The sequence below is a fragment of the Weissella thailandensis genome (assembly GCF_005405465.1).
GTDB lineage: Bacteria > Bacillota > Bacilli > Lactobacillales > Lactobacillaceae > Weissella > Weissella thailandensis.
The window spans coordinates 1-57,671 of record NZ_BJEC01000009.1 but is presented as its reverse complement, the minus strand read 5'-3'; the positions used below and the strand labels follow the sequence as shown (position 1 = coordinate 57,671).

Annotated in this window: 55 protein-coding genes and 1 riboswitch; of the genes, 53 read left to right on the top strand and 2 right to left on the bottom strand. The window is 38.8% G+C overall.

Going from position 1 to position 57,671, the window contains the following annotated elements:
• Positions 1–46 precede the first annotated feature (46 nt).
• From mreD to FFM62_RS05360, 5 genes are all read left to right on the top strand, one after another.
• The gene (gene mreD / locus FFM62_RS05380; RefSeq protein WP_115471194.1) at positions 47–667 is read left to right on the top strand and encodes a rod shape-determining protein MreD; all 621 of its coding nucleotides are present in this window, start codon (positions 47–49) and stop codon (positions 665–667) included.
• 327 nt (positions 668–994) lie between these two features.
• Positions 995–1,639, top strand: coding sequence for an amino acid ABC transporter permease (locus FFM62_RS05375; RefSeq protein ID WP_115471193.1), 645 nt, complete (start codon positions 995–997; stop codon positions 1,637–1,639).
• A gap of 13 nt (positions 1,640–1,652) precedes the next feature.
• Entirely contained in the window at positions 1,653–2,303 is a 651-nt protein-coding gene (locus FFM62_RS05370; protein ID WP_115471192.1) for an amino acid ABC transporter ATP-binding protein, read from the top strand.
• Positions 2,300–3,133 (top strand): amino acid ABC transporter substrate-binding protein, encoded by an 834-nt coding sequence (locus FFM62_RS05365; protein ID WP_115471191.1) that lies wholly within the window; start codon positions 2,300–2,302, stop codon positions 3,131–3,133. The genes FFM62_RS05370 and FFM62_RS05365 overlap by 4 nt, the downstream gene beginning before the upstream one ends.
• A gap of 284 nt (positions 3,134–3,417) precedes the next feature.
• On the top strand, positions 3,418–5,085 hold the full coding sequence (locus FFM62_RS05360) for a formate--tetrahydrofolate ligase (RefSeq protein WP_115471190.1): 1,668 nt from the start codon (positions 3,418–3,420) through the stop codon (positions 5,083–5,085).
• Between the two features lie 149 nt (positions 5,086–5,234).
• On the opposite strand, the gene FFM62_RS05355 is transcribed toward FFM62_RS05360, so the two are convergent.
• Positions 5,235–5,882 (bottom strand): hypothetical protein, encoded by a 648-nt coding sequence (locus tag FFM62_RS05355; protein ID WP_115471189.1) that lies wholly within the window; start codon positions 5,880–5,882, stop codon positions 5,235–5,237.
• A 173-nt stretch (positions 5,883–6,055) separates the two neighbouring features.
• Positions 6,056–6,233: riboswitch (Lysine riboswitch) on the top strand.
• A 95-nt stretch (positions 6,234–6,328) separates the two neighbouring features.
• Here FFM62_RS05355 and FFM62_RS05350 point away from each other — a divergent pair.
• From FFM62_RS05350 to acpP, 48 genes are all read left to right on the top strand, one after another.
• Positions 6,329–7,804, top strand: coding sequence for an amino acid permease (locus FFM62_RS05350; protein WP_115471188.1), 1,476 nt, complete (start codon positions 6,329–6,331; stop codon positions 7,802–7,804).
• A gap of 247 nt (positions 7,805–8,051) precedes the next feature.
• Complete coding sequence (gene pyk, locus FFM62_RS05345; RefSeq protein ID WP_115471187.1) at positions 8,052–9,476, top strand: pyruvate kinase; 1,425 nt, start codon at positions 8,052–8,054, stop codon at positions 9,474–9,476.
• Between the two features lie 149 nt (positions 9,477–9,625).
• Entirely contained in the window at positions 9,626–10,579 is a 954-nt protein-coding gene (gene prmA, locus FFM62_RS05340; protein ID WP_115471186.1) for a 50S ribosomal protein L11 methyltransferase, read from the top strand.
• Positions 10,579–11,319 carry an RsmE family RNA methyltransferase gene (locus FFM62_RS05335; RefSeq protein ID WP_115471185.1) on the top strand — a complete coding sequence of 247 codons (741 nt, stop codon included), beginning with the start codon at positions 10,579–10,581 and terminating at the stop codon, positions 11,317–11,319. The genes prmA and FFM62_RS05335 overlap by 1 nt, the downstream gene beginning before the upstream one ends.
• Positions 11,320–11,340: 21 nt before the next feature.
• Positions 11,341–11,721 (top strand): hypothetical protein, encoded by a 381-nt coding sequence (locus tag FFM62_RS05330; RefSeq protein ID WP_115471184.1) that lies wholly within the window; start codon positions 11,341–11,343, stop codon positions 11,719–11,721.
• 447 nt (positions 11,722–12,168) lie between these two features.
• Positions 12,169–12,603, top strand: coding sequence for a division/cell wall cluster transcriptional repressor MraZ (gene mraZ, locus FFM62_RS05325; RefSeq protein WP_115471183.1), 435 nt, complete (start codon positions 12,169–12,171; stop codon positions 12,601–12,603).
• A gap of 35 nt (positions 12,604–12,638) precedes the next feature.
• The gene (rsmH, locus tag FFM62_RS05320; RefSeq protein WP_115471182.1) at positions 12,639–13,583 is read left to right on the top strand and encodes a 16S rRNA (cytosine(1402)-N(4))-methyltransferase RsmH; all 945 of its coding nucleotides are present in this window, start codon (positions 12,639–12,641) and stop codon (positions 13,581–13,583) included.
• Between the two features lie 21 nt (positions 13,584–13,604).
• Entirely contained in the window at positions 13,605–13,982 is a 378-nt protein-coding gene (ftsL, locus tag FFM62_RS05315; RefSeq protein WP_115471181.1) for a cell division protein FtsL, read from the top strand.
• 1 nt (position 13,983) lies between these two features.
• The gene (locus tag FFM62_RS05310) at positions 13,984–16,176 is read left to right on the top strand and encodes a penicillin-binding transpeptidase domain-containing protein (protein WP_115471180.1); all 2,193 of its coding nucleotides are present in this window, start codon (positions 13,984–13,986) and stop codon (positions 16,174–16,176) included.
• Positions 16,177–16,205: 29 nt separating this feature from the next.
• On the top strand, positions 16,206–17,201 hold the full coding sequence (gene mraY / locus FFM62_RS05305) for a phospho-N-acetylmuramoyl-pentapeptide-transferase (RefSeq protein ID WP_115471179.1): 996 nt from the start codon (positions 16,206–16,208) through the stop codon (positions 17,199–17,201).
• 61 nt (positions 17,202–17,262) lie between these two features.
• Entirely contained in the window at positions 17,263–18,597 is a 1,335-nt protein-coding gene (gene murD / locus FFM62_RS05300; protein ID WP_115471178.1) for a UDP-N-acetylmuramoyl-L-alanine--D-glutamate ligase, read from the top strand.
• A gap of 26 nt (positions 18,598–18,623) precedes the next feature.
• Positions 18,624–19,721, top strand: coding sequence for an undecaprenyldiphospho-muramoylpentapeptide beta-N-acetylglucosaminyltransferase (gene murG / locus FFM62_RS05295; protein ID WP_115471177.1), 1,098 nt, complete (start codon positions 18,624–18,626; stop codon positions 19,719–19,721).
• A gap of 33 nt (positions 19,722–19,754) precedes the next feature.
• A complete protein-coding gene (locus FFM62_RS05290) occupies positions 19,755–20,726 on the top strand; it encodes a cell division protein FtsQ/DivIB (protein ID WP_115471176.1) in 972 nt (323 codons plus the stop codon).
• A 107-nt stretch (positions 20,727–20,833) separates the two neighbouring features.
• The gene (gene ftsA / locus FFM62_RS05285; protein WP_115471175.1) at positions 20,834–22,195 is read left to right on the top strand and encodes a cell division protein FtsA; all 1,362 of its coding nucleotides are present in this window, start codon (positions 20,834–20,836) and stop codon (positions 22,193–22,195) included.
• A gap of 29 nt (positions 22,196–22,224) precedes the next feature.
• A complete protein-coding gene (gene ftsZ / locus FFM62_RS05280) occupies positions 22,225–23,469 on the top strand; it encodes a cell division protein FtsZ (protein ID WP_075270019.1) in 1,245 nt (414 codons plus the stop codon).
• An 11-nt stretch (positions 23,470–23,480) separates the two neighbouring features.
• Positions 23,481–23,933 (top strand): cell division protein SepF, encoded by a 453-nt coding sequence (locus FFM62_RS05275; protein WP_115471174.1) that lies wholly within the window; start codon positions 23,481–23,483, stop codon positions 23,931–23,933.
• An 11-nt stretch (positions 23,934–23,944) separates the two neighbouring features.
• Positions 23,945–24,208 carry a YggT family protein gene (locus FFM62_RS05270; protein ID WP_115471173.1) on the top strand — a complete coding sequence of 88 codons (264 nt, stop codon included), beginning with the start codon at positions 23,945–23,947 and terminating at the stop codon, positions 24,206–24,208.
• Between the two features lie 8 nt (positions 24,209–24,216).
• Complete coding sequence (locus tag FFM62_RS05265) at positions 24,217–25,002, top strand: YlmH family RNA-binding protein (protein WP_115471172.1); 786 nt, start codon at positions 24,217–24,219, stop codon at positions 25,000–25,002.
• Between the two features lie 14 nt (positions 25,003–25,016).
• Positions 25,017–25,658 (top strand): DivIVA domain-containing protein, encoded by a 642-nt coding sequence (locus FFM62_RS05260; protein ID WP_115471171.1) that lies wholly within the window; start codon positions 25,017–25,019, stop codon positions 25,656–25,658.
• 281 nt (positions 25,659–25,939) lie between these two features.
• On the top strand, positions 25,940–28,732 hold the full coding sequence (ileS, locus tag FFM62_RS05255) for an isoleucine--tRNA ligase (protein ID WP_115471170.1): 2,793 nt from the start codon (positions 25,940–25,942) through the stop codon (positions 28,730–28,732).
• Positions 28,733–28,844: 112 nt separating this feature from the next.
• Positions 28,845–29,507, top strand: a complete 663-nt coding sequence (locus FFM62_RS05250; RefSeq protein WP_075270013.1) for a histidine phosphatase family protein — start codon at positions 28,845–28,847, stop codon at positions 29,505–29,507.
• Positions 29,508–29,522: 15 nt separating this feature from the next.
• Positions 29,523–30,191 carry a tetratricopeptide repeat protein gene (locus FFM62_RS05245; RefSeq protein ID WP_115471169.1) on the top strand — a complete coding sequence of 223 codons (669 nt, stop codon included), beginning with the start codon at positions 29,523–29,525 and terminating at the stop codon, positions 30,189–30,191.
• Positions 30,172–32,682: an SF1B family DNA helicase RecD2 gene (recD2, locus tag FFM62_RS05240; protein ID WP_115471168.1), complete on the top strand. Its 2,511-nt coding sequence runs from the start codon at positions 30,172–30,174 to the stop codon at positions 32,680–32,682. The genes FFM62_RS05245 and recD2 overlap by 20 nt, the downstream gene beginning before the upstream one ends.
• Positions 32,683–32,759: 77 nt before the next feature.
• Complete coding sequence (locus tag FFM62_RS05235; protein ID WP_115471167.1) at positions 32,760–33,482, top strand: YebC/PmpR family DNA-binding transcriptional regulator; 723 nt, start codon at positions 32,760–32,762, stop codon at positions 33,480–33,482.
• Between the two features lie 270 nt (positions 33,483–33,752).
• Positions 33,753–35,204 carry an NCS2 family permease gene (locus FFM62_RS05230; protein ID WP_115471166.1) on the top strand — a complete coding sequence of 484 codons (1,452 nt, stop codon included), beginning with the start codon at positions 33,753–33,755 and terminating at the stop codon, positions 35,202–35,204.
• Between the two features lie 125 nt (positions 35,205–35,329).
• A complete protein-coding gene (gene comGA, locus FFM62_RS05225; RefSeq protein ID WP_115471165.1) occupies positions 35,330–36,253 on the top strand; it encodes a competence type IV pilus ATPase ComGA in 924 nt (307 codons plus the stop codon).
• Positions 36,213–37,217, top strand: a complete 1,005-nt coding sequence (locus FFM62_RS05220) for a type II secretion system F family protein (protein ID WP_115471164.1) — start codon at positions 36,213–36,215, stop codon at positions 37,215–37,217. The genes comGA and FFM62_RS05220 overlap by 41 nt, the downstream gene beginning before the upstream one ends.
• Positions 37,214–37,540: a competence type IV pilus major pilin ComGC gene (locus FFM62_RS05215; protein ID WP_115471163.1), complete on the top strand. Its 327-nt coding sequence runs from the start codon at positions 37,214–37,216 to the stop codon at positions 37,538–37,540. The genes FFM62_RS05220 and FFM62_RS05215 overlap by 4 nt, the downstream gene beginning before the upstream one ends.
• Before the next feature lies 1 nt (position 37,541).
• Positions 37,542–37,934, top strand: coding sequence for a hypothetical protein (locus FFM62_RS05210; protein WP_115471162.1), 393 nt, complete (start codon positions 37,542–37,544; stop codon positions 37,932–37,934).
• Positions 37,935–37,947: 13 nt separating this feature from the next.
• Positions 37,948–38,118 (top strand): hypothetical protein, encoded by a 171-nt coding sequence (locus FFM62_RS10115; protein ID WP_165845904.1) that lies wholly within the window; start codon positions 37,948–37,950, stop codon positions 38,116–38,118.
• 20 nt (positions 38,119–38,138) lie between these two features.
• Positions 38,139–38,528 carry a hypothetical protein gene (locus tag FFM62_RS05205; RefSeq protein WP_240005918.1) on the top strand — a complete coding sequence of 130 codons (390 nt, stop codon included), beginning with the start codon at positions 38,139–38,141 and terminating at the stop codon, positions 38,526–38,528.
• Complete coding sequence (locus FFM62_RS05200) at positions 38,512–38,808, top strand: hypothetical protein (protein ID WP_075270004.1); 297 nt, start codon at positions 38,512–38,514, stop codon at positions 38,806–38,808. Before FFM62_RS05205 ends, FFM62_RS05200 begins: the two co-directional genes overlap by 17 nt.
• 67 nt (positions 38,809–38,875) lie before the next feature.
• Positions 38,876–39,883, top strand: a complete 1,008-nt coding sequence (locus tag FFM62_RS05195; RefSeq protein ID WP_115471160.1) for a class I SAM-dependent methyltransferase — start codon at positions 38,876–38,878, stop codon at positions 39,881–39,883.
• Between the two features lie 105 nt (positions 39,884–39,988).
• Complete coding sequence (locus FFM62_RS05190; protein WP_115471159.1) at positions 39,989–41,176, top strand: acetate/propionate family kinase; 1,188 nt, start codon at positions 39,989–39,991, stop codon at positions 41,174–41,176.
• 162 nt (positions 41,177–41,338) lie between these two features.
• Positions 41,339–43,759, top strand: coding sequence for a primosomal protein N' (gene priA, locus FFM62_RS05185; RefSeq protein WP_115471158.1), 2,421 nt, complete (start codon positions 41,339–41,341; stop codon positions 43,757–43,759).
• 68 nt (positions 43,760–43,827) lie between these two features.
• A complete protein-coding gene (gene fmt, locus FFM62_RS05180) occupies positions 43,828–44,778 on the top strand; it encodes a methionyl-tRNA formyltransferase (protein ID WP_115471157.1) in 951 nt (316 codons plus the stop codon).
• Positions 44,771–46,141 (top strand): 16S rRNA (cytosine(967)-C(5))-methyltransferase RsmB, encoded by a 1,371-nt coding sequence (rsmB, locus tag FFM62_RS05175; RefSeq protein ID WP_115471156.1) that lies wholly within the window; start codon positions 44,771–44,773, stop codon positions 46,139–46,141. The genes fmt and rsmB overlap by 8 nt, the downstream gene beginning before the upstream one ends.
• Positions 46,142–46,171: 30 nt before the next feature.
• Complete coding sequence (locus FFM62_RS05170) at positions 46,172–46,912, top strand: Stp1/IreP family PP2C-type Ser/Thr phosphatase (protein ID WP_115471155.1); 741 nt, start codon at positions 46,172–46,174, stop codon at positions 46,910–46,912.
• Entirely contained in the window at positions 46,913–48,850 is a 1,938-nt protein-coding gene (pknB, locus tag FFM62_RS05165) for a Stk1 family PASTA domain-containing Ser/Thr kinase (protein WP_115471154.1), read from the top strand.
• A 21-nt stretch (positions 48,851–48,871) separates the two neighbouring features.
• Positions 48,872–49,786 (top strand): ribosome small subunit-dependent GTPase A, encoded by a 915-nt coding sequence (rsgA, locus tag FFM62_RS05160; protein ID WP_115471153.1) that lies wholly within the window; start codon positions 48,872–48,874, stop codon positions 49,784–49,786.
• 26 nt (positions 49,787–49,812) lie between these two features.
• The gene (gene rpe / locus FFM62_RS05155) at positions 49,813–50,472 is read left to right on the top strand and encodes a ribulose-phosphate 3-epimerase (protein WP_115471152.1); all 660 of its coding nucleotides are present in this window, start codon (positions 49,813–49,815) and stop codon (positions 50,470–50,472) included.
• Complete coding sequence (locus FFM62_RS05150; RefSeq protein ID WP_115471151.1) at positions 50,472–51,140, top strand: thiamine diphosphokinase; 669 nt, start codon at positions 50,472–50,474, stop codon at positions 51,138–51,140. The genes rpe and FFM62_RS05150 overlap by 1 nt, the downstream gene beginning before the upstream one ends.
• 122 nt (positions 51,141–51,262) lie before the next feature.
• Entirely contained in the window at positions 51,263–51,463 is a 201-nt protein-coding gene (locus FFM62_RS05145; RefSeq protein WP_115471150.1) for a large ribosomal subunit protein bL28, read from the top strand.
• Positions 51,464–51,590: 127 nt separating this feature from the next.
• Positions 51,591–51,953 (top strand): Asp23/Gls24 family envelope stress response protein, encoded by a 363-nt coding sequence (locus tag FFM62_RS05140; RefSeq protein ID WP_115471149.1) that lies wholly within the window; start codon positions 51,591–51,593, stop codon positions 51,951–51,953.
• Positions 51,954–51,977: 24 nt separating this feature from the next.
• Entirely contained in the window at positions 51,978–53,663 is a 1,686-nt protein-coding gene (locus FFM62_RS05135) for a DAK2 domain-containing protein (protein WP_115471148.1), read from the top strand.
• Positions 53,664–53,785: 122 nt separating this feature from the next.
• Entirely contained in the window at positions 53,786–55,822 is a 2,037-nt protein-coding gene (gene recG, locus FFM62_RS05130) for an ATP-dependent DNA helicase RecG (protein WP_115471147.1), read from the top strand.
• A 93-nt stretch (positions 55,823–55,915) separates the two neighbouring features.
• Complete coding sequence (gene plsX / locus FFM62_RS05125) at positions 55,916–56,950, top strand: phosphate acyltransferase PlsX (protein WP_115471146.1); 1,035 nt, start codon at positions 55,916–55,918, stop codon at positions 56,948–56,950.
• A 66-nt stretch (positions 56,951–57,016) separates the two neighbouring features.
• On the top strand, positions 57,017–57,259 hold the full coding sequence (gene acpP / locus FFM62_RS05120) for an acyl carrier protein (protein ID WP_075269988.1): 243 nt from the start codon (positions 57,017–57,019) through the stop codon (positions 57,257–57,259).
• A gap of 78 nt (positions 57,260–57,337) precedes the next feature.
• Here acpP and FFM62_RS05115 read toward each other — a convergent pair.
• The coding region (locus tag FFM62_RS05115) for an IS3 family transposase (protein WP_218022159.1) at positions 57,338–57,671 on the bottom strand (334 nt) is incomplete at its 5' end.

Below are 57,671 nucleotides of genomic sequence, written 5' to 3'. Positions count from 1 at the left end.
TACTATAATGTAGTTACCAATTTTGTAACAATTATGGAGAATAATTATGCTGAAATATATAAGTACCACATGGGTTCATTTTATTTTAGTTATCATCGCCGTGATGCTTGACGGTGGGATATCATTATATTTGGCACCATTACTATTTAAACAACCAATGTCGGCAAGTCCTATGTTATCGCTTATTCTTGTGATAATGCCCGTTATGACTGGACATGCACAACAAATTAAACGCAAGTGGTTATACACGATTGCTTTCTTTGCAGGTATGCTTGTTGATATTTTTTATACGGGGATAGTTGGTCCAGCTATTATCGGCTTTTTGCTGATGCTTAAATTAGCAGAGTTCATTCAGAGATATCTATCTTATAGTTTTTCGTCATCGTTAGCTGTTTGGTTTGTGACATTGACGGCCTACATGGCATATGATTATGCGGCATTTGGTATTATCAGTTTGGTGAACTTAAACATTCCTAACTTTATTATGTTTCATTTGTTCCCAACTATCATTATTAATTTGGTTTTACTTATCGTTGTGTATGAATTAGTTATTTATTTATATAATGCTACGAAAAAACCAGACATCTCATCTTACGATGTCACACCCCGTGATTTGAATGGCCGTTTAGTCTTAGATTCGCGATCACAAAGAAATATGTCAAAATAAGATTGACTTATGGTTGGTTTTAAACTATATTATTGTAAACAGTTATTTATAGAAAGATTTGATTGGACGAGTAGTCTTGTTATCTTGTTAAAGAGAGTTACGCTGAAGCTGAAAAGTAACCAAGGTACTAGATGAACCACACCCAAGATTATCGGAGCCTAATCGTTCCCGTGTCATGATGTTATCCATGAATACCATTTGATATCAATGGTATTAGAGTATTGGCCAGTAATGGTTAATTAAACTGAGGTGGAACCACGAGTAATCGTCCTCAAGCAATCCGTATGATTGCTTGAGGGCTTTTTTTATTTATTAAGGAGATTGCGTATGGACTATATTGTACAGATTTTACCAAGTATACTAGGTGGTCTAAAAATGACTTTGGGTGTGTTTGTCCTAACCTTAGTTGGTTCGGTACCCTTAGGAATTTTAGTATCGTTAGCATTGCGTTCAGATATTTATTTGTTGAAATGGGTTATGAACGCGTATGTATGGATAATGCGTGGTACCCCTTTGTTACTACAAATTGTCTTCGTTTACTATGGCTTAAGTCTAGCGAATATTATGACTTTGCCACGTTTTGAAGCGGCAGTGGTAACTTTTATTCTAAATTATACGGCTTATTTTGCTGAAATATTCCGTGGTGGTATTCAGAGTATCCCTGATGGGCAATATGATGGTGCGAAAGTATTGGGCTTAAGTAAGTTGCAAACGATGCGTAAAATCGTTTTGCCACAAGTATTAAAAATTGTGATGCCATCAGTTGGGAACGAAGTGGTTAATTTGGTTAAGGATTCATCATTAGTTTATGTTATTGGACTAGGTGATCTGATGCGTGCGGGAAACATTGCGGCTTCTCGAGATGTGACACTAGTTCCATATTTGCTGGTAGGGTTGGTTTACTTAGTGTTAATTGCTATTGCAACAATTGTTCAGCGCCGGATGGAAAGCAAAATGAACTATTATCGTTAAGGGGGGAAGTATTATGTTAGAAATTAAAAATTTAGCCAAAGCTTTTGATGAACGTGTAATTTTTAAAGATATGGATTTAACGATAAATGATGGGGAAGTATTAAGTATTGTGGGACCATCTGGTATTGGTAAGACAACCTTTTTACGTATTTTGGCTGGCCTATTACCGGCTGATCGTGGTGAATTGATTTTAAATAATGAACCATTAAATATTTCTGGTGATCGTCAAGGTGCAGAAGTTGGTGTTATTTTCCAAGATTTTAACCTATTCCCACAATACACTGTTAAAGAAAATATTATATTGGCACCGCAACTTGTTAAGAAGATGACCAAAAACGAGGCAAATGCTAATGCAGAAGAATTATTAAATAATTTAGGTTTAACAGAACAAACCAATCAATATCCATTTCAATTATCAGGTGGTCAAAAACAACGTGTGGCGATCGCCCGTGCGTTAGCAATGAAACCAGGAATCTTGGCTTATGATGAACCAACATCAGGATTAGATGCGGGTTCAACTGACCGAGTAATTAAGGTGATTCAGCATTTGAAAGAACAAGGGGTGACGCAATTAATTGTTACCCACGATTTGCCATTTGCACAAGCAGTTGCAGATCAGACGTTTGATTTCGGTACTGATGTTTCACGAGGAGGTAGCCTATGATTAAATCTAAAATTAATTGGCGGCGACAAATTATCGGTAACGGTATTGTTATTATTGTTTTAGCTTTAATTGGTGGTTTCTTTTGGTACCGTACCGTTCATAGCCAAGATACTTGGCGACAAGTAACGGCTGATAAAACCGTTGTTGTGGGTGTTGATGATACATTTGTTCCCATGGGGTTCCGTAATGCCCAGGGTGATCTCGTTGGTTACGATGTTGAATTAGCCCGAGCAACTTTGAAGAAAATGGGACTAAAGGCTGATTTTCAGACAATTGATTGGTCAATGAAAGAAACCGAATTAAAAACTGGTCATATTGATATGATTTGGAATGGCTATACTAAAAATGCTGATCGTAAGAAGAAGGTTGCTTTCTCAGATTCATATCACCATGATCAACAGGTTATTGTTACGATGAAGAACCAACAAATTAATAAGTTAAATGACCTAAAAGGTAAGCGTTTGGGTGCGCAAACCGGATCATCTGGATTATTGACTTATAACGAGCAAGGGAATAGCTTACGAAAGACAGTTGGTTCTGATGCACAGCAATATGATACTTTTGATAAGGCTCTGAATGATTTGCAAGTAGGTCGTTTGAATGCGGTGTTAATTGATGCTGATTATGCCGGATATTATATCGCGCATGAGAAGGACCCAGAGGCATTTAAGACGATTCAGACTAATTTTGGTACTGATGCCTACGGTGTTGGTATGCGTAAGGGTGATGTGACACTACGTAACAAAGTTAATGATGCCCTTGCTGAAGCCAAAAAGGATGGTACAATCGATAAAATATCACAAAAGTATTTTGGTACTGATAACAAGTAAAAGTTAGTTGCTAGTGAGTTAAGCTAGTTGTAATCTCTTATAAATATTCATCGGAGTCACTAATCTAATCAAGTTACATTGGTAGATTAGTGGCTTTTTAGTTTGTCTGACAAGTTTCTAATTAATTTCTGTTCCACGATATAATCGGCACTGATGTTTTTAAACTATAATCAGCAGGTGATGCTTATCAAAATAGGTATTGAGATTATATGAAATAGCAAGTAGACTAAGTGGTATAAATTATAGATACATGATATTGAGTATATAAAGAGGTAATAGTGGGGATGAAAACAGATATTGAGATTGCACAGTCTGCAGATATTTGGCCAATTGAAAAAATAGTTGATCAAGTTGGTTTAAGTGCCGATGAGTGGGAGCCATATGGTCGTGATAAGGCAAAAGTTCAGCTGAGCGAATCAACACAGCAGAATAAGCTAGGAAAGTTAATTTTAGTGACGTCAATCAATCCGACACCAGCAGGGGAAGGTAAGTCAACGGTTACAGTCGGCTTAGCTGATGCGTTGATGCAGCAAAAGCGTAAAACGATGGTGGCGCTGCGTGAACCTTCTTTGGGACCAGTGATGGGCCTAAAAGGTGGTGCAACTGGTGGTGGTTATTCACAGGTTATCCCAATGGCGGATATAAACATGCATTTTACTGGTGATTTTCATGCATTGACTAGTGCCCATAATACCTTGGCTGCTTTGATCGATAATAGTCTATATCAAGGAAATCCGCTGCACCTTGATTCACGTCGTATTTTGTGGAAACGAGCTTTAGACGTTAACGATCGCGCATTACGGCACGTCACGATCGGCCTTGGTGGTCCGACATCGGGAATCCCCCGTGAAGATGGGTTTGATATTACAGTAGCTTCTGAGCTAATGGCCATTTTAACATTGTCACATGATTTGGACGGTATGAAGCAACGTATTTCAAGGATTGTGATTGGTTATACTTATGATAAAGAACCAGTAACGGTAGCCGATTTAGGTGTAGAGGGTGCAATTACGACGTTATTGAAGGATGCTATTAAACCTAATCTGGTGCAAACATTGGCACATACGCCAGCACTTATTCATGGTGGTCCATTTGCCAATATTGCACAAGGAACTAATTCAATTTTAGCCACTAAAACGGCCTTACAATTATCTGATTATACCGTCACGGAAGCTGGTTTTGGAGCCGATTTAGGTGGTGAAAAGTTTCTTGACTTTAAAACACCTTTGTTAGGAAAGGTACCAGATACAATTGTGGTTGTTGCAACTGTGCGTGCATTAAAAATGCATGGTGGGGAGAACAAACAACATTTAACAAAACCTAATTTGACGGCTTTAAAGCAAGGCCTTGGCAATTTAGGCCAGCATTTAAAAAGTATGAAACGCTATGGTGTGCCTGTGGTTGTTGCGATTAACAAATTTACACATGATACAGCCGAGGAACTTGCTCTAGTCAGTGACTATGCGAAAAGCTTTGGTGTTGATGCTTATGTTGCAAATGTGTGGGGACAGGGTGGTTCAGGCGCTCAAGAACTAGCTACTGGTGTTGTCCAGGCGACCGAGCGAGCTAATTATCAGGATTTTAAACCACTTTATCAACCAGAAGATGATGCATTGGTAAAAATTAATCATATTGTCCAAGAAATATATGGTGGTCATAAAGCGGTATTATCTGCTAAGGCTGAAAAACAGCTAGCTACTTTTAAGAAATACGGATGGGATAAATTGCCCATCATTATGGCTAAAACTCAAAATTCATTGACAGATGATGCCAAACGATTTGGGGCACCGACAGACTTTGATATTCATATTCGTGAATTTATGCCTAAATTAGGCGCTGGTTTCTTAGTTGCGTTGACTGGGTCAATATTAACGATGCCGGGATTACCTAAGCATCCAGCAGCTCTTGATATAGATATTGATAGTGATGGTCATATTACTGGATTAAATTAATAAAATAAAAGAGGTTGGGACAAAAGAAATGTCCCAACCTCTATTTGTTAAAAATAAATTAATTATAAGCTTATAAATTTAACAGCTTAAACGCGCTCCAAAAGTCTGAAGCCTCAATGTAACGCAATTTTTGTCTCGCTCTCATTTTATTAGTACCATGAATTGCTAAATCCTTTGCGTCGATATAATTCACCGGCATAAACGCGGTAAAAATTTTCGGAAAACTTTAGCCAAGCAATAGCTAAAATCCAACCGGCAAGTGCGGAAACCAGATTGTAGTTAGGAGACAATAAAGTCATCATAAATGTTCCGACCCAACTTAATAACAAAATGGTTTGACAGATAAATTGGCCGAAATCGTGTTTAATTTCAGGGATAATAATGAGTAATATGTAAGAGATTAATAAGGTCATAAAAAATGTTGTATGTGCAGGATAAACTATTTTTGTACCATTGACTTCTAAGTTAAAAAATAGTGAAAGAATGTTGATTAATAACCAACCACTTAAGCTGGTTAATAAAATCCAGGTTGCTGGAATTTTAAACTTAAATCCCCACAAAAAGAAAGCAATGACAAAGATCAGTAAACCAGACAGGATGCCATGACTAAAAATATAAGCTGGTTTAATAAGATTTTCTAGCCAATTAGGTACCACGGCCCTAGCAATTGAATAGTCTATTTGTGTGAGTGTGTGCAAGAATCCCTGATGTCTATAGGTTAATATTGAAATTACAATAAATAATAGCAAACTAATCAGAAACGTCAGAAAACGTGTGTGTGATCTAGCTATAATCATAAGCCCATACTCCTTTGCTAATCTAGTCTGTCAAATGTTTAACTATATTGATTTTATCATGTTTGTTACAAATAACCCATGTATGCCTAAAATGCTTAATGACTCTTGTACTTTACTTAAAATATAACTTGACAAAGTAAAATGGGTTCATGTATATTAAGGTTACAAATTAAATAGGATATAGAGGTTGCAGTCAACATAATTAGTCTAAAGGAGCCGACGGGCGTGGATATTAGATGAAAGGGGCGATTGCCGAAATGGTGGATATGGTGATATTCATCGTTGGTGTGTATATTAATAGTGTGCAGACTGTCGCGGCAAAATAGTCGGCTGCGGAGAGCTATCGACAATACTAAAAACTAATGAGTTCCTAGTTTATACGATAGATGTGTAAACTAGGATTTTTTTGTTTTTAAATGCGTTAGGCCTTTGTTTTAGGAGGAATTATGGCGGATAATCAACAACAGACGGGACATTTAAAGAGAACAATGAAAACCCGTCATCTTTCAATGATTGCATTGGGAGGGACGATTGGAACAGGACTGTTTGTTGCATCGGGAGCAACGATTTCTCAGGCAGGACCATTTGGAGCGTTGACTGCTTATGCTGTTATTGGTGTAATGGTTTACTTTCTAATGACCAGCTTGGGAGAAATGGCAACTTATATGCCTATTTCAGGTTCATTTTCAGTTTATGCTGACCGTTTCGTTGATCCAGCATTTGGCTTTGCGATGGGGTGGAACTACTGGTTTAATTGGGCCATTACAGTAGCTGTAGAAGCTGCAACCGTTGGGGTTGTCATGGGATTTTGGTTACCAAATGTCCCCAGTTGGATTTGGTCGACGATTGTTTTGGTGTTAATTACAGTGATTAATTTGTTCTCAGCTAAGGCTTATGCTGAGACGGAGTTTTGGATGGCCATGATTAAAGTCACTGCAGTTGTTGCCTTTTTAATTGTTGGATTACTAACTATTTTAGGTATTATGTTTAAGCAACCTGATGTGTCGCATAACCTGTCAGCCGGTGGCAATCATGGGTTTGTTGGTGGCTTTGGCGGTATTTTGTCAGTGTTTATGGTTGCTGGTTTCTCATTCCAAGGGACTGAGATGGTCGGAATTACAGCTGGTGAATCAGAAACACCTGAAAAATCAGTACCTGCTGCTGTAAAGCAAATTTTCTGGCGTATTTTACTATTTTACATTTTATCTATTTTCATTATTGGTGCAATTATCTATTACAAGGATCCAAGCTTGTTGCACTCAAGTGAAACAAATATTGCTGTCTCACCATTTACTTTGGTATTTAAGTCTGCTGGACTAGCCGCGGCAGCTTCTATCATGAATGCAGTTATTCTAACAGCAGTTGTATCATCAGCTAATTCGGGGCTTTATGCATCTTCTCGTATGCTTTACTCAATGGCAATAGACGGGTTGGCACCTAAGATTTTCAAGCGGGTTAATATCCGGACTGGAATTCCAGTTCCTGCCTTATTAGCTACGGTTGCTGTAGGATTATTTACCTATGTTACATCGATATTTGGTCAAGGATTGTACTATTACTTAGTTGCTGCTTCTGGTTTGACTGGTTTTATTGCTTGGATTGGTGTTGCCATTTCGCATTACCGTTTCCGTCGAGCATTTATTGCGCAAGGTAGAGACGTTAATAGGTTACGTTATAAAGCAAAGTGGTTCCCATTTGGACCAATCGTTGCATTGGTCTTATCGATTATCGTTGTTGTTGGACAAGATACAGCATCATTTAAAGGCTCGATTGCTGACTGGAATTGGCCTGGTATTATCACGACATACTTAGCTATCCCACTATTCTTAGTTTTGTACTTTGGTTATAAGATCAAGCATCATACTAAGCTACGCAAGCTAACGGACGTTGATTTGGATACTAATGCGCGATCATTAGATTAAATAAATTACTAAGATTAGGACAATTTGTCCTAATCTTTTTTTATATATAAAGAATAAAAAAAGATTTAAAATTATGATAGCGCTTTATTGCTTAATATAAAAAGGTTCCTAATTTTAGGGGATAAAAACTGTTCTACTGATGAAACAAACGCCGAATTGAATTTGTATACAAAGAAAGTGATAAATAGTACAATGATTGCAGATAGATAGAAGTAGCAATATCTTTTACTAAGGAGAAGTTTTAATCATGAAGAAGACCAAGATTGTTTCAACGCTTGGACCAGCCAGCTCTGATGTAGAGACGATTACAAAGATAATCGAATCTGGTACAAATGTTGTCCGTTTCAATTTTTCACATGGTGATCATGAGGAACATTTGGGACGAATGAATGCAGTTCGTGAGGCCGAGAAGGCAGCTGGTAAGAAAGTTGGTTTCTTGCTAGATACCAAGGGTGCTGAGATTCGTACCACTGTACAAGAGCCTGGTAAGATTGAATTTAACATTGGTGATGTTGTTCGTATTTCAATGGATTCTTCTATTGAAGGTACGAAGGAGAAGATTGCTGTAACTTATCCTGGTTTGTTTGATGATGTTCATGTTGGTGGTCATGTCTTGTTTGATGATGGTAAGCTTGACATGGTAATCACTGAAAAAGATGATGCAAACAAGGAATTGGTAACTGAAGTACAAAACCACGGTATCTTGGGATCACGTAAGGGTGTTAACGCCCCAGGTGTTGCAATTAACCTACCTGGTATTACTGAAAAGGATGCTGATGATATCCGTTTCGGTTTGAAGAATGGTATTCAATATATTGCTGCATCATTTGTTCGTAAGGCTGCTGATGTACTTGAAATTCGTGAATTGTTAACTGAATCACATCACGAAGAAGTTATGATTTTCCCAAAGATCGAATCACAAGAGGGAATTGATAACTTTGATGAGATTTTGGAAGTTTCTGACGGATTAATGATTGCTCGTGGAGACATGGGTGTTGAAATTCCAGCAGAAAATGTTCCTTTGGTACAAAAGAACTTGATTCGTCGCTTAAATGCAGCTGCTAAGCCAGTTATTACAGCTACGGACATGCTTGATTCAATGCAAGAGAACCCTCGTCCAACACGTGCAGAGGCATCTGACGTTGCTAATGCTGTGTTTGATGGTACTGATGCAACGATGCTATCAGGTGAATCTGCCAACGGTGCTTACCCAGTTGAGGCTGTAGCAACGATGGCTCGTATTGATGAGAAGGCAGAAACATCATTGGCAATGAATGGTCACCATGATGTTGATCACTTTGATACAACTGACGTCACTGAGTCAGTCGCATCAGCTGTGGCCAATGCTGCTGGTAACTTGGATATTAAGGCAATTGTTGCTGCAACTAATTCAGGTTACACAGCAAAGATGATTTCAAAGTATCGTCCAAATGCTGATATTTTGGCAATTACCTTTACAGAAGGTGTACAACGTATGTTGAACATTTACTGGGGTGTACAACCAACGATTGCTGAACCAGTGGGTGACACTGATGCAATGATTGAGTTGGCAAAGCGCGAAGCTGTTAAAAACGGTGTTGCAAGTAAGGGTGATACAATCATCGTTACGGCAGGTATCCCTGTAACAACTTCAGGTACGACTAATTTGATGACAATTGTTACAATTGACTAAAATTATATAAATAAAACTAATACACTTAATAATTGGTATAGCTGATTGTTAGGTGTATTTTTTGTTTGTTTGTATAAGATGGGCGTTTGCGTTATTTTGTGGTATTCTAAACGTAATTAGAACAAAGTAATAGTAAATGAGGGATATTCATGAGTTGGCAAAAAATTGTTGTAGAGACACAGACTGAGGCGATTGAAGCAATCAGTAACATATTAATGACACATGGTGCAGAAGGTGTTGAAATTGATGACTCTGCAGAATTGGCACATTATCAACCAGCTGATGCTACCGTGATGGTAAAAGAAGACGATATCGTTCATCGTTTGAGTGGCGCAGCTGTGACTGGCTATTTTGCAAATGAAATTGATTTACAACCGATGACAGAGACTATTCAAGCTGAAGTTGACCAGTTGGCCGAATTTGGACTGGATGCACATCCAGGTACAGTTAGTGTACAGTCAGTAGCTGATGCTGATTGGGCAACTGAATGGCAAAAGTATTATCATCCAGTTCGTGTAACACGTCATATAACGGTTGTACCTAAGTGGGAAGAGTATCAGTCAGTGCAATCCGATGAGGAAGTGATTGTTTTAGATCCAGGGATGGCTTTTGGTACAGGAACGCATCCGACAACAAAGTTAATGATGCAAGCATTGGAAGTTGTTGTACGTGGTGGAGAATCTGTCATTGACCTCGGAACTGGTTCAGGCGTGTTAGGAATTGCAGCCCGCTTATTAGGCGCTGACGATATTCTAGGAACAGACATTGATGAAGTTGCGGTAAAATCAGCACAAGGTAATGTTGATTTAAATCCAAAGGCTGCTGACATGCAGTTGATGGTTAGTGATTTGTTAAAAGATGTTCCTGATAAAAAATATGATATAGTAATTGCTAATATGCTAGCAGAAGTGTTAGATATGTTGATTCCAGATGTTACTAATATTTTGCAACCAGATGGTTATCTGTTATTATCTGGTATTTATTATGATAAACGTGATCAGATGATCAGTGCATTAACAGCGCAAGGCTTAGTTGTTGAACAATCAATGAAGTTAGGCGACTGGTACGGTATTATTGCAAAGTTTAAGAATGAGGATGATTAATGCAGAGATATTTTTTGGATGAGGTGCCTACTGGTGAAGAATTTCAATTACCAGAAAAAGTCGCACATCATTTTATAACTGTTTTGCGAAGTCGCGAAGGTTCTCAGGCGGAATTTGTATTACCAAATCGGCAGGAAATTATTATTGCTAAAGTCGTAAGGTTCGAACTAGAGCGTCCAATTATGGCGATTGTTTCACGACAAGAGGCCCACGTTGAATTACCAGTTGATACAACAATTATTATTGGATTATCTAAAGGTGACAAGCCTGAATGGGTTGTACAAAAGGCAACGGAGTTAGGCGTTCATCACATTATCGTTGTTGAAACGGCGTGGTCGGTTGTTCATTGGGGTCAGAAAGCGGCTAAGAAAATTACCCGTTTGAATAAAATAGCTACTTCAGCAGCAGAACAAGCTCATCGACTACGGATACCTGATGTCAGTTATGTTGCATCACTAGCAGATTTAGTGGTTGATAGTACAGTGAAATTAGTGGCTTGGGAAGAAAGTGCTAAGCAAGGGGAAACTAGTCAATTGGTTCAACAATTAAATGGCTTACGACCTGATGATTCCGTCAGTTTCTTATTTGGCCCAGAAGGTGGTTTATCTTCACAAGAAGTTGATGCATTAGTGAAACAAGGCTTTGTGCCAGTAGGGTTAGGCCCCCGTATTTTGAGAGCTGAGACAGCACCATTATATGCTTTGAGTACTTTAAGTTATGTTATAGAATTAAATATATAGTAATGAAATAGGAGTTTTTATATGAAAAGGTTTAATAAAACTTTTGATTGGCGTTTTTGGATTTTAATGCCAATTTTTGGCATTCTTTTTCCATATGTCATTAACTTGACGAAACTAACCGCTAATTTCAAAATTATCGTATTACTTTTTATTGTTAATATGGTATTTAGCGTTATTGCTGGTCGTTTTCTACGTCATACAGGTGGACTTTGGGTGTTGTTACTGGTTTGGCCAATCGTATTCTTAATTTCGGTTTGGCTACACATAAATTCGATGTTCTATGGTTATTACCTTGCTTTGTTGTATTTGATTTTAGAAGTTTTTGCATTTACTAGTGGCCAAGAAGAAGAATTTGATATTGATAAGCAAATTCCAGTTGATGGTGGCTTTAGCGAAGTTTAAGGGCGTTATTTATATTAAGTAGTTGTCGGTGTTATGGCATATAAATGGCCGGAAACTATAAATCTATAATTAATCTGCTTTAAGTAAAAGGAGTTTGGGACAGTATCCCAAACTCCTTTTTTATTGCTACTTTGCCATGAAAAAATGCCTTTTACAGCATCACATAGGTTTTTAATGCCCACTTTTTCCCACCGTTTCTGGATGCATCATTTGGTGTTTAATTTGTTGTTAAAATTACGCATAATTGTAAACTTTATGTTAAAAAAGTCACTATGTACCGATACATCGGTATTCTTAACAATAAATGTTTTAAAAAACAAGGTGGTAATAGGTGGGGAAAGGTGGTTGAAAGTGGGATATTGTGGTAAATTAAATGTATTGAATTGTCGAATAGATTGGTGAATTGTTATTGTGACATGTCGAAATTTAGAGAGGAGGAATTAGCTGATGTTCATGGGAACGTATCAACATGCATTAGATACAAAGAATCGGCTGATTATCCCGGCTAAATTTCGAAACCAGTTAGGTGAGTCTTTTGTAATCACCCGATGGATGGATCATTCATTGCGTGCCTATACCCTTGAGGGATGGCAAGACTTTTCAAAAAAGATAAATGCATTGCCAGAAACTAACTCAAAAGCACGTCAATTTAAGCGTTTTGTTTTTGGTGGTGCGATTGAAGTTGAATTTGATAAACAAGGGCGTATTAACCTGTCACAAACATTACGTGATTATGCAAAAATCGAAAAAAATGTAACTGTTTTCGGTCTTGGGGACACAACCTTCGAATTATGGAGCACTGAGAAGTGGCAGGCTTATGAAGATGAAACTGCAGAAAACTTCGACGATATTGCGGATGGTTTGGAAGAACTAGGATTTTAATAGCTTCATATGAATTGAAAGGAACTTAAATACCGATGACGGAGTTTAAACACGTAACAGTATTATTAGAAGAAGCAATTGATGGCTTAAATGTCCAGCCAGATGGTGTCTATGTTGATGCAACGCTAGGTGGTGGTGGCCACTCTAAATTATTAGCTAGTCGGTTGGATCATGGTAAATTATGGTCATTTGATCAAGATGTCACGGCCATTAAATATAACGAAAACCATCTAGCGGATGAATTAGCTGCTAACAAAGTGGCATTCATCCAGACTAATTTTCGTCATTTACATGATGCGCTAGTTGAGCAGGATGTCTCTGGGATTGATGGTATCGTTTATGATTTGGGTGTCTCTTCACCACAGTTTGATGACGGTCAACGTGGTTTTTCATATAAGTATGATGCACCGTTAGATATGCGTATGGATCAGTCACAAGCATTAAATGCAAGAACCGTTGTTAATGAATGGTCATTTCATGAGTTGTTGCGTATCTTTTCACGTTATGGTGAGGAGAAATTTGCAAAACAGATTGCAAGAAGAATTGAACGTGAACGAGAAATAAAACCGATTGAAACAACATTTGATTTAGTTAATATCATTAAGGAAGCTATTCCAGCAGCAGCGAGAAGAAAAGGTGGACATCCAGCCAAGCGTACTTTTCAAGCCATTAGAATTGCTGTGAATGATGAATTAGGAGCGGTAGAAGAGTCTTTGGCACAGGCATTGGAGATGTTGAATGTCCATGGTCGGATTGCGGTAATTACATTCCACTCACTTGAAGATCGACTTGTTAAGACGATGTTTAAAGAAAAAGTAACAATACCTGATTTACCATCAGGCTTACCAGTTATTCCAGAAGAAATGCAACCAGATTTTAAATTGGTTGTTCGAAAACCAATTTTGCCATCAGACGAAGAACTAGCCACTAATAGACGTGCACATTCTGCCAAATTACGAATTATAGAACGTATCAAGTAAAAATGATGGAGGAAGCCCACTATGGATGGATTGCCCAAATACAACGATAGTAATGTTGTAACAAAACAAATTAGTCGTCCAAAGACAAATGCGAGACATAAAGCAGTCAAAAATGTGAAAATGGTTAAACCTAAGTGGGATACAGTAGATTTCATGATGGTTGGCGCAGCGGTTCTAACGGTTATCGTTATGGCCTTTTTAGTCATTTTTATGGCCAATAAGAGTGCAACAGCAAATACGCAGTTGTCGACGACATCCGCACAGTTGGAACAGGTTCGCGATAAGAATAATGACCTGAAACAGGAAGTTAGTGATTTATCTAATCCGGATCGGTTGAATAAGATTGCTGAAAAGAATGGACTAACACTTAATAATCAAAATATAAGGAACGTAAAGTAGCATGGTAAAAAAACGACGGATGCCAAAACGTGATCAACCGGATAAAAACAGTCGTAATACAGGCAAGATTCTGCTTATATTAATGATGCTGGTGCTGGTTGTGTTGGGGGTCCGTTTTTCTTATGTCGCTATCACAAAAGATGTACGGGGGCATAAGTTAGACAAGGCAGCCCAGCTAATCTACCGTAGTCAAAATGAAATTCAAGCTAAACGAGGCGAAATTTTTGATGCAGTAGGTAACCCACTAGCAGAATCTTCAACAACTTATACATTGGCGGCTGTACTAGATAGCAGTCAAAAGTCTTCTAAAGGTAAGCCAATGTATGTTAAGAAGGGCCAGGATAAGGCTGTTAGTGAGAAAATTGCAAATGTCATTGGTGGTAAAGCCAAGACGTACGAAAAGTTAATTAAAAGTGGTCGTAAGAATAACTTAAAGCAAGTCCAGTTTGGACAAGATGGTTCAAATTTGAATGTTAAAAAGTATAAGCAACTTAAAGCACTTAATGTGCCAGGATTAACTTTCACACCAAGCGAATCACGTTTATATCCTAATGGGACCTTTGCATCTGATCTAATTGGCTTAACAAAAAATGACAATAGTAGTGATGGTAAAGTCATTTCAGGAATAACTGGTATCGAAAAATCTTGGAATAAACAATTGACTGGTCACAATGGTGTCAAAACAACCTCAACAGATACCAATGATCGTGCAGTTTCAAAGAAAAATCTAGCTGTTAAAAATGGTTATGATATATACACGACAATCAATACAAAATTACAAACAACTCTAGAAAAGAGTATGCAAACGCTCGCCGATGATATGCAACCTAAAGCGGCACTTGCAGTGGTCATGGATACGAAAACTGGTAAAATTGTTGCAACGACCCAACGACCATCTTATAATGCCACAACAGGTGAAGGTATTGGAGATCTTTGGACGAACCAGTTATATGGGACCGCGTTCGAACCAGGTTCGGTTTTGAAAGGAATCACACTGGCAGCGGCTATCGATTCTGATAATTGGGATGAAGACGATACTTATGAATCAGGTACGTTAAAGATCGGTGACAAAAAGGTTACTGATTGGAATGATGGTGAAGGATGGGGACGTATCACGTATGGAAGAGGAATTGCAGCCTCTTCTAACGTGGCGATGGCCCTAACTGAGCAAGAAATGGGTGCACAAACTTGGCGTAAATACCTGAATAAATTTAAGTTTTTAAAATCAACGAACTCAGGCTTTAGCGATGAAGCAAAAGGTGGCATGCAATTTAAGTATCCAATTGAGCAAGCAAACACTGCTTTTGGACAAGCCATATCTGTGACACCGTTACAGATGATGCAAGGCTATTCAGCGATTGCTAACAATGGTAAGGAATTACAGCCACAAATTATTGAGAAGGTAGTGGATCCAAATACTAATCGAGTCGTCTCACAACCTAAAGCGAAAACTGTTTCCAAACCAATTAGTAAGTCTAGCGCGAAAGCGACGCGTAAACAATTGGAAGATGTTATCTATTCTAAGCATGGATTAGGAAAAGATTATGCCATTCCGGATGTTCGGACAACTGGTAAGTCTGGAACAGCTCAGGTGGCTACTTCTTCTGGATATTCATCACCAGGAGATAACACTAATGAAATTCACTCATGGATGGGGATGGCACCCTCAAACAATCCACGTTATATGATGTATATTGTGACAAAGCAGCCACAAAAAAATACAGATAATATTGCAAAAGATATGTCAGATGTCTTCAAAAAGGTGATGGCACAAGCTTTGGATATGTCTGAAAGTGACAATAAGGTGGTTGTTAGTTCTAATAATCAAGAGGTGGGTGTACCAACGGTTGTCGGTGGTGTAACGAAAGAATCTACAAAAGAGATAAAGTCCAATCGTCTGACACCGGTTGTCATGGGTGACGGTAAAACAATTAAAAGTCAATCAATAACTGGCGGTGAAAAATCAATTGTTGGTCAACGTATTTTCTTGAATACAGGTAAGAATATTGCTGTGCCTAATATGGCCGGTTGGGCAAAAAGTGATGTATTAGCTTGGGCAGAGTTGGCAGATATCAAGGTTAACATCAAGGGTAATGGATTTGTGACGACCCAATCAGTCAAGGCAGATTCAAAATTATCTGATGGTTATCATGAAATTACGGTAGAATTTAAAGAGCCTAAGACGTCAAACTAGGAATATAGGTGAGTGAGAGGAGTAGTCGAATGTCGACTTTTTTAGTGGGACTATTATTTAGTCTAATTGTTACGGTACTGGTAGTGCCGCGTCTACGAGATTGGTTTAAAAAAATTAAAGTAGCCCAAATGGTTATGCGTACTGGGGAACATGAGCCGGATCATGCTGCCAAAGCAGGAACACCAACTATGGGTGGCGCTGGGTTTATTCCAGTTGTTGTTATCGGTTTTATTATTTTAGCGTTAGTCACTAAAAATGCTGCTTCAACGGGTTGGGCAACTTTGATTGCGATTGTAGTATTCGCAATTGTAGGCGCTTTTGATGATAGTATTAAAGTCTTCAACCATCGTGATGAAGGCTTACGATTTTTACCCAAGCTATTTGCTGAAATTGCAGCTGCTATTTTGGGTGTGATCGTACTAGCCTTAGGTAAGTTTGATTTCTTCTTAAACTTACCATTCGGGTTAGGCGAATGGTATAGTGTGATTGCTTACACTTTGTTTACGATTTTCTGGCTAGTTGGTTGGTCAAATGCAACTAATTTAACTGATGGGTTAGATGGTTTGGCATCAGGAACAGCTATTATTGCGTATGTTGCATATCTAGTGATTGCTATCGTGCAAGGCGATATGACGATGGTCTTGTTGGACGCATTAATAATTGGCGCTTTACTTGGCTTCCTGTTCTTCAATCATTATCCAGCAACTATCTTTATGGGTGATACCGGATCCCTTGCCCTGGGAGCTGGATTAGCAATGAATTCATTGGTATTACACCATGAATGGTCATTATTGATTATTGGTTTTGTCTTTATGATTGAAACGCTAAGTGTCATTATTCAGGTCACTAGTTTTCATTTCTTCAAGAAACGTATTTTCTTAATGACTCCTATTCATCATAGTTTTGAAAAAGGTGGTCTAACTGGTAATACGGAGAAACCATGGAATGAATGGCAAGTAAATCTATTCTTTTGGGGAACTGGACTAGTTATGGCAGTACTTTATCTTGTATTCTGGTTCTCATAAATAAAAATAATCATGGGGTGCGATTCCCCGTATACATATCTTAAAAAAGGGGCTCTTAATAATGAATAAACACGTATTAATAATTGGATTTGCACGTTCAGGTGCAGCCGCGGCCAATTTATTGCAAAGTGAAGGCGCCCACGTGACTGTTTCGGATCCTAAGCTAGACACTATGGATGAGAAAGTAAAGGCATTGAAGGCAAATGATGTGCAATTTACCACTGATCAATCAGTTGAACTATTAAAGAATGTTGATATAATCGTCAAAAATCCAGGTATTCCGTACACAATTCCGATATTGGTAGCTGCCCAAGAACAACAAATTCCAATTGTTGTTGAAGTGGCTCTTGCCCAACAGTATATTCAAAAAAACTGGGTTGCTGTAACGGGATCTAATGGGAAGACAACGACAACAGAGATGATTTCATCTGTGTTGAGGGCACAGTCGGGAAAAGGTCACGTGCTAGTTGCGGGTAATATTGGTACCCCAGTTAGTGAAGTTGCTCCTCAAATGACAGCGGATGATGTGTTAGTCACTGAGTTATCATCTTTCCAGTTAACGGGTATGCCAGCTCCCAAGCCACATATTGCGGTGTTAACTAATATTTTTGGTTCACATTTGGATTTTCATGGGACACGGGCAAACTATGTTGCTGCTAAAATGAACATTACAAAACATCAAACGGCAAATGATTTTTTTGTTATTAATTATGATAAAGAAGAATGGCGTCATTTAGCGGAACAAACAAAAGCAACCATTATACCTTTCTCACGGGAAGGTTTCAGCGAAGCAGGTGCTTATTTGAAAGCAGGCAACTTATATTATCAAGAAGAAGTTATTATGGCTGCTGACGAATTAGGAGTTCCTGGTACACATAATATAGAAAATGCACTAGCTGCGATTGCTGTTGGTAAACTAATGGGAATTGACACAGAGAGCATTGCGAAAGCATTAAAGAGCTTTTCGGGAGTAGAGCATCGATTACAATTTGTTGGTAAGTTCTACGATCGTCAAGTGTATAATGATTCTAAAGCAACTGATATTGAAGCAACGGAAATGGCTTTATCTGGATTTAATGTGCCAGTAGTATTATTAGCTGGTGGATTAGATCGAGGAGATGATCAAATGCGACTTCTAACTGCGATGAAGCAGCATGTTAAGGGCTTGATTGTATTCGGAGAAACGGCTGATAAATTGGCTGAAGTTGGTAAAACGATTGGGATACCAGTTGTTCACGCCAAGGATGCACCTAGTGCGGTAAAACCAGCCTTTGAGTTAAGTGAAGCAGGTGAGGTCATTCTATTATCTCCCGCTGCTGCATCTTGGGATCAATTTCCAGATTTTGAAACAAGAGGAAACTTGTTTGTCGATGCCATAAAAAATTTTAAAAATTAGACAATAAAGATTAGAGGGGATTAGATATGCGTATTATTGTATCTGGTGGTGGCACAGGTGGTCACATTTATCCAGCATTAGCAACAGTTCAGCGCTTGAAAGCATTGGAACCTGATACAGAGGTTTTATATATTGGTAGTGAACGTGGCTTAGAGGGTAGTATCGTACCTAAAGCTGGCTTTAACTTCAAATCATTGAAGGTACAAGGCTTCCATCGCTCATTATCGCTAGACAATTTTAAAACAATCTACCTTTTTTTGAAGGCAACTCGTGAAGCTAAAAAATATTTAGACGCATTTAAGCCGGATGTGGTTGTTGGTACTGGTGGTTACGTTTCTGGTCCTGTGTTGTATGCTGCGCAACAAATGGGGATTCCAACGGTTATCCATGAACAAAATTCAGTCGTAGGAGTAACGAATAAATTTTTGGCCCGCAAGGTAACCAAAGTTGGGGTGGCTTTTCCAGCAGCATTACCAGCTTTTAAAGATAATTTAGCAACGATTGTTGGTAATCCTAGAGCACAAGAAGTTGTTGATGGTCAGGGTAGCTTTGATTGGGAAGGCTTAGGCTTATCACCTAATAAGCCATCAGTGCTTGTTTTTGGTGGTTCACAAGGGGCTATTAAAATTAATGCGTCAATGATTGATGCTTTATCAAGTTTTGCCAATAAACCATATCAAGTTATTTTTGTTACTGGATCAAAACGTTTCGATGACGTTAAGCAAGAGATGGCTACGAAAAAGATTGAAACGACAGAAAATGTAGCGGTTGTACCATATATTAGTAATATGCCGCAATTGATGCCAAGGGTTTCCCTAGTTGTTGGCCGAGCAGGTGCGACAAGTTTAGCGGAGCAAACAGCTTTGGGTAAACCAATGATTCTTATTCCTAGCCCATACGTGACTAATGATCATCAAACGAAAAATGCACGTAGTTTAGCAAATGCTGGGGCTGCTGAGATGATTACAGAGGAATCGCTATCTGGTACAACTCTATTTGGTACGATTGATCAATTGATGACAGATGAGAAACAACGCCAACTAATGGCAGAGGCAGCGATGAAGATGGGTGTTCCTGATGCTGCAGATCAATTTATTGCATTGATTAAGAGCGTTATAAAGTAATTTATTTCTGTGAGGAGTCTGTAGGAGGTTACGATGACTGATAAAAAAGAAAATCCGCATAATAAAAAAGACCATGCGAATTCCTCTGATATTCAGGCGCATTTAAATGCTTTATTATCAGGGAAGGTTGAGTCATCAAAACCAAAGCGGTCAAAACATTTAGATGAAAAAGAATCGCAATCCAATCCGAAACAAGCGGATGATAAGCAAGGCACCAAAGATGATCATGACACCGATATCTCAGATGAGGCAGTTAAGCCCGATGATGACGAGGTTAAGACAACAAAGCATAAACGTCCAAAAAGAAAACGCTTTTTATTTTCGCACGAGAAGGCAGCGATTAAAACGCTGATTGTTTTATTGATTATGGCTGCTGGATTGATTTACTTGATTTCACCAGCAAATCAAGTGCAAAAATATGAGGTTGTTGGTACACATGAGTTGTCGGATAAAACGATCTTACGTGCTGCAGGCTTAAAAACGGGGCAACCACTACTAACCACATTAAATCAAAGCGACTATTTTAGTCGCATGGCAAAAAGCAAAAATCCTCAAATTCGTCATTTAAAATTGACAAGGAAGTCAGATAATACGCTACAAGTAAAAGTTGATGAAATTGTCAAAGTTGGTTATGTTAAGGTTGATAATAAATACTACCCGATATTAGAGAATGGTAGTATGTTGGATCGCGGTTTAAGTAATCAACAAGTTGGTGGCTTGCCGATATATGATGGTTTTACGGCAGATAAACAGTTACGAAAAACATTGTCAGAATTTGGCAAACTTTCTGATCCATTAAGACATGCAGTATCAGAAATAGTTTGGTCACCAAATAGTCAAAATAATCAACGATTACTAATTTACATGAATGATGGTAACCAAGTGTTGATTAGTGCAGACGAAATGTCAAAGAAGATGAAGTACTATCCGGGGATGGTTGCACAACTAAATAAAACCGGGGTAGCAGATTTGCAAGTAGGAGCATATTTTAAACCATATGATTAATAAAACTAGGCGCAGGTCTGGAAGAATGCCCCTAAAGTATGGTATTATTCTTAAAGAATTGTTTATTTATTTAAACATTTTGTATGGTAGTCAAAGGAGGAATTAAGATGGCCAACCATGGATTAATTGTTGGTCTTGATGTTGGGACTAACACCATTAAAGTGCTAGCAGCAGATGTTAGAGATCAACAGGCTAATATTGTAGCGGTTGGTCGATCTGTTGCACACGGTGTAAAGAAGGGCGTTGTTGTTGATATTGATGCAACAGCGACTGATATTCGTCAAGCAGTAGCACAAATAAACGAGCAGACTGAACAACCGATAACAGAAGTTGTTGCAAGTTTACCTGCAAGCAACATTCAAATTCAGCACGTGAAGGGAACTGTAACGGTTAAAGATAGTCAACATATCTCATATGAAGATGTGGCTAATACTGTACAGGAAGCAGTTAAGATACAATTGCCTTCAGACCGTGAAGTAGTTGAATTAATTCCGACAGAATTTGTAGTCGATGATTTTGATGGCATCCAAGATCCAAATGATATGGTGGGGATGCGACTAGCAATGCATGGTATTGCTTATACAGCACCAAGAAATGTCATGGGTAATTTACGCATGGCTATTAGTAAGTCTGGACTACAACTTCGTGATTTTGTTTTGGCACCATTAGCATATAGTAAAACATTGCTGGATGATGGCCAACAAGAATTTGGTACAATTTTGTTAGACATGGGAGCTGGGCAAACCTCAGCCACCGTTGTCCATGAACACCAACTCAAGTTTTTGTCATCATTCCCGGCAGGAAGCGACAATATTTCTCGAGATATTAGTACAGTTCTTGAATTAGGACTACATGATGCTGATATGTTAAAGCTTGATTCTGGTTTTGCACTATCAAAGTTAGCGCAAGACGAAAATCAACTTGTTATCAAGAAAGTTAGTGCTGAAGAGCTTGAACAAATTTCGGAAACATTACTGGCGCAGATTATTGAAGCCAGAGTCATGCAAATCTTAGGAAAGCTTGGCGAAAAACTAGACTTGGTTGGTGCATTTCAAATGCCTGGTGGCGTTATTGTGACTGGTGGTGGTGCCGCTTTACGTGGTATGACGGAAGCTATTCATGATGCTTATAATGTGCAGACAAAATTGTTTGCGCCAGATGATATTGGCTTACGCCATCCTGGCTACGCCGGTGCATGGGCATTAGTACACTATGCAGCACAGCAAACACCAATTCAATTGGTTGTAAAGCAAGCTTTGTATGGGCTACCACTTGTTGTTCTCGGACAGCCTAGTATGGGAGCACAATTACCACGTGAGAAGCGTGGCGAAAAGAAAAAGCAAAAAGTCGAACAACAACGTGCCCCTCAAATTGAACCTGAAAAGGCCGAGTCGACTGAAGTAACTGATGAAGAACAACCTAAGAAGAAAAATAGGATTAAGAATTTCTTTGCGGAGTTCTTTGACTAATTCATAAATTAACAAAAAAGGAGCTCAATATGGATTTGCAAATGGACATGAACCAAGAATACGGTGCGACAATAAAGGTCATCGGAGTTGGTGGCGGTGGTGGAAATGCTGTCAACCAAATGGTAACTGATGGTGTAGAAGGTGTAGAGTTTATCGTTGCTAACACCGACGCACAAGCTCTTGATCGTTCTTCAGCAGAGAATAAGATTCAAATTGGATCAAAAGCTACGCGCGGTCTTGGGGCTGGTGCTCGTCCTGAAGTTGGTGAAGCAGCAGCTAAAGAGAGCGAACAAGAACTAACTGAAGCATTGCAAGGTGCTGATATGGTCTTTGTCACTGCCGGAATGGGTGGTGGTACTGGAACTGGTGCTGCACCTGTTATCGCTAAAATTGCTAAAGATTCTGGTGCATTGACGATTGGTGTTGTGACCCGTCCATTCTCTTTTGAAGGGCCAAGACGTGGTAAGTCTGCAGCCGAAGGATTAGCAAAGTTAAAGGACAATGTCGATACATTGATCGTCATTGCTAATAACAATTTGTTACAAATCGTTGATAAAAAGGCACCTATCATGGAAGCCTTCAAGATGGTCGACGATGTGTTACTACAAGGTGTATCAGGAATTTCAGATTTGATTACAAAGCCTGGAATTATTAACCTTGACTTTGCGGATGTTAAGACAGCGATGGCTAGTCAAGGCACTGCTTTGATGGGAATTGGTTCTGCATCTGGAGAAAACCGTGCAGCCGAAGCAACACGTAAGGCAATTGCATCACCATTGTTGGAAGCAAAAATCGAAGGTGCAACAAATGTGTTGCTTTCTGTTAAGGGTGGCGCTGATATGTCATTGTTTGAAGCGCAAGAAGCTTCTGAAACAATTGCCCAAGCATCAGGCACTGATGTTGACATTATCTTTGGTACAACGATTGATATGGAAATGGAAGGTGACTTGGTCGTCACAGTTATTGCAACTGGCATTGACCGTCCAGAAACACCACGCCCAGAAATCAACTTAGGTGCTAACAAGCAAGCTAGTCCTTTCCAGGCGGTTTCAGAACAACCAGTTCAACCACAGCCACAACAACCTGTTGTTAATAATGATCCTTTTGCAGATTGGGGTACACCTTCTGAGCAGCCTAAAGCGCCGCAACAAAGTGCGCCAGCACAATCAGCTGCACCATCTCAACAACAATCAGCACCATCTCAACCAAGTTCATCTGAAGAAGAAATTGAGCGTCCAGCTTATTTCAATTGGATGAAGCGTGGTGATAAGTAAGGAGACTGGTCATGGCATTTAAGTTTAAAGATTATATTTTTGGTGTTGATGATAACTATTATTATGAAGACGATGATTCAGAAAATAGTCAGGAAGACCAAAAATCAACAAACTTCACAGAATCAAATAACAATGCCACTCGTCCAACAAATGAGCGACGTGCAAATGTTCTCAAAATGGATGGATCAAGAGATGATCCAGCTAAGATAGCTTTGTACGAGCCACGTACATATGCAGATGCCCAAACGATTGCTACCCAGTTACTTGGCGGTGAAGCGGTTATCGTTAATTTAGGATCAATCGATGAAAACACTGGTAAGCGTATTTTAGATTACCTTGGTGGCACGGCATTTGCAGTTGACGGTACGATTGAGCGAGTTGGTGAACGCATATTTTTAGCAACCCCGCATAACTTCGAGATTTCAGGAACAATTTCCCAGAATCTCGGACAACAATTTAATTAATAGGTGGTAATATGTTAACAATCCTTGGATTATTAAATTTGCTACTCCGAGCATTAGAATTTGTCATCGTTATTTGGGTGTTGATGTCTTGGTTACCCGGGGCACAACATTCATCATTTGGTCAATTACTTGGTCGAATATCAGGTTTGATTTTGAACCCATTGCGACGATTTATACCAACTATTGGTATTATCGATTTAACGCCTTTAGTTGGGTTGATTCTATTGCAAGCAGCTGAAATGGGATTGCAAGCAATTGCTCGAACAATGATATAGAGAAGATTATGGTTGATAATGTAGCACAACATTTCCGCCCTAATGAAGCCACGTTTCTTAATTCAGCGGAAGGCTTGGTTCGTCAGGTATTGGATGAATATAGTCCAGTCTTGACGAATTTTTTGAACCCAAGAGAAATTTATATTCTAACAACTTTGGTCAATCAGCAGGATGATTTAAAAGTATTTCAATATGGCGGATATCCGAATGCCGAAAATCAACGATTATTGATTGCACCAAACTATTATGTGCCAGTATTAGACGACTTTGATTTAAAGGTTATTCAAATTAAGTATCCTGAAAAATTTACAACGTTACATCATAGTACAATTTTAGGTACTTTCATGCATAATGGTATTGCACGGCAAAGTATTGGTGATATTATTAAGGGTGAGAATGAAACGTGGTATTTTGTCGCCACTAAGGCGATAGGGACATTTATTTTACAACAGCTAGATCACATTGGTAAGGCGAAAGTCCGCTTTAAAGAAGTGACGGGTGACCACATTACTGTGGTTGATAATGAATGGACAATCATTAATACAACGGTGAGTTCTTTACGACTAGATAGTATCGTCGCAAATGGGTATAATATTTCTAGGAACCATGCGAAGCAGATGATTGAACATGATTTAGTACGAGTTAATTGGACTGATATTAATAAGCCTGATTATGTCCTAGCTGTTAACGATTTGGTTTCGGTACGACAGTATGGTCGTTTGAAAATTGACGAACTTAATGGTTTAACTAAAAAAAATAAATGGCGAATAACAATGGCCGTTATTAAAAAATAGATTGGAGAAATCTCATGGCATTGACCCCACAAGAAATACATGCAAAAGAATTCACGACAAGTCGCAGCAAATGGTATGACAAAGCAGAGGTTTCTGACTTTTTGGATCAAATTGTGACAGATTATGATGCTTTGATGCAAGAAAATCAAACATTGAAGACGCAATTGGCAGAAGCTGATGCAAATGCTAAGCAAGTTGAGGAGATGAAACAATCAGTAAATTCATCTATCTTAATTGCCCAAGAGGCTGCTGACCGTTTGAAGAAGCAAACTGAGGCTGAAGCCGAAGCAACATTGCAACAAGCACAAACTGAAGCACAAAAGATTGTGATGGAGGCAAATGCAAAGGCAAATGCGCTATTGACTGATTCACAAAACAAAAATGAAGCACTAGTTGCTGAAAAAGAAGGCTTGGATAAGGAAATGGGTGCTTTCAAGGCAAAAATTGAAGGTATGCTACAAGCGCAATTGGATATGGTGCAAACTGATGAATGGGCCGCATTCCAACAACCTGCTTCATATCAAGAGCCATCAGCAGTAGCTGGTTCTGAGCCTGAGCCTGCTTCTGAAGCTGTTTCGGAAGATGATGCCGATACAGTTGTTATTTTCCCAGAATCAAGTGAAGATTCAGAAAATTTCTTGAATAAGGATAACTAATTAGTTATTATAGATAGCATAAAGTTTCTGACCAAAAAGTATAGTTTATTCTAACCAGCGACTTAGGAGATGGTGTGAGCCTAAGATAGTAACGAAGTATACCTATCAGCAGAAAAACAGTACACATACATTTTGAAGAGGCAATTTATTAGGTTAAATTGTGAATTCGGGTGGTACCACGGTTAAAAACGTCCCGCATTAGTCAAAAATGACTGATGCGGGTTTTTTGTTACCAACTTATTGATTGGTAATCAACAATGGGTTGAGGAAAGGAAAAACTTATGAAAATCAAGAAAACATTAAATCTTGGTAAAACCAAGTTTCCAATGCGTGGTAATTTACCACAAACAGAGTTACAACGCGAAAATATTTGGTTTGAAAATAAAGTCTATGAACGTCGTCAAAAATTAAATTCAGGTAAGCCATCATTTATGCTACATGATGGACCACCATACGCCAATGGTAATATTCATATTGGTCATGCAATGAATAAGATTTCAAAGGATATCATTGTACGTTATAAGTCTATGAATGGCTATTATGCACCATATGTTCCAGGATGGGATACTCATGGGTTACCCATTGAGCAACAATTAACAAAGGCTGGTAAAGATCGTAAGAAGGTTGGCCCAGTTATTTGGCGTAAGATGGCTGATGAGTTTGCTCATAAGCAAGTTAAGAAACAAATGGCTGATTTCAAGCGTTTGGGAGTATCTGGTGATTGGGATAACCCATATTTAACTTTGCAACCTTCTTTTGAAGCTGCACAGCTTCGTGTGTTTGGTAGTATGGCAAAGCGCGATTTGATTTTCCGTGGTAAGAAACCAGTCTTTTGGTCATGGTCATCAGAATCAGCTTTGGCCATGGCTGAAATTGAATATCATGATGTAACGTCAGAGTCAGCATTTATTTCTGAACAAGTCAAAGATGGTAAAGGACTACTAGGTGAAGATACCTATCTAGTTGCTTGGACAACGACACCATGGACAGTACCTGCTTCACAGGCGTTGGCTGTTCATCCTGATTTTAAATATGTTCAAGTGCAACCAAAGAATGTAGACAAGAAGTATCTAGTTGCTGAATCATTACTAACAACATTGTCAGAGAAGTTTGGCTGGGAAGAGCCAGAAATTTTGGCAACTTTTGAAGGTAAAGATCTTGAATACATAGTGACAAAGCATCCTTATATCGATCGTGATATTTTGGTTGTTTTGGCTGATTATGTAACCGACGACACTGGAACAGGTTTGGTTCATACCGCTCCTGGCTTTGGTGAAGATGACTTTATGACTGGTAAGCGTTACGATATCAAACCAATTATGAATGTTGATGATCGTGGATACTTAACGGCCGAAGCTGGTGAAGATTTCGATGGTGTATTCTATGAAGATGCTAATGAGGTATCATTGCAGAAGTTAAGAGATGTTGATGCCCTCGTGCAGTCTGAGCCTATTACACACAGCTACCCATTTGATTGGCGTACGAAGAAACCTATTATTTTCCGAGCTGTCCCACAATGGTTTGCATCAATTGATGGTTTCCGTCAAGAGATTTTGGACGCATTAGATGAAGTGACTTTCAAGCCTGCATGGGGTAAGAAGCGTCTGTACAACATGATTCGCGATCGTGGCGATTGGGTTATTTCTCGTCAACGTGTCTGGGGTGTACCACTACCAATTTTCTATGCCGAAGATGGTACGGCCATTATTGATGTTGATGTCATCGATCATGTTGCTGATTTAGTGGCTGAACATGGTTCAACAGTATGGTTTGAGCGTGAGGCCAAAGATTTATTGCCTGAAGGTTATACGAATGAACATTCACCTAATGGAGAATTTACCAAGGAAACAGATATCATGGATGTTTGGTTTGATTCTGGTAGTTCACATCAAGGAGTTATGGCAACTCGACCAGAGCTAGAATTCCCAGAAACAATGGTTTTGGAAGGTTCTGATCAATACCGTGGTTGGTTTAACTCTTCATTGATTACATCAGTAGCGGTCACTGGTAAGGCACCCTATAAGGAAGTTGTTTCACAAGGATTCACCTTAGACGGTAATGGTGAAAAGATGTCAAAATCAATTGGTAATATCATTGATCCAAATGAAGTTATCAAGAAGATGGGTGCTGAAATCATTCGTCTATGGGTATCAACAGTGGATACGTCTGCTGACGTACGTGTATCAATGGACATCTTGTCACAGACCTCAGAAACCTACCGTAAGATTCGTAATACGATGCGTTTCTTGTTAGCTAATACAACTGATTTTAATCCTAATGAAGATGCGATTGCATATGACGACTTAACACCAGTTGATCAATACTTCTATGCACGCTTTAACCAGTTGGTGGGGGAGCTAAAAGCAGCTTATGATACCTATGATTTCCAAGCAGTGCATAAATTATTAGTTAACTTTATTAACGTTGATTTGTCAGCCTTTTATTTGGATTTTGCTAAAGACATTTTGTATGTTGAAGCACCAGATGGACATTTGCGTCGTTCGCTACAAACCGTTTTGTACAAGATTGTCGTTGGCTTGGACAAGTTAATGTTGCCAATTTTGCCACATACAGCGGAAGAAATCTTTGAGTATTTGCCATATGAGACAGAGGACTTTGCTTACTTAACTGATATGCCAGAGACAGAAGATTTGGGTGATACCAAAGCCTTATTCGAAAATTGGACTTCGTTTAAGACATTACGTAATGCCACGAATAAAGCTTTGGAAGAGGCTCGTAACGCTAAGTTGATTGGTAAGCCAGCTGAGGCTGCCTTAACGTTGTACTTGACCCCTGAACAGGAACAAGTAGTGACATCATTGAATCAAGATATCCGAGTATTATTGCTCGTATCTCAGTTGCATCTCGCTAATGCGGCAGATGCGCCTGCAGATGTTATTGAATACGACGGTTATAAGATTCAAGTAGCGCATGCCGTTGGTGAGGTTTCACCACGAGATAGAATGTACCATACTGACTTGGGAACAGATAAAGATTTCCCAATGTTATCAGCACATGAGGCAGAAATCGTCCGTGAATACTTCCCAGAAGCATTAACAGAAGGTTTAGAATAAGTATCATTAATGCGTTTTAAGCATATGGAGGTTGGGACATTTGTTTTGTCCCAACCTCTTTTTTTGATTATAATGGATAGTAACTACTTAAAATGGATTGGAGAATCACTGCATGACGAAATTATATTTTATCCGCCACGGAAAGACTGTGTGGAATGCTGAAGGGCGTTTTCAAGGTTCCGGCGGCGATTCACCATTATTACCTGAGTCAGTGGCTCAAATTGCTGAATTGGGTGACTTTCTCAGTGATATTAGTTTTGCCCATGCTTTTACGAGCCCGATTAAACGGGCGATGGATACAGCCGAACAAACAATTGCTTATATGGACGACCAACCAGAATTAACCGTTTTGGATGGGTTAAAGGAGTTTTCATTTGGCATTTGGGAAGGTTTGACGTTTCAAGAAGTTAAACAGGATTGGCTAGCTATGTATGAGGCATCACGGCATCACCCAGAAAAATTTGATGCTAGTCAGGTACCAGGATCAGAAACATTTGAGGATGTTCAAGAACGCTTTAGAAAGGCAGTTTATTATGCTGTTCAGGCATATGGTGGTCCTGATGTAAACTTAATATTCTTTAGTCATGGCGCAGCCCTTACGGCAGGAATGGGGGGCTTATTAGACATTCCATTAGCGAACTTACGTGACCGCGGTGGATTAGGAAATACGAGTACCTCAGTACTAGAGACGAATGATGGTGTTAAGTTTAAGGAATTAATTCGAAATGACACAAGTTATTTGAATGTATCCGCTAATGTATCAAATACAATTTAGATTAGGTAGGGGAAAATGGCTAAAATAGATGATGAAGTTCAAAAAGATATCAAACAGTTGGTTAAGGATATCACTGAGCATCCTGATCATTGGCAAGCTTATGTTGATTTAGTAAATGTTTTAACAGTCACTAACAGCTTGGTTAAAGCGGAAGATTTAGCGTTAAAAAGTTTGTCTATCTTTAAAGACAATGCAGATGCGCAACAAGAGCTGTTTTATGCAACTGGTAATGTTTATTACACAGCGGCTGATTACACGCGTGCAACCAGCTTTTTCAATAAGATTACAGATGAAAAATTAAAGTATGATGCCATCATGATGCAGGCACAAAGTTTTTACGCACAAAACAAATTTAAACAGGCACTTGCTTTCGCGCTAACAGCTGTTCAACAAGATAACCAAGATTTAAGTGCACAGGTTTTGTTGGGCAACATTTGGTTGAGTTTAGGTGATAGTAAAGCAGCACGAGAAGCTTTTGATGCAGCACTCGCAATAAATCATGCCAATTATTCAGCAAATTTTGGGCGAGGTGTCGTGGCTGAAGCTTTGAATGAGCAGGATAATCAATGGTTACAGGCTGCTCAAAATATAAATCCAAAACAATATCAAGCAGATGCTGGTCGTTTAGATGATTTAATCAAGGTAATGTTGGGGAGCACAAGTGATGAGCGAAACTCAAACTGATCTTTTGGCGGATGAAACGACCGAGCCAACGGTTATCGGTCAAGTTGCGAATATCGTTTTTTCGGCGCAAAATTCTTTTTATAAGGTGTTGCGGATTACCATCGTGGGAAAAAATTTTGAATTTGATGATGATGAAATGACAGTTACTGGCAACTTTGGCGATATTCAAATAGGTGCCAGTTATGAGTTTAAAGGACAGCTGAAAGAACATCCCCGCTATGGTGTGCAGTTTGTGGCAACAAATTATCATCGACAAGCAGCTAGTTCAATATCAGGATTAGTCGCCTACTTTTCTAGTGAAAAATTTCCCGGTATTGGTAAAGCAACCGCAACGAAAATTGTTGATACTTTAGGAACGGATGCGATTGATCTAATTTTAGATAATGAAAAAGTGTTAGCAAACATTGATATTTCAGAAAAAGCGCAACAGGTCATTATTAACCAATTAGCGAAGTCTGACGGTATGGAACGGGCGATAATTGCATTGAATGATTTTGGCTTTGGTTCTAATTTAGCAACAACGATTTACCAAAAATATCAACAAGAGACGTTAACTATTTTAAAAAAGAATCCTTATCAATTAGTTATCGATATTGATGGGGTGTCGTTTAAAAGAATTGATCAATTTGCATTACAACAAGGGATTGATGCATTAGATGAACGGCGAGTTAATGCGGGTGTGATCGCTGCTATTAATTTAAAGACTTTTGAGTCCGGTGATACGTATATGGTATTACCTGATTTATTAGCTACCACAAAGCAAATTCTTGAGCGTGCACAACGGGTAGTGGTGGATGATGATTTAATCAAACAAGCACTATTAGCATTGACTAAAGAAGGTATTGTTGTTGCAGATGGTAGTTACCTCTATATTAGGGAAATTTATGAGTCTGAAAATCAAATTGCCAAACACCTCGTTGATTTAACTGAAAGAAAACAGCATACTTATTCGAGAAAACAAGTTGTTAAATATTTGGATGAAGTTGAATCGGCCAATGATTTTAAATATGATACAACCCAACGTGAGGCGATAATCGCGGCTTTAACTAACCAATTATTTATTCTGACTGGTGGACCAGGAACCGGGAAAACGACGATTATTAGTGGTGTTGTTGCAACGTTAAAAAAGTTACTCAGACAAGATGGTATGAAGTCTGATGAAATCGATCAAGGCATTCATTTAGCCGCGCCAACTGGCCGGGCAGCTAAGCGATTGCAAGAATCAACGGGGATGCTTGCTAGCACAATTCATCATTTACTGGGTATAACCGGTCGTGAGGCTAATTTAGATGATGTTGATATTGAAGAATTGACCGGGCAATTATTAGTTGTTGATGAAATGTCGATGGTCGATACACAGCTCTTTGCAACATTATTATCAGCAGTACGGCCTGATATGCAAGTCATATTAGTTGGTGATAAAGATCAACTACCATCTGTTGGTCCAGGACGCGTTTTTTATGATTTATTGGCAAGTGGCATTCTAAATTATCGTGAACTTGAGACGATTCATCGCCAAGGTAAGGGTTCAACTATTATTTCCTTAGCGAATGACGTTAAAAACGGTCACTTACCAGATGACTTTAAAGAACAAAAATTAGATCGATCATTTTTTGCAGCTGATTTAAGACGGGTGCCAAGCCTAGTAGAAAAAATTGCTACGAGTTGGCAAAAAAAAGGCCATTCTGTGGCCGATATGCAAATATTAGCACCGATGTATCGCACACAGGCTGGTGTTAATCATCTGAATGAAATTGCGCAAGATATATTTAATCCCCTGTCGAGTAAAAAGAAAACTATTTCAGTAAAAAATGGGGCAATCACATTCAATTTTCGGGTTGGCGATAAGGTCATGCAGACGACAAATGACCCAGAAAATAATGTCTTTAATGGGGATATCGGTTATATTTCGACGATTCTACTAGCAAAAGATAAAGCGAATACAGATAAAAAAGATGTGATTACGGTATCGTTTGATACTGGTGAAGTGATTTATACCCGTGAAAACTGGCAACATCTTACGCTAGCTTATGCGACGACCATTCATAAATCACAAGGAACGGAATATAAGTTGGTTATTATGCCGTTGGTGAGTGCTTTTTCGCGTATGCTACAAAGAAACTTGCTTTACACTGGTTTAACCAGAGCTAGTGAGTCGCTAGTCTTATTGGGCCAGGAGAGTGCTTACCAACAAGCAGTCCTAACCACTGGCGTCGATCGACAGACTACCTTACAGGCACGGATTATGCAGTATGCTAATCAACAGGCAGTACCAAAGGAACCACAAGAGGTGGCGGCAACGACTGTGGCTGAGCAGCCTGTTTCGCATGTGAAAAAAGAACGTGAAGTAGCCGATGATGAGATTAAAAAAACAATACCAAAGTCAATACATGATAATTATCTACTCACAAATGAATTGATTGAGAGCCATCAAATTGATCCTAATATTGGGTTAGATGGGCTGACACCAGCAGACTTTATGTCTGTCTGAGTGAAATAAACTAGTCATTGCATCAATTATATGATAGAATAAGACGATAAATTTTCGATAGAAAAGGGGTTTCTGAAATGTCAGGACATAGTAAATGGCATAACATCCAAGGACGTAAGAACGCCCAAGATGCAAAGCGTGGTAAGATTTTCCAAAAGTTAGCTCGTGATTTGTACACGGCAGCTAAAGCAGGCGGTGCAGATCCAGACACAAATTCAGGATTACGACTAGTTGTTGATAAGGCTAAGGCAGCAAACATGCCTAAGGATAATATCCAACGTGCTTTAGATAAGGCATCTGGAGCCAATGGTGCCAATTATCAAGAATTAACTTATGAAGGATACGGACCAGCAGGTATTGCTATTTTAGTGGAAGCTTTAACAGATAATACTAACCGTACTGCTTCTTCTGTACGTTCATCATTCAAGCACTTTGGTGGTGAGCTTGGAACATCAGGTTCAGTCTCATTCCAATTCGACCGTAAGGGTTATCTTGAAATTGAACGTGATGAAGATACAGAAATTGATGAGGATCAATTGTTGGAAGATATGTTAGATGCTGGTGCAGATGACATGAAGACGTTTGATGATCAATTTGAAATCTACACTGATCCTAAGGCATTCCCTGAAGTACGTGATGCTTTAGCAGAGAAGGGTTACGAATTCAGTATGGATGAAGTAACAATGATTGCACAAAACCCAATGGCTGTACCTGAGGATAAGCAAGAATCATTGGAAAATCTAGTTGCTGAATTGGAAGATAATGAAGACGTACAAGCAGTATTTACAACAGCTGAATAATGGCGTTTTATTTTCCGAAAACGATTAAGAGAACTTGTTTTATCAACAAGTTCTCTTTTTATTTAAAATAATATTGACTAATAATTAAATTAGGGATAGTGTTAAAATATTATTTATTTGAATAGAGTCGTTAACGTGTTCTGCCACAGACTTAAACATTTGATTAGGACAACTTTTGTTGAAACTACTATGGCTTTAGGTATATCAAATGTGTTTTGGTCATGTTGGCAGTTTACGTTAACATGATTTTTTTAGGGAGAAGAACTTATTATGTTGGAGCGTTTCTTTAAGCTATCGGAAAACCATACAACAGTACGGACCGAGGTCATCGCGGGTATTACAACCTTTGTGGCCATGGCTTATATCATCTTTTTAAACCCCTCAGTCCTTTCATTGACAGGTATGCCAAGCCAAGGTGTTTTCTTGGCAACGATTTTAACGGCAGTTACTGGTACGTTAATTACTGGTTTATTTGCTAACTTACCATATGCACTTGCTCCGTCAATTGGTATGCAAGCTATGTTTACATATACCATCGTGTTTGGCCTAGGATATACTTGGCAACAAGCGCTAGGAATGGTATTTTTGGTTGGTTTAGTTGATGTCATTATTACTTTGACTAAAGTTCGTTCATTGATTGTGAAGTCAATACCAGCCCAGTTAAAACATGCAATTGCTGCTGGTATTGGTTTATTTATTGCTTACATTGGTTTAAAGAACGCTGGCTTTATCAATTATTTGGTAAATGCAGAAAATATTATTTCTTTGAATAATACACCATTTAATGGTGGTGGTGCTAAGACTATTGAAACCCTTACGAGTAATGGTGGTACAACCCCTGAGATTGCAACCTTCACTGATCCATCTGTCATCTTAGCATTGATTGGGCTAATTATCTTAGTATTATTAGTCGTTTCGAATGTACCAGGTGCCTTCTTGATTTCTGTGTTTGTAACAACTTTAATTGGTATTCCAATGGGAGTTACCAATACTGATCTTGGTGGCTTGTCATCATTTACTTCAACATTCCATGATTTTGGTTCAATTTTCGGACAAGCATTAGGTTCTGATGGGTTATGGTCAATGTTTACGTCACCCAAAAACATTTTGGTAGTTATTTTAACAGTCTTTTCAATGGGACTTTCAGGGCTATTTGATGCGATTGGAACCTTTATTGGAACTGGTATTACAAGCGGTATCTTTTCAAAGGAAGATCAACGAGAATTCTATGAAAATAAAGGATTCAAGTCAAAAATGGATCGTGGTTTAGTTGCCGATACTTTTGCAACTATGTTTGCTGGAATTTTTGGAACTTCAAATACAACCACATTTATTGAAGCTTCGGCCGGTATTAAGGCTGGGGGTCGTACAGGACTAACCTCTGTCGTGATTGCAATTGGTTTCTTATTGTCAATCATTGCGGCACCATTAGTTAATGTAATTCCAAGTGCTGCGACGGCTCCTATTTTAGTGGTTGTTGGTATTACAATGATGAATGAATTTAAGGCAATTGATTGGGAGGATGTGGAAGTTGCCATACCGGCCTTCTTTACTTCAGCATTCATGGCCTTGTCATACTCGATTTCATATGGAATTGCCGCTGGATTTATCTTCTATGTCTTGATCAAGAGTGTAAAGCGTAAGTTTAGTGAAATTAGTGTTATTTTGTGGATCGTGTCATTATTGTTCGTTTTGAACTTCGTTGTAATGGCTATTGATTAATTTAAAATAGAATATTTTAAGTATAAAGAAGTTGGAACATGTATTTTGTTCCAGCTTCTTTTTTGTTAAAGATGGACAATTCGAGAGGAACAACGTCTCTGTTAATGTTAGGAGGTGAAAGTCAAATGCAAAAAACATTTTATAAGCTTATGGTTGCTGCTTCAGAACGTCATGCAAGTGATATTTATATTTGGCCAGATTCAGATGGGTTTCAAGTTATCTATTATTCGGCTATTGGTATTGAAAAAGTACATCATTTTAATACGAAAATCGGTGAGGCGCTTATTCGTCATATCAAATTTTCAGCTCATATGGACATTAGTGAGGTTCGTCGACCGCAACTCGGACGTTTGCACTATTCGATAGACCAACAATCATTGCACTTACGAGTTTCAAGTGTGGCAGATTTTTTAAATCGTGAATCAATTGTCATTCGCTTAATTTATGATATGCAGGACAATATTTTAGATTGGCAACCCAAGCATCAATTAAATGAATTAGCTGATCTTCTAAAATTAAAACAAGGATTGATTTTACTGGCGGGGCAGATGGGCTCTGGCAAGACAACGACGCTTTATCATGTTGCAACTAATCATTTAGATAATCAAATGGTGCTAACAATTGAGGATCCTGTCGAATTAGTCGCACCAGAATTTTTACAATTACAGGTAAATAATGCTGCGCATATGGGATATGAACAGCTACTGAAGTTAGCATTACGGCACCATCCCGATATTATGATTATTGGTGAAATTCGAGATGCTGAGACTGCTCATATCGTTGTTCAAGCAGCGCTGAGTGGTCACTTGATTTTGAGTACTGTGCATGCCATGTCAATCAAAGGTATTTGGTATCGCTTACGAGCATTCGGTGTGCCAATAGATTTATTAAATCAGGTGGTGGTTGGTTTGGGTTATCAGGAAATGATGACTCACGACAACCAGGCGTATGTACATTTAAAAATGACTAGTGGCAAACAGTTAAATGAATTATTGGTGGATTTAAAAAATGCAGAAACAAATGCAATGGCGTCGCAAGCTTCAAGTTGAATTTTTTGAAAACTTATGTCACTTATCAAAGGTTGGTTTTGATTTAGAGAATTCATTAAAGATGTTACAGGTGTTACTTAAGTTGCCAGTAAAGGATATGGCAAACATTATGGCTGGTTTAACGGCTGGCAAGACTTTTGCGGCAGTCATGACACCTTATGTCAGGAGTGAAATTGTACAACAGCTTGACTTTGCAATCATTCATGGCCGATTGACCCCATTGCTCCAAGAATTAGGTGCTCGCGAGCGAATAAGATTAACACAATTTAGTAAATTACGCCAAATACTGTTATATCCAATGGTTTTGATGGTTCTTTTACTTATATTAATTGTTGGCTATTTGACTGTTTTACTGCCTGAATTTAGGCAAGCGGGTATGAATTTATCAACTTTAAATTTACGTTTCAATACTTTTTGGATTATAACAGGCTGTGCACTGCCTATAATTAGTTGCTCACTTAGTTTTTGGTGGTTTACGAAGCAACGGTGGGAGATGCGAATGAAGTTGCTGATGAGGTGCCCTATTTTAGGCCCGCTATTAAGGCTTAGTATCGAGTATTATATTTCATTACAATTAGGTCTCTTAATATCGAGCGGGGTGCAGCTGGTGACTATTGTGGAGCGAATTCGCCAAAATTCACAAAATGAACTGCTTTCTTATATTAGTGATAAGGCTTGGCAAGCATTAAGTAACGGGGAAGATATTCGTGATTTTGTGTTATCTGTCGATTTATTACCAAAGGAATCTGCATTATTGTTCAAGCTTGGGCACACACAACAACAAATTGGTGAAAATTTCCAAATATTAGCGAGTCGTAAATTTGAATTGTTAGATGAACGCATCAAAAAGTATCTAACGCTAATTCAACCAATTTGTTTTGCTATTATCGGTCTGATTGTTATTGGGTTATATTACTTAACGCTGGTACCAATGTATAAAAATATGGGAGGAATCGTGTCATGAAAAAGAAGCAATTTTCACGCCGTCGAGGTTTTACTTTAATTGAAGTTGTGACGACGTTATTCATTATTGGCCTGTTAGTCGTATTGATTTATCCTAATGTTGCCAGTATTCGTAAAGCGGCTGAAGACCGCCAACGAACGGCACTAATGCACACATTGCAAAGCCAAATCAATATGTACCATATTGCACATGAAGACGGTAACGGCCAAGCAGTTACACTAGCTAATTTAATGAATTCAGGTTATTTAACCAATTCACAAGTACAGCAAATGACAAAAGCACACTTTGAAATTAAGGGTGATAAGGTAGTTCAAGGCAAGTGATATGAACCGAAAAGGCATCATGTTGTTCGAAACAATGATTGTATTAGCTATCTGTGTCGTACTTACTGTACCAGCAATATTACCGAAGTACGAACATGCTCGAAATTGGCAAAATGTAAAGCAGGAATTTGCCCAGAAGTATATCAAAGAACAGCAAAAAGTTGTTTTAGGAAGAGCGCTTGATTTTAATATCTATGGGGAGGGCGATACGCTTTGTATAGGTGATGAAGAAATTAAATTACCTAAGGGGTGGTGTACTAGTAATTATGTGCACATTAATTGGCGACCAACCACTGTAATTGCTGGGACAATTCGTTTTTACAATCGTATGACCAATGAACGTGTTTCATTAATTTTTCAATTAGGAGGTGGCGCTTATCGGTTCACAACGTAAGGGGTTTATTTTAATGGAGGCCTTAGTGAGTATGGTGGTTGTTTTGGGCACGTTGTTGATCGGTTGGCAATCGATTGAATCTGTTAGTCAACGCAACTGTTCCGATGAACATGCCATCAATGTTATAAAGGAAAAATATTATAAGGAACGTAAAGCATGGTTAACAGGAACAGATTTACGTTAATTGAGTGTATGGTGGCACTAATGATTCTTAGTGGTCTATTGTTTACCTTTGCCATCACAACACAGGGGCTCAAACTCGTTAATCAGCAACATAATTATGAAATCCAAAAGGTACAGGTTACACGGTTAATTGATCGCTTAGAAAATGATGCTTGGAACTATCAAATTATTAAGGCCACTGAGCATGTTTTAACAATCAAAAATTTGAAAACAGATAAGACGTATCGTCTTGGATTATGGGGGCACTGTTTGTGCCTATATCGTCAAGACGGCAAATTTTTATCTTACATGTTGCAAGTGAAAAAAGTGAATTTTAAACAGTTAAGGCCGCATTTATATAACATGACCTTGCAGTTTACAAATGGGGCAATTTTTAAGGAAGAAATATATATTAATGGTCAGAAAACGTAAGGCAATCATTTTAGTCCAGACAGTTACCTTGAGTTGTTGCTTATTGATGGGATTAACAGTTTGGTTAGGAAAACAAATGACACAACAACAGGTCAGAAAACAAGAGTATCAATATTGGTTAGGCCGTTATCAAGCTGTACACTATATACGAAATTGCAAGGAAATTAAAGTTGATAAACGATTATTTGTTTTACCACGTGTCATTGGCATTGCCAGGGGACACTACATTGTAAAGGTTACGGAATTACAAACAGTCAGGGTACCACAAATAAATAAATGATATAGCGCTTGTCAGTTATCAAGAAACTAGCTAAACTAGTCTCTAGAATGAAAGATGAGGTAACGACATGTACGAATCAATTGAAAGCAGTGTCAAAAATCTACAGGCAGCTCAGCAGAAACTAGTGGATTTCCTAGATATTGCATCAATAGAAGCTTTAATTATTTTATTTGAAGTGATGTTAGAACAGACTGATGAGGATTGGGCATCATTATCTGATGAACAAAGGCAGGATATTCAGTCAGATGTCCAAGCAGCAAAGTTTTCAGATCTACAAGTGGCCAACCGACGCCAAGTGATACAATTTTTGCTAGTTGGCACGATTCATCAGGATGGTTTACAGGCTAATTATCAGGTGACGCCTGATGCAATCGGCATGTGGATTGCCTTTGTTGCTGATACGTTTACTGAGGGAAAAGAGGCGGTGCAACTTAAGGATATAACTCTTGGTACCGGAAACTTATTGGCAACGACGAGTCAAGTATTACAGTCTGCGGGGAAAACGGTCCACGTTAAAGGATTTGAAAATGATGATACGATGTTGACAGTTGCAAGTGGTGTTGCAGCGTTACTAGACGAATCATGGCAAATTTCATTAACTGATAGTGTGGCGACAAAAATGACGGCAGATGCTGACGTTGTTATTGGTGATTTACCTATTGGTTATTATCCTCAAGAAATTTCGGAAAATTTTGCAACAAAAGCTGAGGAAGGCTTGACATTTGTACATCACCTATTAATAGAGCAAAGTATTGCTGCATTAAAGCCAGGTGGTTTGGCAATTTTAACCGTACCAGCAAATTTATTTGAGAGTGACCAAAGCAAAAAATTGTTAAGTTATATACAAACTGATGGGGTGTACTTTCAGTCTCTTATTCAATTACCAGATAAATTATTCAAAGATCCCAAATTAGGAAAAGTAATCTTGGTATTACAACGTTCTGGAGACAATGCTAGACAAGCAAAACCTGTCATGTTAGCCAAGGCACCAGAATTAACTGATGGACCTGAAAACAAAAAGTTTGTGACAGAATTGACAGCTTGGATGAAGGCAAATCACTTATATACTAAGTGATAGCAGTATCTTGTTGATGGCTTTATGTACACGAAAGTTGATTATTTGTGATATACTATTTTGAGTTAATAATGAATTCCGTATGGAAAGAGGAGATAAGTATATATGGCTAAGACAATGGCGATTAATGCTGGATCATCATCATTAAAGTTTCAATTATTTGAAATGCCAGCAGAAACAGTAATTGCAAAGGGACAAGTAGAACGTATCGGTATGAGCGATGCAATTTTTACTTTGAAATTTAATGGGGAGAAAACTGAGCTTGTGCAAGAAATTGCTGATCATGAAGCAGCAATCAACTTGTTGCTTGAGCAATTAAAGGCACACGAAGTTATCGCAGACCTTACAGAAATTACTGGTGTTGGTCACCGTATTGTTGCCGGTGGTGAGTGGTTTAACAAGTCAGTTATTGTTGATGATGAAGCGCTTGACAAGATTGAACGTTTAGCTGCATATGCACCATTGCATAATGCATCAGAAGCATTGGGAATTCGTGTATTCCAAAAGTTACTACCAAATGCTACTTCAGTTGCAGTGTTTGATACGGCATTCCACCAAACAATGCCTAAGAAGAATTACCTATATGCTTTGCCATATGAATACTATACAAAGTATGGTGCACGTAAGTATGGTGCACACGGAACATCTCATATGTATGTTGCCCAACGTACTGCTGCATTGCTTGGTAAGAAATTAGAAGATATGAAGTTGATTACTTTGCACTTAGGTGCGGGTGCATCAATTACTGCTATCAAAGATGGTAAGTCATACGACACATCAATGGGATTCTCACCATTAGCCGGTGTTATGATGGCTACACGTACAGGAGATGTTGATCCTTCTCTTGTTTACTACATTCAAAATCGTGAAGGATTATCAAACGATGAAATGCTTAATGTTTTGAATAAAAAGTCAGGATTATTAGGAGTATCATCACTTTCTTCTGATATGCGTGATTTGGAAGCTGTTTCAGATACTAATGATCATGCAGCATTGGCATTGGAGATCTTTATTGATCGTGTTATTCGTTACATTGGGCAATACTATGTTGAGCTTGGTGGTGTAGATGCATTGACATTTACTGCTGGTATTGGTGAAAATGATGACGCTGTTCGTGCAGAAATCATTAACCGCTTAGGATTCATGGGTATTAAGATTAATGCCGAGAAGAATGCTTCACGAGATGATGAAATCATTTTGTCAACGGATGATTCAACTGCAGCGGTTTTGAAGGTTGCTACTGATGAAGAACTTATGATTGCGCGTGATGTTCAAGCATTACAAGATAAGTAATAATAAGTAATTTCAATATAATATTATGAAAGCTGGAACTATTTTGGTTCTGGCTTTTTATTTGGTAATTAATCAAAGCATCATTAGGTCGATTGCATGAATTCTGGTAAAATAAATTAAGTGACTAATTACTTTGGCTAAAGATTAGGAAGGAGAAAGTTTATGTACGCGCGAGTAATTGTTGATGTACCAACAAGGCAAACCAACCAACCATATACCTATCACATTCCTAGTCTTTTTTCAGAAGCGCTGGTACGTGGTATGCGAGTGGTCGTTCCTTTTGGTAAGGGGAATCGATTGGTACAAGGTTTTGTGATTGAAATTAGTGATGAGGCAGAGCAACCTGACAAATTGAAAGATATTATGCAGATTGTCGAATTAGAGCCAGTCTTAAATGATGAATTATTAGAATTAGCAACTTGGGTTGCAAATTATAATTTTGCATTTCGTATCAGTGTACTGCAAACAATGTTGCCAAATGTTATGCGTGCTAAATATAGCAAGGTTTTGCGACTCGTTGAACCGGAAGCTTTGAACGACTTACCAGAGGTTAAAAATTTATTTGTTGATCGTGATGAGGTACCGTTTGATGCTGAAAATGTTGATATGGCGCTAGTACCTACTTTGTTGAAATTACAAAAACAACGCGTGATTGAAATTGGTTATGTTGTAAAAAATCGAGCAAAAGTTAAAAAAATTAATGCGTTAAAACCGATTAAGTCAGTAGAGTTTTATAAAAATCAAAGATCACAATTACGTCCGTCTGCTGTGAAACAAGCGCGATTACTTTCCTACCTGATACAATCGTCCCAATTATTTGTTCCAGTTAAAGAAGTGATTAAATCGTACCGATTAGATTACGCATCAGTCAAACAAGCAGAAAGTAAAGGCTGGCTTATTCAGAAGCCGTTAGAGGCATATCGAATTCCAAAACTGAGTACGCCTGTGAAAAGCACACAACCCTTGGCTTTAAATGCAGAGCAACAAGAAGCTTACATAAATATTGCAAATAATGTCTCGCAACATGATACAAAAACTTTTTTGTTGGAGGGCGTGACAGGTTCTGGAAAAACAGAAATTTACCTACAGACCATCGCAAAGGCATTGACTGTTGGGCAAACAGCACTAATGTTAGTGCCTGAAATCACTTTGACACCACAAATGGTGCGTCGCGTGAAAGGCCGCTTTGGTGATGATGTTGCCGTAATGCATTCGGGACTATCTGATGGCGAACGATATGATGAATGGCGACGTGTACAACGATCAGAGGTGCACGTCGTGGTTGGCGCAAGATCAGCAGTTTTCGCACCTCTTAAAAATATTGGCCTTATCATCATTGATGAGGAACATGAATCATCATACAAGCAAGATGAAAACCCTAGATATCATGCACGAGATGTTGCGCAATGGCGTGCAAAATATCACCAGGCAACGTTGGTTTTGGGATCGGCAACGCCATCATTAGAAAGCCGTGCACGTGCGCAAAAAGGTGTTTATCAGTTATTAACATTGAATCATCGTGCAACGAATAGTACATTACCAGAAACACATGTCGTTGATATGCGAGAGGCTATTAAACAGGGTGGTGATGATGTTTTTTCACCACAATTGTTAGCGACTGTTAAAGATCGTTTAGCTAAAAAGGAACAAATTGTCCTGATGCTAAATCGTCGGGGTTATGCTAATTTTTTAGTTTGTCGTGAATGTGGGTACACGCCACGTTGTGTTAATTGTGATGTGGCGTTGACCGTTCATAAAGATGTTTCACGATTAGTTTGTCATTACTGTGGTTATAGTGAAACTATACCAACGAAATGTAAAAATTGTGGTTCAATAAGGATTCGTCAGTTTGGTACTGGAACGCAGAAAGTAGCTGAACAATTACAGCAACAAGTTCCGCAGGCACGAGTATTACGTATGGACGTTGATACGACGCGTAAAAAAGGATCGGTTGATCGATTGTTGACAGCCTTTGGTAACCATGAAGCTGATATCTTATTAGGAACTCAAATGATTGCCAAAGGGTTAGACTTTGCGAATGTTACTTTGGTGGGCGTGTTAAATGCTGATACAACCTTATCATTGCCTGATTTTCGTGCCTCAGAACGCACATTTCAATTACTAACTCAGGTTGCTGGCCGAGCTGGTCGTGGGGATAAATCTGGAAATGTTATTATGCAGACCTTTAATCCAGATCATTATGCGATTCAGTTAGCTAGACATCAGGATTATGAGGCTTTTTACCATCAGGAGATGGCACTTAGACATGCTTGGCGATATTCACCATATTATTTTACGATTCAAATCAAATTTGCACATGAAAAGGTTGATGAATCAGCAAAGGCTGCCTATGAAATTGCTAATTGGTTGAAAGATATTATCAACAATGAAACAATCATGCTGGGACCAGCCACAGGAACGATTCCACGTATAAAAAATAAATATTATTATCGATTAGTTATTAAATATCGACATGATGATAATTTAATGCAGGCACTTGCAAGCTTAATGCAAAAAGGTCAGCAATTACAAAAACAGGGTGTCACAATCATGATTGATCGTGAGCCAATTAATTTCATGTAGTTACAGATAATATCGCCCAAACGGGTTGATATTATCATACATATATGTATAAAGGAGTTAAAAAAGCAATGACAAGTATTGTTTTCATGGGTACACCGGAGTTCGCGGCCCCTATTTTACAAAGTTTAATTGATGATTCAGCCTATAATGTATTGGCTGTTTTGACACAACCGGATCGACCAGTTGGGCGTAAACGTATGCTTAAACCAACGCCAGTAAAAGAAGTTGCAGTGGCGGCCGATATTCCGGTTTTACAACCAAATAAGTTATCAGGTTCTGATGAAATGGCACAAATTATTTCATTAGCACCTGATTTCATTATTACGGCTGCTTATGGCCAATTTCTACCAACCAAGTTATTAGATGCGGCTAAAATGGGGGCTATTAATGTTCATGCATCATTACTACCTAAATACCGTGGTGGAGCACCAATTCATTATGCTGTTTTAAATGGCGATGAAAAGACCGGTGTCACAATTATGTATATGATTAAAGCAATGGATGCGGGAGATATTATTGCGCAAGAAGAATTGCCAATTTTACCTGAAGACAATACTGGTTCACTGTTTGAGAAATTAAGTTTATTAGGTCGTGATTTATTATTAGTTACTTTGCCAAAATTAATTTCAGGGGATGTGACACCTGTACCACAAGATGTTGATAAAGTAAGCTTTTCACCCAATATTCAACCTGAGGAAGAGATTCTTGATTTTACGAAATCAGCTCAAGTTATCCATAATAAGGTTAGAGGCTTGTTTCCATTTCCGATTGCCCATACGTCAATTAATGGCACGCGGACGAAAATTCAACAAACACATCTGGTTGATGAGACGACAGATGCAAAGCCCGGCACGGTTGTGAAAAAAGGAAAGCATGAATTATGGTTGGCGGCTGGCGATGGACATGTGATTGCAATTGATGAATTGCAGCCTGCTGGTAAGCCTAAAATGACAATCACAGCCTATCTAAATGGTCATGCAAATTTTGCAGAGGGAGATCAAGTAATTACTTATGAGTAAAAAAAGTAACCAAAAAATTGCTAATTGGGAATTAACTAATCCTCGTGCTTTATCGGTTCGTGTTTTAGAAAAAGTGCACAATGGGGCATACTCTAATTTGCAACTAGATAGTATGATTAAGCAAGCCAATTTGTCGGAGAAGAACGTTCATCTGTTGACAACAATGGTTTATGGTGTAATCCAACATCGATTAACTTTAGAGTACTGGCTAACACCGTTTATTAAGCAACCACAGAAGCTGGATGCCTGGGTGCGTGAATTATTGTATATTTCATTATTTCAGATGCAATATTTGGATAAAATTCCAGATCATGCGATTCTTGACGAAGCCATTAATATTGCAAAACGTCGTGGCCATGATGGTACGCGAAAGTTCGTTACAGGTGTTTTGCATGCAATCCAAAGACAAGGTCTGGCCGACTTTGAAGGCATTGAAGAAGAAACACAACGTTTATCAATCAAAACGTCGCTACCATTGTGGTTGATTGAAACGTTAAATAATCAGCTTGGTTGGTCTAAGACAGTTGCTATTGCATCGGCAATTAATGAAGCACCAAAGCAATCCGTACGTGTAAACCATGAGCTGACTTCACCAGCAGCGGTGACGAAGTTGTTAGAAGACGATGGGTATCATGTGGCATCTTCTGAAGTCACTCCTGATGCATTATTGGTTTCTGGTGGTCATGTTGCTGGCTCACAGGCTTTTCAAGATGGTTTGTTAACCCTACAGGATGAATCAGCAATGCTAATGGCCCCTAGTCTGGAGATTATGCCAGATAGTAAAGTGCTTGATGCTGCCGCTGCACCAGGTGGTAAAACGACACAAATTGCAACGTACCTGGGCCAAGCACAAGGTGGTCATGTTGTCGCTTTAGATATTCATGATCACAAAGCTAAATTGATTAAAGAAAATGCCAATCGATTACATGTTGCAGACCGCATAGAAACACAAGTTTTGGATGCGCGAAAAGTAAGTGAAAAGTATGAAGATGAGACATTTGATCGTATCTTAGTGGATGCACCTTGTTCAGGCTTTGGATTGTTACGACGGAAGCCTGAAATTAGGTATGAAAAAACATTACAAGATAGTTACCAATTACAGAAAATTCAACGTGCTATTTTAGAAGCAGTTGCAAGTAAGTTAAAAAAGGGTGGTCGTCTTGTTTACGGTACATGTACGATTTTGCAAAGTGAAAATGAAGATGTTATCAATGACTTTTTAGCAAGTCATAGTGAGTTTAAATTAGTGCCTACTAAAACAGTCAATAACTTAGATGTTTTGGATGATCAAGGCATGTTACACGTGTACCCTGATGATTTTCAGTCAGATGGTTTCTTTATAGCGACATTAGTTAAACAATAATGGATTGTAGTGATGAAGGGATGATAAGATATGAAAATAGCATATGCATCTGACACTGGCCGTATGCGTGCCGAAAATCAAGATTATGTCAGTGTTTTTATCAATCAATCAGGTGCGCAGCTAGCTATTGTTGCTGATGGTGTTGGTGGTCAAAATGGTGGGGATGTTGCAGCGACGATGGCTGTTTCCCACATTGGTAATCAATGGCAACAATCAACGATTGACACAGTCGAAACAGCTAAGCAGTGGTTAATTGAACAGGTTAATAGTGAAAATGACACAATTGTGAAGACGGCCCAACGTTATCGAACGCTAAATGGTATGGCAACAACTTTAGTGATTGCGGTAATATTGGCAAATCAACTAATAATTGCTAATATTGGTGATTCCAGAGCCTACGTCATACGACAACGTCAAATGAGACAATTAACAGTAGATCATAATTTGGCGAATGAATTGTTGCAAGAAGGTGCTATCACAGAAGATGAGGCAGTGACTCATCCTGGCCGGCATTTGATTACACGTCAATTAGGTGTGACAGATGATTCAAAACCAGATTTGTTTGCGATTAATTTATACCCAAATGACTATGTTTTGATGACGACAGATGGTATGCCGAAACATGTTAGTGACGAAAATATCTTACAAACGGTTTTATCAGCTAATGATATTGCTGATGCGGTTACGCAGTTAATTACGAAAACAAATAATGCTGGCGGATCAGACAATGTGACTGTACTTATTGGTCACCAAGAAAGTGAGGACTACTAAATGCGAATAGATCAATTAATTGGTGAACGATATCGCATTGTAGAACCACTTGGCGAAGGTGGTATGGCTAACGTTTATCGTGCGCATGATATTATTTTAGATCGAGACGTGTCGTTAAAGCTGATGCGTTTGGACATGCGAGATGATGAGGCTGTTCGTCGACGTTTCAATAATGAAATTGCTGCGACATCAGCTATCTTGCACCCAAATATTATTCAGGTATACGATTATGGTGAAGAAGGTGGCTCACAGTATTTAGTAACTGAGTTTGTTTCAGGAATGGATTTAAAACGCTATATTGCAGAGAACTGGCCGATTCCAGTTAGTCGGATTGTTGATATTATGCAAGAGATTCTGGCTGGAATAGCAGTTGCCCATCAAGCTGGGATTATTCATCGTGATTTAAAACCGCAAAATATTTTGATAAGTAATGAAGGCGAAGCAAAAATTTCAGATTTTGGAATTGCTAGAGCACAGACATCATTTGGTATGACGCAAACAAATACAGCAATTGGGTCTGTCCATTATATGGCACCTGAACAGGTTCGTGGTGAAGTTGCTTCTAATCGTAGTGATATTTATTCATTAGGAATTATGCTATATGAAATGATTACTGGACATGTACCATTTGAAGGTGAAACGGCGGTGGCAATTGCCGTTAAGCACGCTCAAAATCCAATGCCATCAGTAAGAGAGGTCGACCCACGTGTGCCACAGGCGCTGGAAAATGTTATTTTCAAAGCAACAGCTAAAAGCCCGATGAGCAGATACACTTCAGCCCAAGCGATGTTAGATGATTTAGAGACTGTCTTGTCACCAAATCGAATCAATGAACCAGTTTGGCATGATCCTAATGATGCTGAGGAAGATGATACTGAGACCAAAGTTATTCCGTTGGCACAAATTAAGGAAGTGGCAAGTCAACGTCCAGCTGAAACGAAAAAGCCTGAACCACTTGTAAAAGAAAATCATGTAGACGCTAGTAAAAAGAAGCAACAATTTGCTGCTAAATCTAAAAATAAACGACGTCGCCGATATATATGGTTAGCATTACTAGCACTGGTGATTATAATTGGTGGTTTTGGTGTTTATGGTGCAATGCAACCAGATAATGTTCATGTGTCTGATGTACGTGGTATGACACAAGCTAATGCTGAAAAGACTTTGGATGAAGACGGATTAAAGATGGGTGATATTACGACGAAGCATTCAAGTGATATTGATCGTGGTAAGGTCATTCAAACTAAGCCAAAGGTTGGTAAAACAGTGGCAGCAAATTCAGTGATTGACTTAGTTGTTTCTAATGGACCAGCCAAAGTACGCTTTGGTGATTACGTCAATGAGAAGTACAGTACAGTTAGTGACAAACTAGAAGATAAAGGCTTTACAGTCACGAAAAAGGAAGAAGTCAGTGACACGGTACCAAAGGGATACATTGTGTCACAAAATGTGGATGCAGAAGACAGTGTGGTACCAAGCAAAACTAAGGTAAAATTCAAAGTCTCAACTGGTCCAAAAAGTTATACGGTACCTAATTTTACTGGTAAGGCCCAAAGTACAGTTAGTGCGTGGGCGGAAAGTAATGGTGTCTCAGTCGATTTTAATAGTGTTTATTCAAATAGTATTCCAGCTGGCTATGCCGTTTCTCAATCAATGACACCAGGTAGTAAGCTGACTAAAAGTGATGTCTTGCTGGTGACGATTTCAAATGGTCCAAATGCGGCATCTCATTCATCAAGTAGTGAATCAAAATCATCAAGCAATAATGATAATAGCAGTAGCGAGAACGAAAGTGATAATGACAGTGAACGCGAGAGTAGTAGTTCATCGCAAAATAGTTCATCAAGCAGTGAGTCTGAGGATACGACGTCTGATTCAACTAGTGAACCAGAATCAGAGAGTTCGCAATCATCTAGTTCATCATCAGAGTCAGATTAGTTAAATTAGATAGGAGTTTAGATGGCAGAATATCATGGACAAATTCAGTTAGCATTAGCGGGATTTTATGATGTCTTAACCGCAGAAGGCAAAACTTTTCGAACCCGTGCGCGGGGAAATTTTCGTAAAAAATCATTAAAACCATTGGTGGGTGATTGGGTCACTTTTAGTGCTGAAACGGCTACAGAAGGGTACATTCTTGCTATTGACGAACGAAAGAATAGTATTGTCCGTCCGCCGGTGGCTAATGTTGATCAAGTAATTATTGTTACGGCAGTGAAAATGCCGGATTGGTCAAGCAATTTGTTGGATCGTCAACTTGTCGCACTTGAAGAGAAAAATATAGAACCAGTTATCTATTTTACGAAAACTGATTTACTGAATAGTGAAGAAAAAAAGATGTTTGCTACGATTGCTGATGGGTACCGTCAGATTGGTTATCAAGTTATCTTACCAGAGGAGGCTTTTGACGAAACGAGTCTTGGTCAGGTTGAGCAGCTACTAGCAGATAAGTTAAATGTTTTAATGGGACAAACTGGTGCTGGGAAAAGTACGCTACTAAATCATATTTCACCAGAGCTTAATTTAGCTACTGGTGAGGTATCACAGGCGTTGAGTCGTGGTCGTCATACGACCCGCCAAGTTGCATTAATTAATTTGTTTGATGGTTTTGTAGCCGATACACCAGGTTTTTCAGCCTTTGAAGTTTTTGATATGCCTGCCCGAGAATTGGGACAGTATTTTCGAGACTTCAACCATTTTTCAAGTAACTGTCGATTTCGAGGGTGTGTTCATTTGAATGAACCTGGTTGTGCAGTTAAAGAAGCTGTGGCTGAAGGGAAAATTATGGCGAGCAGATATGAGAATTATAAATTATTTTATGATTTGATTGCGGGTCGACGCCCGGTTTATAATAAACATGATAAAAAACATTAGTAGTACTTTTAAAGAGGGTAAAAATTATGACAATTAAAGTTGCACCATCTATTTTAGCTGCGGATTACTTGAATTTAGCCCATGATGTAGCATTAGTGGAAAATGCAGGGGCCGAGTTATTACACATTGATGTGATGGACGGTTCATTTGTGCCAGCTATCGCCTATGGACCAAATTGGGTAAAAGCATTGCGTAAAGTAAGTAATATGACACTGGACGTTCACTTAATGGCCGTTAAACCTGAACGCTATATTGATGAGTTTGCGGCTGCTGGTGCAGATATTATTGGTGTGCATTATGAGGCAACGAACCATATTCATCGTGCATTGCAACAAATTAAAGGCCATGGTATCAAAGCAGAAGTTGTCATTAATCCCGGCACAGCAGTTTCTTTGATTGAACCAGTTTTGTATATGGTTGATCAAGTATTGGTAATGACTGTTAACCCCGGGTTTGGTGGTCAAAAGTTCCTACCTGAAATGATCGAGAAAATCGCTACTTTGAATCAAATTAAACGTGAAAAGGGCTATGATTTCGATATTGAAATTGATGGTGGTGCTAATGATGAAACGACTAAGATGGCTTATGACGCCGGCGCAACGGTAGCAGTAGCTGGTTCTTATGTTTATGATAAAGTGGATCCTGCAGCCAAGATTGCAAAATTGAAGGAAGTTACGGCTGACTAATGAAACGAATACGTTTGTTGATTGGTGGGCCAGTCACAGAATGGCCAGATGATTTAAAAAGCGGGCAACTTGCCGGACCATGGGCGGCTGCAGACCGTGGGTCGTTGCGCTTGTTGAATTTAGGACAAATTCCGATTTTAACAGTTGGCGATTTTGACTCCGTAACTACTGAAGAACAACAAAAGTTAGTTGATCAATTACCTAAAATTGTTAGTGTTAAGCCTGAAAAGGATGACACGGATACCGAACTATTGTTAAGTCTGGTTGAAAAAAATTACCAACCAGACGAAATTGAAATTTATGGTGCAACGGGTGGTCGTATAGATCAATTATTATCGAATATTTGGATTTTTACGCAACCACGTTTTTCTGCCATAGTTGAAAAAATTACGATAATCGATCGGATTAATCGCATTTCATTCTTTTTACCAGGTGAGCATACGATTGAAAAAGAGCCAACGATGAAGTATCTTGGTTTCATGCCATTAACGCCAGTTAGTGGACTGACTCTAGACGACGAAAAATACCGATTAACTAACTGGTCTGGGAATCCATTTTCGTTTTCTTCAAATGAGTTTGATGGTACAGTCAATCATTTTTCTTTTAAAAGTGGTATCGTGGCTGTTATCCAAAGCCGAGACTTAATTGGGCAAACTGCTGATCAGTAAAAAAACTGTAAAGTAAAAATACTTTACAGAAAACTCTTGCTTATTGTGTAAGGGTTTGGTATTATTATTCAAGTAAATAAAAGCACTGAATTTAAAAGAGCTTAAGATTGGAGGGTAAACATATGGCAGTTGATGTAGTCAATGGAAAGCGTACTCGTTTTAGTAAGCAACGTTCACACGCCCTTAACTCAAGTAGTCGTAGCTGGAAGCCTAACTTGCAAAAAGTAACGGTTAAGATTAACGGTTCAGCACCTAAGAAGGTGTACCTATCAGCTCGTACTTTGAAGGCTGGTTTGAAGAACGGCTCAATTGAGCGTGTATAAGATAAAAAGCTGCCGTTTGGTAGCTTTTTTCTTTTATACGGCATAAAAATGATTGCGGCGATTACTAGCCGGTACTAATGCCAAGCTTGTGGTAGAATAGTATTAGCTTTATATGGAGGTCATTCTAATGGCAGTAAAGATCCAAACAGCACAAGGTGCTATTGAAATTGAAAATGACGTCATTGCAACGATTGTAGGTGGGGCAACAACTGATAACTATGGTGTTGTCGGTATGGCCAGCCAAAATCCGTTGCGTGATGGTGTGAATCAGATATTGAACGGTGATAACTTCTCAAAGGGTGTTGTTGTTCGCCAACAAGATGGTGGTGTCACGGTAGATGTTCATATTATTGTTGGATATGGCATGAAAATTTCCGAAATTTCTAAGAGTGTACAATCACGTGTTAAAAATGATTTGAACGTTATGTTAGGCGTTGTTGCTAGTGAGGTAAATGTGACGGTTCAAGGCGTACGTATGCTAGGGGATTAGCCTGGTTATAAGGAGTTAAATACTGTGGAAGTTGTAACGACAATTACCAACGATGAGTTTGGTAAAATGATTAACGCAGCAGCGGATGCGTTAAAAAATAATGCGGAAAAAATAAATAAATTGAATGTTTTCCCCGTTCCTGACGGAGATACAGGAACAAATATGACTTTGTCGATGGCTAGTGGTGCCGAGTACGAACGCAATGAAAATGATACACATCTCGGTAAGTTAGCTCAAGCAACGGCAAAAGGTCTATTGATGGGAGCTCGTGGAAACTCGGGAGTTATTTTGTCTCAAATATTTCGTGGTTTTGCGGCAAAAATTGCTGATAAGCAAACTTTGTCAGCTCGTGATTTAGCGGATGCCTTAATGGGTGGTGCTGAAACAGCTTATAAAGCTGTTATGAAGCCAACTGAAGGAACTATTTTAACAGTTATTCGTGAGGCTGCTTCAGCCGCAAATCAGACAGCGAAAAAAAGTGATGATGCTACCCAAGTCTTGGGCGATGCATTAGAGGCAGCTGAAAAAGCCCTTGCCTCAACGCCAGAATTATTGCCAGTTTTAAAAGAAGTTGGTGTTGTTGATTCTGGTGGTCAAGGATTAGTGATTGTTTTGAGTGCTTTTTATGCCGTATTGTCTGGTCAAGAAGTAAAAACCGAGTTAGACAATGCTAATCTTGATGCAATGGTTCTTTCATTACACAACGCTGGTGTGCAAGGTGAATTGAATCCAGAAGATATCCAGTATGGTTACTGTACTGAAATTATGGTGGATATTGCTAAGGGAACGACCTATAATCAGAAATTTGATTATGATACATTTTATAATCATCTTGCTGGCTTGGGTGACTCATTACTTGTCATTAACGATGATGATGTTGTCAAAGTTCACGTTCATACAGAGGACCCAGGTGATGTTATTAACTGGGGAACCCAATTTGGGTCACTACGTAAAGTTAAAGTAGATAATATGCGTGATCAGCAAGCTGAAGCAGCTAGTGTTGCAGCTGAACAAAAGTCTCAATCAGTTGATGAAGGTAATGAAAATGGCCCTGAAATAGCAATTATTACAACTGCTGCAGGGGAAGGTATCAAAGAAATTTTCGCTTCTGCAGGAGCAACTGTCATTATTGATAGTAAACAAGCACCTGCAACACAAGATTTGTTGCAGGCAATTAAAGATAGTCATGCGGCAAGTGCGATTATATTGCCTAATGATGGTAATATCTTTATGGCAGCTGAACAGGCTGTTTCTCTAGCCGATGTACCTGTTAAAGTCGTGAAAACGAAGACGATTCAACAAGGATTGACGGCGCTTGTTCTAGGATATGACCAATTGAAGTCACTTGATGAGAATGAAGCAGCTATGTCTGCAATGATTCCTGAAGTTAAATCTGGATCGGTGACGACTTCTGTTCGTGATACAAAGATTAATGGGTTATCTATCCAAGCTGGGGATGCCATTGGTCTATTAGACGGCGAAATCGTTGTTGCAGTTCCTGAGGCAAATGTTGATCAAGCTGCGTCAGAATTGTTGGCAAAAATGGTCGATGAAGATTCAGAAGTGGTTACGATTTATTATGGTCAGGATTCAACAACTAATGCAGCTGAAGCGCTACAGACAGCTGGTGAAGCACTAGATGATGAATTAGAATTTGAAATTCATGATGGTGGTCAACCACTATACCCAATTTTGCTATCAGTTGAATAGTAATCTAATGTGTTATTCAGTTTAAATGCACAATAAAAAACATGTCAGAATTTATTTAAAAGGTCTTTGGTGCATAAGTTACTAAGGACCTTTTAGTCGTTTAATCAGAAAGGAGGGGAAATATGCCAAGCTTAATGGATAGTATTGCAGAATTGTCAGGTGTTGGTCCAAAACGTGAACAAGCCCTTAATAAATTGGGTGTGTTTACAATTGATGATTTATTAACGTATTATCCAAGGCGTTACAATGATTTAGCACAAAAATTACCTTCTGAAACGCTGGATGGCGAGAAAGTAACGTTTAAAGGCTTGGTCACTTCCCCGCCAGTTGTTAGCCGGATGGGGTTTAAAAAGACACGCTTAAACTTTAGGCTGACGGTGTCTCATGATACGGTTCAAATTTCTTTTTTTAACCAGCCTTGGTTAAAGAAAAATATTGTGGTTGGTGAAGAAGTTGCGGTTTATGGCACTTATAGTAAGACTCATCAAAGTTTATCGGCTATTAAAATCATGCCTAAAAACAACGAAAATGAGTTAGAAGCTATTTATCCTTCTTCAAAGGAGATAAAGGCAGGAACGATTAAAGATTTAGTCTTTCAGGCCTTAGGTAAATATGGTGACTTACTGACCCAGGAAATTGTGCCAGCAGATATTCGACGTAGATACCGCTTATTGAATTATCACGATACCATTTTTGGTATGCATGCACCTGATGATGAACTCATGGCCGAAAAAGCGCGGCGTACCGCATCGTTTATGGAATTTTTTGTTTTTCAAATGCGATTGCAAGTTATCAAACAAATGGATCGACAAAATCAAGGACGTTCAGTGGAATTTGATAATCAAAAGTTAAAGGCGTTTATTAAAACGTTGCCCTTTGAATTAACAACTGCACAAAAAAAGGTTGTCAACGAAATTGTGCGTGATATGCGAAGACCTGTACATATGAATCGTTTGCTACAAGGTGATGTTGGGTCGGGGAAGACAGTTGTTGCTGCATTAGCGATGTACGCAACGATTACTGCGGGCATGCAGGCAACTTTAATGGCTCCTACTGAAATTTTGGCACAACAACATGCGCGCACGATAGGAAATTATTTTAATCCAAATGAAGTACGTGTCGAAATATTAACAGGGGCGACTAAAGCAGCAGCCCGGCGACAAATATTATCAGATTTAGCGGATGGTGATATTGATATTTTGATTGGAACACATGCGTTGATTCAACCAGATATTGCGTTTCATAATCTTGGTCTGGCAGTTATTGATGAACAGCATCGTTTTGGTGTGCAACAACGGGCGACTCTTCGAAAAGTGGGAGTCAACCCAGATATTTTGGCCATGACCGCGACACCGATTCCACGAACTTTAGCTATTACAGCATATGGTGAAATGGATGTGTCAATTATTGACCAATTACCTGCAGGTCGGAAACCAATTAAAACGTATTGGTTACGTCATAATAAATTCGAAAAGGCTATTCAGTTTGTTAAAGAGCAGCTAGCGACGGGTGCCCAAGCTTATGTTGTGACACCCTTAATTGAGGAATCTGAAACATTGGATGTTCAGAATGCGCAAGCGGTTTATGAAGAACTGTCGGCCTACTTTGCTCCTAAGTTTAACGTTGGTTTATTACACGGACGGTTATCGAATGAAGAAAAAGATAGTATTATGGCAGCGTTTAAGGCGAACCAATTTCAAGTTTTGGTGGCAACAACCGTGATTGAAGTTGGTGTTGATGTGTCAAATGCAACCATGATGTTGATTCTGGATGCTGATCGATTTGGCTTATCGCAACTGCATCAGTTACGCGGTCGAGTTGGGCGTGGTGAACGGCAAGCGTATACTTTCTTAGTAAGCGACCCCAAAACCCAGTATGGTATCGATCGTATGGAAGCGATGGTTGAAACGACCGATGGGTTCGTCTTAGCTCAAAAGGACTTAGAATTACGTGGTGCGGGTGATGTTTTAGGAAATCGTCAATCAGGTGTACCAGAGTTTAGGGTTGGTGACCCCATTGCTGACTTGGCTATGATGAACGTTGCCCAGGAGGAAGCAATTGAAATTGTTTCACAGCCTGATTGGGATAAATCGCCAGAGATGGCCGGATTGGCTGAAATGTTATCAGAAACAATGGGTCGATATCGTAATTTTGATTAAAAGTTACTTTATATTTTTACCAGGACGATAAAATGTGTTACATTTTATAGTATTGCAATTATAAAAAGAAATAAATCCGTGAGGGAGTCAATTATGTATAAAATTGCTGTTGATGCAATGGGTGGTGACAATGCACCCGAAGCGATCGTAGCTGGTATTGAACAAGCACGTGATAACATGCCAGATACAGAATTTTTGCTATTTGGTCAATTAGATAAAGTAAAGCCATTAGTAAAAAATGAAGAACGTTTGACGTTAATACAATCTGATGAAATCGTAGAGATGGGTGAAGAACCAGTTAAAGCCATTCGTCGTAAAAAGCAAAGCTCTTTAGTTATGGCAGCACAAGCTGTTAAAGATGGGAAAGCAGAAGCAATCTTTTCAGCCGGAAATACTGGTGCCTTATTAGCGGTCGGTATTTTCACGGTAGGTCGTATACGCGGTATTGATCGCCCAGCACTATTGACTGTTTTACCAGCGCTTGATGGTCCGCATGATGCCTTTGCTATGATGGACGTTGGTGCGAATGCTGAAAATCGCTCAACTCATCTATATCAATATGGTATTTTGGGCTCATTCTATGCGCAAGAGGTTCTAGGGTATGATAACCCGCGTGTTGGACTATTGAATAATGGTGCCGAAGAAGATAAGGGTGATCCAATTCATAAAGAAGCCCATCAACTGTTAAAGCATGGTGCCTCACAGTCTTATTTGAATTTCGTAGGAAATGTAGAATCTCGTGACCTGCTACAAGGTCCAGCAGATGTTGTGGTTGCCGATGGATTTTCAGGTAATGCAGCTTTGAAAGCAACTGAAGGAACGGCCCTTGCAATGCTACGCTTAATTAAGCATGCTATTCTAGACGGTAATGTCAAAACTAAATTAGCTGGATTAATGTTGAAACCAGCCATGAAAGACATTCAGTCACAGTTAGACTATTCGCAACATGGTGGAGCAGTCGTTATAGGGGTTAAAGCACCAGTTGTTAAAACTCACGGTTCGGCAGGACCTAGTGCAGTTTCCAACACAATGGGGCAGATACATACTATGTTAGAAACTGACCTTGTTTCAAAGACAGAGGCATTTGTTGCAGAGCATAAGTCTGATTTGTCAAAATCGGCTGAGTAGATTAGACGTTACGATAAAAATAAGATACGCTTAGGGTAAATGATTTAAGAATAGGAAGTAGTTATCATGGAACGACAGGAAATTTTAGATAAGGTAATCACATTAGTTGCTGATCATTTTGAATTAGATCCAGCTAGTATAACTGGTGAAACTAACTTAACAAAAGATATTGATGCAGACTCAATTGACTTTGTTGAATTAGTCTTAGAAATGGAAGACGAATTTGGTGCTGAAATTTCAGACGAGGACGCCGAAAAGTTAATTACAGTTAATAATACTGTTGATTACATTGCAGCACGCGCTAAGTAAATTCGTTAATTGTCATATTAAAATAGGCAATATCATATAAACTGAGGTTGAACTGAACCCCAAAAATTGGAGAGAAGTTTAAGCAACTAGCTGGTCGGAAAGACTTCGGTATTGAACCGGAGTTTTTCCGGCCAGCTTTGTTTTAATCCGTTTATTGTTGTAGTAATAGATATAATTATTGACGGCAGACTTCAGCTCGTCATAGTTTTGATAATGGTTATTATGGACAGTTCCTACCTTCAAGAGATGAAAGAAGCTCTCCGCCATAGCATTATCTAGACAGGTCGCTTTGCGACTCATACTTTGAAACACATGGTTGTTCTGCAAACGTGAGACATATTCATAATTTTGATACTGGAATCCCTGGCCAGAGTGGATTGTTAAACGGTAATTTAATTTGGGTCTAGTATTT

What these genes read in the sequence shown, in the direction of transcription:
- pknB (WP_115471154.1), top strand. Translation starts at nt 46,913, where the DNA reads ATGCGAATAGATCAATTAATTGGTGAACGATATCGCATTGTAGAACCA.
- FFM62_RS05195 (WP_115471160.1), top strand. Translation starts at nt 38,876, where the DNA reads ATGTACGAATCAATTGAAAGCAGTGTCAAAAATCTACAGGCAGCTCAG.
- rpe (WP_115471152.1), top strand. Translation starts at nt 49,813, where the DNA reads ATGACAATTAAAGTTGCACCATCTATTTTAGCTGCGGATTACTTGAAT.
- FFM62_RS05275 (WP_115471174.1), top strand. Translation starts at nt 23,481, where the DNA reads ATGGCATTTAAGTTTAAAGATTATATTTTTGGTGTTGATGATAACTAT.
- ftsL (WP_115471181.1), top strand. Translation starts at nt 13,605, where the DNA reads ATGGATGGATTGCCCAAATACAACGATAGTAATGTTGTAACAAAACAA.
- comGA (WP_115471165.1), top strand. Translation starts at nt 35,330, where the DNA reads ATGCAAAAAACATTTTATAAGCTTATGGTTGCTGCTTCAGAACGTCAT.
- FFM62_RS05310 (WP_115471180.1), top strand. Translation starts at nt 13,984, where the DNA reads ATGGTAAAAAAACGACGGATGCCAAAACGTGATCAACCGGATAAAAAC.
- FFM62_RS05250 (WP_075270013.1), top strand. Translation starts at nt 28,845, where the DNA reads ATGACGAAATTATATTTTATCCGCCACGGAAAGACTGTGTGGAATGCT.
- plsX (WP_115471146.1), top strand. Translation starts at nt 55,916, where the DNA reads ATGTATAAAATTGCTGTTGATGCAATGGGTGGTGACAATGCACCCGAA.
- FFM62_RS05140 (WP_115471149.1), top strand. Translation starts at nt 51,591, where the DNA reads ATGGCAGTAAAGATCCAAACAGCACAAGGTGCTATTGAAATTGAAAAT.
- priA (WP_115471158.1), top strand. Translation starts at nt 41,339, where the DNA reads ATGTACGCGCGAGTAATTGTTGATGTACCAACAAGGCAAACCAACCAA.
- FFM62_RS05245 (WP_115471169.1), top strand. Translation starts at nt 29,523, where the DNA reads ATGGCTAAAATAGATGATGAAGTTCAAAAAGATATCAAACAGTTGGTT.
- FFM62_RS05360 (WP_115471190.1), top strand. Translation starts at nt 3,418, where the DNA reads ATGAAAACAGATATTGAGATTGCACAGTCTGCAGATATTTGGCCAATT.
- murG (WP_115471177.1), top strand. Translation starts at nt 18,624, where the DNA reads ATGCGTATTATTGTATCTGGTGGTGGCACAGGTGGTCACATTTATCCA.
- FFM62_RS05355 (WP_115471189.1), bottom strand. Translation starts at nt 5,882, where the DNA reads ATGATTATAGCTAGATCACACACACGTTTTCTGACGTTTCTGATTAGT.
- mraY (WP_115471179.1), top strand. Translation starts at nt 16,206, where the DNA reads ATGTCGACTTTTTTAGTGGGACTATTATTTAGTCTAATTGTTACGGTA.
- FFM62_RS05190 (WP_115471159.1), top strand. Translation starts at nt 39,989, where the DNA reads ATGGCTAAGACAATGGCGATTAATGCTGGATCATCATCATTAAAGTTT.
- mraZ (WP_115471183.1), top strand. Translation starts at nt 12,169, where the DNA reads ATGTTCATGGGAACGTATCAACATGCATTAGATACAAAGAATCGGCTG.
- ftsA (WP_115471175.1), top strand. Translation starts at nt 20,834, where the DNA reads ATGGCCAACCATGGATTAATTGTTGGTCTTGATGTTGGGACTAACACC.
- murD (WP_115471178.1), top strand. Translation starts at nt 17,263, where the DNA reads ATGAATAAACACGTATTAATAATTGGATTTGCACGTTCAGGTGCAGCC.
- FFM62_RS05210 (WP_115471162.1), top strand. Translation starts at nt 37,542, where the DNA reads ATGAACCGAAAAGGCATCATGTTGTTCGAAACAATGATTGTATTAGCT.
- rsmH (WP_115471182.1), top strand. Translation starts at nt 12,639, where the DNA reads ATGACGGAGTTTAAACACGTAACAGTATTATTAGAAGAAGCAATTGAT.
- ileS (WP_115471170.1), top strand. Translation starts at nt 25,940, where the DNA reads ATGAAAATCAAGAAAACATTAAATCTTGGTAAAACCAAGTTTCCAATG.
- FFM62_RS10115 (WP_165845904.1), top strand. Translation starts at nt 37,948, where the DNA reads ATGGAGGCCTTAGTGAGTATGGTGGTTGTTTTGGGCACGTTGTTGATC.
- FFM62_RS05365 (WP_115471191.1), top strand. Translation starts at nt 2,300, where the DNA reads ATGATTAAATCTAAAATTAATTGGCGGCGACAAATTATCGGTAACGGT.
- FFM62_RS05350 (WP_115471188.1), top strand. Translation starts at nt 6,329, where the DNA reads ATGGCGGATAATCAACAACAGACGGGACATTTAAAGAGAACAATGAAA.
- FFM62_RS05170 (WP_115471155.1), top strand. Translation starts at nt 46,172, where the DNA reads ATGAAAATAGCATATGCATCTGACACTGGCCGTATGCGTGCCGAAAAT.
- prmA (WP_115471186.1), top strand. Translation starts at nt 9,626, where the DNA reads ATGAGTTGGCAAAAAATTGTTGTAGAGACACAGACTGAGGCGATTGAA.
- FFM62_RS05375 (WP_115471193.1), top strand. Translation starts at nt 995, where the DNA reads ATGGACTATATTGTACAGATTTTACCAAGTATACTAGGTGGTCTAAAA.
- FFM62_RS05150 (WP_115471151.1), top strand. Translation starts at nt 50,472, where the DNA reads ATGAAACGAATACGTTTGTTGATTGGTGGGCCAGTCACAGAATGGCCA.
- FFM62_RS05270 (WP_115471173.1), top strand. Translation starts at nt 23,945, where the DNA reads ATGTTAACAATCCTTGGATTATTAAATTTGCTACTCCGAGCATTAGAA.
- pyk (WP_115471187.1), top strand. Translation starts at nt 8,052, where the DNA reads ATGAAGAAGACCAAGATTGTTTCAACGCTTGGACCAGCCAGCTCTGAT.
- FFM62_RS05370 (WP_115471192.1), top strand. Translation starts at nt 1,653, where the DNA reads ATGTTAGAAATTAAAAATTTAGCCAAAGCTTTTGATGAACGTGTAATT.
- fmt (WP_115471157.1), top strand. Translation starts at nt 43,828, where the DNA reads ATGACAAGTATTGTTTTCATGGGTACACCGGAGTTCGCGGCCCCTATT.
- acpP (WP_075269988.1), top strand. Translation starts at nt 57,017, where the DNA reads ATGGAACGACAGGAAATTTTAGATAAGGTAATCACATTAGTTGCTGAT.
- recG (WP_115471147.1), top strand. Translation starts at nt 53,786, where the DNA reads ATGCCAAGCTTAATGGATAGTATTGCAGAATTGTCAGGTGTTGGTCCA.
- FFM62_RS05290 (WP_115471176.1), top strand. Translation starts at nt 19,755, where the DNA reads ATGACTGATAAAAAAGAAAATCCGCATAATAAAAAAGACCATGCGAAT.
- FFM62_RS05235 (WP_115471167.1), top strand. Translation starts at nt 32,760, where the DNA reads ATGTCAGGACATAGTAAATGGCATAACATCCAAGGACGTAAGAACGCC.
- FFM62_RS05335 (WP_115471185.1), top strand. Translation starts at nt 10,579, where the DNA reads ATGCAGAGATATTTTTTGGATGAGGTGCCTACTGGTGAAGAATTTCAA.
- FFM62_RS05145 (WP_115471150.1), top strand. Translation starts at nt 51,263, where the DNA reads ATGGCAGTTGATGTAGTCAATGGAAAGCGTACTCGTTTTAGTAAGCAA.
- FFM62_RS05215 (WP_115471163.1), top strand. Translation starts at nt 37,214, where the DNA reads ATGAAAAAGAAGCAATTTTCACGCCGTCGAGGTTTTACTTTAATTGAA.
- rsgA (WP_115471153.1), top strand. Translation starts at nt 48,872, where the DNA reads ATGGCAGAATATCATGGACAAATTCAGTTAGCATTAGCGGGATTTTAT.
- FFM62_RS05220 (WP_115471164.1), top strand. Translation starts at nt 36,213, where the DNA reads ATGCAGAAACAAATGCAATGGCGTCGCAAGCTTCAAGTTGAATTTTTT.
- rsmB (WP_115471156.1), top strand. Translation starts at nt 44,771, where the DNA reads ATGAGTAAAAAAAGTAACCAAAAAATTGCTAATTGGGAATTAACTAAT.
- FFM62_RS05265 (WP_115471172.1), top strand. Translation starts at nt 24,217, where the DNA reads ATGGTTGATAATGTAGCACAACATTTCCGCCCTAATGAAGCCACGTTT.
- FFM62_RS05230 (WP_115471166.1), top strand. Translation starts at nt 33,753, where the DNA reads ATGTTGGAGCGTTTCTTTAAGCTATCGGAAAACCATACAACAGTACGG.
- FFM62_RS05260 (WP_115471171.1), top strand. Translation starts at nt 25,017, where the DNA reads ATGGCATTGACCCCACAAGAAATACATGCAAAAGAATTCACGACAAGT.
- ftsZ (WP_075270019.1), top strand. Translation starts at nt 22,225, where the DNA reads ATGGATTTGCAAATGGACATGAACCAAGAATACGGTGCGACAATAAAG.
- recD2 (WP_115471168.1), top strand. Translation starts at nt 30,172, where the DNA reads ATGAGCGAAACTCAAACTGATCTTTTGGCGGATGAAACGACCGAGCCA.
- mreD (WP_115471194.1), top strand. Translation starts at nt 47, where the DNA reads ATGCTGAAATATATAAGTACCACATGGGTTCATTTTATTTTAGTTATC.
- FFM62_RS05200 (WP_075270004.1), top strand. Translation starts at nt 38,512, where the DNA reads ATGGTCAGAAAACGTAAGGCAATCATTTTAGTCCAGACAGTTACCTTG.
- FFM62_RS05330 (WP_115471184.1), top strand. Translation starts at nt 11,341, where the DNA reads ATGAAAAGGTTTAATAAAACTTTTGATTGGCGTTTTTGGATTTTAATG.
- FFM62_RS05205 (WP_240005918.1), top strand. Translation starts at nt 38,139, where the DNA reads ATGATTCTTAGTGGTCTATTGTTTACCTTTGCCATCACAACACAGGGG.